General features: G+C 33.4%; 61 protein-coding genes and 1 tRNA gene (1 of these 62 cut by a window edge). 29 read left to right on the plus strand and 33 right to left on the minus strand.

Annotated elements, in window-relative coordinates:
• Together AC6EJB_RS04500 and AC6EJB_RS04505 are read left to right on the plus strand one after the other, a co-directional pair.
• Positions 1-958 carry the 3' portion of an FAD-binding domain-containing protein gene (locus AC6EJB_RS04500; RefSeq protein WP_498492515.1) on the plus strand. Its footprint begins 158 nt before the window's first position, so only the last 958 of its 1,116 coding nucleotides appear in the window; the start codon falls outside the window, past its left edge; it ends in the stop codon at positions 956-958.
• Between the two features lie 95 nt (positions 959-1,053).
• The gene (locus AC6EJB_RS04505) at positions 1,054-1,956 is read left to right on the plus strand and encodes an oxidoreductase (RefSeq protein ID WP_498492516.1); all 903 of its coding nucleotides are present in this window, start codon (positions 1,054-1,056) and stop codon (positions 1,954-1,956) included.
• A 7-nt stretch (positions 1,957-1,963) separates the two neighbouring features.
• Here the strand turns inward: AC6EJB_RS04505 and AC6EJB_RS04510 are convergent, their stop codons facing one another.
• The 3 genes from AC6EJB_RS04510 to AC6EJB_RS04520 all read right to left on the minus strand — a co-directional run bounded on the left by AC6EJB_RS04510 (position 1,964) and on the right by AC6EJB_RS04520 (position 3,416).
• The gene (locus AC6EJB_RS04510) at positions 1,964-2,557 is read right to left on the minus strand and encodes a hypothetical protein (protein WP_498492517.1); all 594 of its coding nucleotides are present in this window, start codon (positions 2,555-2,557) and stop codon (positions 1,964-1,966) included.
• A gap of 180 nt (positions 2,558-2,737) precedes the next feature.
• Positions 2,738-3,226, minus strand: coding sequence for a transglutaminase-like domain-containing protein (locus AC6EJB_RS04515; RefSeq protein ID WP_498492518.1), 489 nt, complete (start codon positions 3,224-3,226; stop codon positions 2,738-2,740).
• Positions 3,227-3,248: 22 nt separating this feature from the next.
• Positions 3,249-3,416, minus strand: coding sequence for a hypothetical protein (locus tag AC6EJB_RS04520; RefSeq protein ID WP_498492519.1), 168 nt, complete (start codon positions 3,414-3,416; stop codon positions 3,249-3,251).
• Between the two features lie 496 nt (positions 3,417-3,912).
• On the opposite strand from AC6EJB_RS04520, the gene psbA reads away from it, so the two are divergent.
• Both psbA and AC6EJB_RS04530 read left to right on the plus strand, forming a co-directional pair.
• Positions 3,913-4,995 (plus strand): photosystem II q(b) protein, encoded by a 1,083-nt coding sequence (gene psbA / locus AC6EJB_RS04525; protein ID WP_011294225.1) that lies wholly within the window; start codon positions 3,913-3,915, stop codon positions 4,993-4,995.
• A gap of 192 nt (positions 4,996-5,187) precedes the next feature.
• Positions 5,188-5,325 carry a hypothetical protein gene (locus tag AC6EJB_RS04530; RefSeq protein WP_498492520.1) on the plus strand — a complete coding sequence of 46 codons (138 nt, stop codon included), beginning with the start codon at positions 5,188-5,190 and terminating at the stop codon, positions 5,323-5,325.
• Between the two features lie 205 nt (positions 5,326-5,530).
• Here the strand turns inward: AC6EJB_RS04530 and AC6EJB_RS04535 are convergent, their stop codons facing one another.
• From AC6EJB_RS04535 to AC6EJB_RS04560, 6 genes are all read right to left on the minus strand, one after another.
• Complete coding sequence (locus AC6EJB_RS04535; protein ID WP_498492521.1) at positions 5,531-7,000, minus strand: tetratricopeptide repeat protein; 1,470 nt, start codon at positions 6,998-7,000, stop codon at positions 5,531-5,533.
• A gap of 10 nt (positions 7,001-7,010) precedes the next feature.
• Positions 7,011-8,318: a protein arginine N-methyltransferase gene (locus AC6EJB_RS04540; protein ID WP_498492522.1), complete on the minus strand. Its 1,308-nt coding sequence runs from the start codon at positions 8,316-8,318 to the stop codon at positions 7,011-7,013.
• A 462-nt stretch (positions 8,319-8,780) separates the two neighbouring features.
• Complete coding sequence (locus tag AC6EJB_RS04545; RefSeq protein ID WP_498492523.1) at positions 8,781-10,355, minus strand: tetratricopeptide repeat protein; 1,575 nt, start codon at positions 10,353-10,355, stop codon at positions 8,781-8,783.
• Positions 10,356-10,761: 406 nt separating this feature from the next.
• Positions 10,762-11,196, minus strand: coding sequence for a hypothetical protein (locus AC6EJB_RS04550; protein WP_498492524.1), 435 nt, complete (start codon positions 11,194-11,196; stop codon positions 10,762-10,764).
• Between the two features lie 31 nt (positions 11,197-11,227).
• Complete coding sequence (locus tag AC6EJB_RS04555; RefSeq protein WP_498492525.1) at positions 11,228-12,091, minus strand: hypothetical protein; 864 nt, start codon at positions 12,089-12,091, stop codon at positions 11,228-11,230.
• 102 nt (positions 12,092-12,193) lie between these two features.
• Entirely contained in the window at positions 12,194-12,664 is a 471-nt protein-coding gene (locus tag AC6EJB_RS04560) for a hypothetical protein (RefSeq protein WP_498492526.1), read from the minus strand.
• A gap of 609 nt (positions 12,665-13,273) precedes the next feature.
• Between AC6EJB_RS04560 and AC6EJB_RS04565 the strand changes: the two genes are divergently transcribed.
• The gene (locus AC6EJB_RS04565) at positions 13,274-13,540 is read left to right on the plus strand and encodes a hypothetical protein (protein WP_498492527.1); all 267 of its coding nucleotides are present in this window, start codon (positions 13,274-13,276) and stop codon (positions 13,538-13,540) included.
• A 510-nt stretch (positions 13,541-14,050) separates the two neighbouring features.
• Here the strand turns inward: AC6EJB_RS04565 and AC6EJB_RS04570 are convergent.
• Together AC6EJB_RS04570 and AC6EJB_RS04575 are read right to left on the minus strand one after the other, a co-directional pair.
• The gene (locus AC6EJB_RS04570) at positions 14,051-15,487 is read right to left on the minus strand and encodes a 50S ribosomal protein L11 methyltransferase (protein ID WP_498492528.1); all 1,437 of its coding nucleotides are present in this window, start codon (positions 15,485-15,487) and stop codon (positions 14,051-14,053) included.
• A gap of 780 nt (positions 15,488-16,267) precedes the next feature.
• Entirely contained in the window at positions 16,268-17,737 is a 1,470-nt protein-coding gene (locus AC6EJB_RS04575) for a tetratricopeptide repeat protein (protein WP_498492529.1), read from the minus strand.
• Positions 17,738-18,393: 656 nt separating this feature from the next.
• On the opposite strand from AC6EJB_RS04575, the gene AC6EJB_RS04580 reads away from it, so the two are divergent.
• Complete coding sequence (locus tag AC6EJB_RS04580; RefSeq protein WP_498492530.1) at positions 18,394-18,900, plus strand: hypothetical protein; 507 nt, start codon at positions 18,394-18,396, stop codon at positions 18,898-18,900.
• A gap of 211 nt (positions 18,901-19,111) precedes the next feature.
• On the opposite strand, the gene ychF is transcribed toward AC6EJB_RS04580, so the two are convergent.
• Positions 19,112-20,203, minus strand: a complete 1,092-nt coding sequence (ychF, locus tag AC6EJB_RS04585; RefSeq protein WP_498492531.1) for a redox-regulated ATPase YchF — start codon at positions 20,201-20,203, stop codon at positions 19,112-19,114.
• A 166-nt stretch (positions 20,204-20,369) separates the two neighbouring features.
• Between ychF and AC6EJB_RS04590 the strand changes: the two genes are divergently transcribed.
• The 3 genes from AC6EJB_RS04590 to cysS are packed head-to-tail and all read left to right on the plus strand — an operon-like array spanning position 20,370 to position 25,970.
• Positions 20,370-21,443: an efflux RND transporter periplasmic adaptor subunit gene (locus AC6EJB_RS04590; protein WP_498492532.1), complete on the plus strand. Its 1,074-nt coding sequence runs from the start codon at positions 20,370-20,372 to the stop codon at positions 21,441-21,443.
• 26 nt (positions 21,444-21,469) lie between these two features.
• On the plus strand, positions 21,470-24,430 hold the full coding sequence (gene polA, locus AC6EJB_RS04595; protein WP_498492533.1) for a DNA polymerase I: 2,961 nt from the start codon (positions 21,470-21,472) through the stop codon (positions 24,428-24,430).
• 43 nt (positions 24,431-24,473) lie between these two features.
• Complete coding sequence (gene cysS / locus AC6EJB_RS04600) at positions 24,474-25,970, plus strand: cysteine--tRNA ligase (protein WP_498492534.1); 1,497 nt, start codon at positions 24,474-24,476, stop codon at positions 25,968-25,970.
• Positions 25,971-25,972: 2 nt separating this feature from the next.
• On the opposite strand, the gene AC6EJB_RS04605 is transcribed toward cysS, so the two are convergent.
• Positions 25,973-27,298, minus strand: a complete 1,326-nt coding sequence (locus AC6EJB_RS04605; protein WP_498492535.1) for a sodium-dependent transporter — start codon at positions 27,296-27,298, stop codon at positions 25,973-25,975.
• A 92-nt stretch (positions 27,299-27,390) separates the two neighbouring features.
• Between AC6EJB_RS04605 and AC6EJB_RS04610 the strand changes: the two genes are divergently transcribed.
• On the plus strand, positions 27,391-28,623 hold the full coding sequence (locus tag AC6EJB_RS04610; RefSeq protein WP_498492536.1) for a 1-deoxy-D-xylulose-5-phosphate reductoisomerase: 1,233 nt from the start codon (positions 27,391-27,393) through the stop codon (positions 28,621-28,623).
• A gap of 7 nt (positions 28,624-28,630) precedes the next feature.
• Here AC6EJB_RS04610 and AC6EJB_RS04615 read toward each other — a convergent pair whose 3' ends face one another.
• From AC6EJB_RS04615 to AC6EJB_RS04630, 4 genes are read right to left on the minus strand one after another with little or no spacing between them, the layout of a single operon-like run.
• Positions 28,631-29,731: a serine aminopeptidase domain-containing protein gene (locus tag AC6EJB_RS04615; RefSeq protein WP_498492537.1), complete on the minus strand. Its 1,101-nt coding sequence runs from the start codon at positions 29,729-29,731 to the stop codon at positions 28,631-28,633.
• Positions 29,715-31,154: an NAD(P)(+) transhydrogenase (Re/Si-specific) subunit beta gene (locus AC6EJB_RS04620; protein ID WP_498492538.1), complete on the minus strand. Its 1,440-nt coding sequence runs from the start codon at positions 31,152-31,154 to the stop codon at positions 29,715-29,717. Before AC6EJB_RS04620 ends, AC6EJB_RS04615 begins: the two co-directional genes overlap by 17 nt.
• 11 nt (positions 31,155-31,165) lie before the next feature.
• On the minus strand, positions 31,166-31,459 hold the full coding sequence (locus tag AC6EJB_RS04625; RefSeq protein ID WP_011294842.1) for an NAD(P) transhydrogenase subunit alpha part 2: 294 nt from the start codon (positions 31,457-31,459) through the stop codon (positions 31,166-31,168).
• The gene (locus tag AC6EJB_RS04630) at positions 31,456-32,601 is read right to left on the minus strand and encodes a Re/Si-specific NAD(P)(+) transhydrogenase subunit alpha (RefSeq protein ID WP_498492539.1); all 1,146 of its coding nucleotides are present in this window, start codon (positions 32,599-32,601) and stop codon (positions 31,456-31,458) included. Before AC6EJB_RS04630 ends, AC6EJB_RS04625 begins: the two co-directional genes overlap by 4 nt.
• A gap of 132 nt (positions 32,602-32,733) precedes the next feature.
• Here AC6EJB_RS04630 and AC6EJB_RS04635 point away from each other — a divergent pair, with 132 nt between their 5' ends.
• From AC6EJB_RS04635 to trxB, 3 genes are all read left to right on the plus strand, one after another.
• Entirely contained in the window at positions 32,734-33,312 is a 579-nt protein-coding gene (locus AC6EJB_RS04635) for an EF-1 guanine nucleotide exchange domain-containing protein (RefSeq protein WP_413678294.1), read from the plus strand.
• A gap of 222 nt (positions 33,313-33,534) precedes the next feature.
• Positions 33,535-33,765, plus strand: a complete 231-nt coding sequence (locus AC6EJB_RS04640; protein ID WP_498492540.1) for a DUF8673 family protein — start codon at positions 33,535-33,537, stop codon at positions 33,763-33,765.
• Between the two features lie 101 nt (positions 33,766-33,866).
• Positions 33,867-35,240, plus strand: a complete 1,374-nt coding sequence (gene trxB, locus AC6EJB_RS04645; protein ID WP_498492541.1) for a thioredoxin-disulfide reductase — start codon at positions 33,867-33,869, stop codon at positions 35,238-35,240.
• A gap of 10 nt (positions 35,241-35,250) precedes the next feature.
• Here trxB and infA read toward each other — a convergent pair whose 3' ends face one another.
• The 4 genes from infA to petM form a co-directional block, all read right to left on the minus strand.
• Positions 35,251-35,520, minus strand: a complete 270-nt coding sequence (gene infA, locus AC6EJB_RS04650; RefSeq protein WP_011294847.1) for a translation initiation factor IF-1 — start codon at positions 35,518-35,520, stop codon at positions 35,251-35,253.
• 73 nt (positions 35,521-35,593) lie between these two features.
• Entirely contained in the window at positions 35,594-35,809 is a 216-nt protein-coding gene (locus tag AC6EJB_RS04655) for a DUF8669 family protein (RefSeq protein ID WP_498492542.1), read from the minus strand.
• A 52-nt stretch (positions 35,810-35,861) separates the two neighbouring features.
• The gene (locus AC6EJB_RS04660) at positions 35,862-36,824 is read right to left on the minus strand and encodes an NmrA family NAD(P)-binding protein (RefSeq protein WP_498492967.1); all 963 of its coding nucleotides are present in this window, start codon (positions 36,822-36,824) and stop codon (positions 35,862-35,864) included.
• Positions 36,825-36,879: 55 nt separating this feature from the next.
• Positions 36,880-36,978 carry a cytochrome b6-f complex subunit PetM gene (gene petM / locus AC6EJB_RS04665; protein ID WP_498492543.1) on the minus strand — a complete coding sequence of 33 codons (99 nt, stop codon included), beginning with the start codon at positions 36,976-36,978 and terminating at the stop codon, positions 36,880-36,882.
• Between the two features lie 88 nt (positions 36,979-37,066).
• Here petM and AC6EJB_RS04670 point away from each other — a divergent pair, with 88 nt between their 5' ends.
• Positions 37,067-38,086 carry an alpha/beta fold hydrolase gene (locus AC6EJB_RS04670; protein WP_498492544.1) on the plus strand — a complete coding sequence of 340 codons (1,020 nt, stop codon included), beginning with the start codon at positions 37,067-37,069 and terminating at the stop codon, positions 38,084-38,086.
• Between the two features lie 5 nt (positions 38,087-38,091).
• The gene (gene ilvN, locus AC6EJB_RS04675) at positions 38,092-38,601 is read left to right on the plus strand and encodes an acetolactate synthase small subunit (RefSeq protein WP_498492545.1); all 510 of its coding nucleotides are present in this window, start codon (positions 38,092-38,094) and stop codon (positions 38,599-38,601) included.
• 16 nt (positions 38,602-38,617) lie between these two features.
• Here ilvN and AC6EJB_RS04680 read toward each other — a convergent pair whose 3' ends face one another.
• Positions 38,618-39,226, minus strand: a complete 609-nt coding sequence (locus AC6EJB_RS04680; protein ID WP_498492546.1) for a peptidylprolyl isomerase — start codon at positions 39,224-39,226, stop codon at positions 38,618-38,620.
• 88 nt (positions 39,227-39,314) lie between these two features.
• On the minus strand, positions 39,315-39,890 hold the full coding sequence (locus AC6EJB_RS04685; RefSeq protein ID WP_498492547.1) for a photosystem I assembly protein Ycf4: 576 nt from the start codon (positions 39,888-39,890) through the stop codon (positions 39,315-39,317).
• A gap of 200 nt (positions 39,891-40,090) precedes the next feature.
• On the opposite strand from AC6EJB_RS04685, the gene psbD reads away from it, so the two are divergent.
• Complete coding sequence (psbD, locus tag AC6EJB_RS04690; protein ID WP_498463213.1) at positions 40,091-41,167, plus strand: photosystem II D2 protein (photosystem q(a) protein); 1,077 nt, start codon at positions 40,091-40,093, stop codon at positions 41,165-41,167.
• The gene (gene psbC, locus AC6EJB_RS04695) at positions 41,151-42,533 is read left to right on the plus strand and encodes a photosystem II reaction center protein CP43 (RefSeq protein ID WP_011824174.1); all 1,383 of its coding nucleotides are present in this window, start codon (positions 41,151-41,153) and stop codon (positions 42,531-42,533) included. The genes psbD and psbC overlap by 17 nt, the downstream gene beginning before the upstream one ends.
• 85 nt (positions 42,534-42,618) lie before the next feature.
• On the opposite strand, the gene AC6EJB_RS04700 is transcribed toward psbC, so the two are convergent.
• Complete coding sequence (locus AC6EJB_RS04700; protein WP_498492548.1) at positions 42,619-43,245, minus strand: nucleoside triphosphate pyrophosphatase; 627 nt, start codon at positions 43,243-43,245, stop codon at positions 42,619-42,621.
• Between the two features lie 71 nt (positions 43,246-43,316).
• Between AC6EJB_RS04700 and AC6EJB_RS04705 the strand changes: the two genes are divergently transcribed.
• From AC6EJB_RS04705 to AC6EJB_RS04715, 3 genes are read left to right on the plus strand one after another with little or no spacing between them, the layout of a single operon-like run.
• On the plus strand, positions 43,317-43,691 hold the full coding sequence (locus AC6EJB_RS04705; protein ID WP_498492549.1) for an Npun_F0494 family protein: 375 nt from the start codon (positions 43,317-43,319) through the stop codon (positions 43,689-43,691).
• On the plus strand, positions 43,688-45,202 hold the full coding sequence (locus AC6EJB_RS04710; RefSeq protein WP_498492550.1) for a cobyric acid synthase: 1,515 nt from the start codon (positions 43,688-43,690) through the stop codon (positions 45,200-45,202). Before AC6EJB_RS04705 ends, AC6EJB_RS04710 begins: the two co-directional genes overlap by 4 nt.
• 8 nt (positions 45,203-45,210) lie before the next feature.
• Entirely contained in the window at positions 45,211-45,444 is a 234-nt protein-coding gene (locus tag AC6EJB_RS04715) for a 2Fe-2S iron-sulfur cluster binding domain-containing protein (protein WP_498492551.1), read from the plus strand.
• Between the two features lie 28 nt (positions 45,445-45,472).
• Here AC6EJB_RS04715 and AC6EJB_RS04720 read toward each other — a convergent pair whose 3' ends face one another.
• The 4 genes from AC6EJB_RS04720 to AC6EJB_RS04735 form a co-directional block, all read right to left on the minus strand.
• On the minus strand, positions 45,473-46,114 hold the full coding sequence (locus AC6EJB_RS04720; RefSeq protein WP_498492552.1) for a tetratricopeptide repeat protein: 642 nt from the start codon (positions 46,112-46,114) through the stop codon (positions 45,473-45,475).
• Between the two features lie 530 nt (positions 46,115-46,644).
• Positions 46,645-46,947 (minus strand): hypothetical protein, encoded by a 303-nt coding sequence (locus tag AC6EJB_RS04725; protein WP_498492553.1) that lies wholly within the window; start codon positions 46,945-46,947, stop codon positions 46,645-46,647.
• A gap of 207 nt (positions 46,948-47,154) precedes the next feature.
• Positions 47,155-47,241, minus strand: a tRNA-Ser gene (locus AC6EJB_RS04730).
• Between the two features lie 66 nt (positions 47,242-47,307).
• On the minus strand, positions 47,308-48,333 hold the full coding sequence (locus tag AC6EJB_RS04735) for an extracellular solute-binding protein (RefSeq protein WP_498492554.1): 1,026 nt from the start codon (positions 48,331-48,333) through the stop codon (positions 47,308-47,310).
• Between the two features lie 146 nt (positions 48,334-48,479).
• Between AC6EJB_RS04735 and AC6EJB_RS04740 the strand changes: the two genes are divergently transcribed.
• Positions 48,480-49,145, plus strand: a complete 666-nt coding sequence (locus AC6EJB_RS04740; protein WP_498492555.1) for a Fe2+-dependent dioxygenase — start codon at positions 48,480-48,482, stop codon at positions 49,143-49,145.
• Positions 49,146-49,231: 86 nt separating this feature from the next.
• On the plus strand, positions 49,232-49,477 hold the full coding sequence (locus AC6EJB_RS04745) for a hypothetical protein (RefSeq protein ID WP_498492556.1): 246 nt from the start codon (positions 49,232-49,234) through the stop codon (positions 49,475-49,477).
• A 110-nt stretch (positions 49,478-49,587) separates the two neighbouring features.
• Here AC6EJB_RS04745 and AC6EJB_RS04750 read toward each other — a convergent pair whose 3' ends face one another.
• From AC6EJB_RS04750 to AC6EJB_RS04765, 4 genes are all read right to left on the minus strand, one after another.
• The gene (locus tag AC6EJB_RS04750; RefSeq protein WP_498492557.1) at positions 49,588-50,832 is read right to left on the minus strand and encodes an iron uptake porin; all 1,245 of its coding nucleotides are present in this window, start codon (positions 50,830-50,832) and stop codon (positions 49,588-49,590) included.
• 150 nt (positions 50,833-50,982) lie between these two features.
• Positions 50,983-51,855 (minus strand): glycine--tRNA ligase subunit alpha, encoded by an 873-nt coding sequence (gene glyQ / locus AC6EJB_RS04755; protein ID WP_498492558.1) that lies wholly within the window; start codon positions 51,853-51,855, stop codon positions 50,983-50,985.
• A 115-nt stretch (positions 51,856-51,970) separates the two neighbouring features.
• Complete coding sequence (locus AC6EJB_RS04760) at positions 51,971-52,621, minus strand: putative 2OG-Fe(II) oxygenase (RefSeq protein WP_498492559.1); 651 nt, start codon at positions 52,619-52,621, stop codon at positions 51,971-51,973.
• 142 nt (positions 52,622-52,763) lie between these two features.
• Positions 52,764-53,408: a putative 2OG-Fe(II) oxygenase gene (locus tag AC6EJB_RS04765; protein WP_498492560.1), complete on the minus strand. Its 645-nt coding sequence runs from the start codon at positions 53,406-53,408 to the stop codon at positions 52,764-52,766.
• Positions 53,409-53,994: 586 nt separating this feature from the next.
• On the opposite strand from AC6EJB_RS04765, the gene AC6EJB_RS04770 reads away from it, so the two are divergent.
• The 7 genes from AC6EJB_RS04770 (at position 53,995) to AC6EJB_RS04800 (ending at position 56,630) form a co-directional block, all read left to right on the plus strand.
• Positions 53,995-54,609 carry a hypothetical protein gene (locus AC6EJB_RS04770; RefSeq protein WP_498492561.1) on the plus strand — a complete coding sequence of 205 codons (615 nt, stop codon included), beginning with the start codon at positions 53,995-53,997 and terminating at the stop codon, positions 54,607-54,609.
• Between the two features lie 46 nt (positions 54,610-54,655).
• Positions 54,656-54,835 (plus strand): hypothetical protein, encoded by a 180-nt coding sequence (locus tag AC6EJB_RS04775; RefSeq protein ID WP_498492562.1) that lies wholly within the window; start codon positions 54,656-54,658, stop codon positions 54,833-54,835.
• Between the two features lie 2 nt (positions 54,836-54,837).
• Positions 54,838-54,999: a hypothetical protein gene (locus AC6EJB_RS04780; protein ID WP_498492563.1), complete on the plus strand. Its 162-nt coding sequence runs from the start codon at positions 54,838-54,840 to the stop codon at positions 54,997-54,999.
• A complete protein-coding gene (locus AC6EJB_RS04785) occupies positions 54,996-55,316 on the plus strand; it encodes a hypothetical protein (RefSeq protein ID WP_498492564.1) in 321 nt (106 codons plus the stop codon). The genes AC6EJB_RS04780 and AC6EJB_RS04785 overlap by 4 nt, the downstream gene beginning before the upstream one ends.
• A 122-nt stretch (positions 55,317-55,438) precedes the next feature.
• A complete protein-coding gene (locus tag AC6EJB_RS04790; RefSeq protein WP_498492565.1) occupies positions 55,439-55,648 on the plus strand; it encodes a hypothetical protein in 210 nt (69 codons plus the stop codon).
• 316 nt (positions 55,649-55,964) lie between these two features.
• Positions 55,965-56,168, plus strand: coding sequence for a hypothetical protein (locus AC6EJB_RS04795; protein WP_498492566.1), 204 nt, complete (start codon positions 55,965-55,967; stop codon positions 56,166-56,168).
• 291 nt (positions 56,169-56,459) lie between these two features.
• Positions 56,460-56,630 carry a hypothetical protein gene (locus tag AC6EJB_RS04800; RefSeq protein ID WP_498492567.1) on the plus strand — a complete coding sequence of 57 codons (171 nt, stop codon included), beginning with the start codon at positions 56,460-56,462 and terminating at the stop codon, positions 56,628-56,630.
• Between the two features lie 211 nt (positions 56,631-56,841).
• Here AC6EJB_RS04800 and AC6EJB_RS04805 read toward each other — a convergent pair whose 3' ends face one another.
• A complete protein-coding gene (locus AC6EJB_RS04805) occupies positions 56,842-57,060 on the minus strand; it encodes a DUF6737 family protein (protein ID WP_498492568.1) in 219 nt (72 codons plus the stop codon).
• Positions 57,061-57,079: the final 19 nt, after the last annotated feature.

Genomic DNA, 57,079 nt, shown 5'->3' on the forward strand with positions numbered 1-57,079 from the left:
CGACATAATTAAAAAATTAAAAAAATTTGATAAGACAAAAAAGTACACTGATGAAATACTCTGGAGAATCTATTGGAAGGGTTACCTTGAAAATCACCAATCAATATGGTTTGATTATATAAATTTTAAAGAAACTTCAACCAATTCTAACTTAATTAGTTTTGCGATAGATGGTAAGACAGGTATAGATTGTTTTGATAAATGGATAGAGGAGCTTAGAGAAAATAATTATTTACACAATCACGCAAGGATGTGGTTTGCAAGTATTTGGATTTTCACGCTGGGACTTCCATGGCAACTAGGGGCAAGGTTTTTCATGAGTAATCTTCTTGATGGGGATGCTTCATCAAACACTCTCAGCTGGAGATGGGTGGCTGGCTTGCACACAAATAAAAAGCCTTATCTAGCATCTAAAGAAAACATTGACAAATATACAGTTGATCGATTCAGAAAGACTCCTATCAACATATCGAAAAAAATAAATATCATCAAAAATACTCATCATCATCCAAACAAATTGCCAGTTCAAAGAAATTACCCCAAAAGCAATATCCTAATAATGTTTGATAATGATATGTATATTATTAATAGATATAAGCTATTTAATTCATACTCAAAAGTTTATATATTGAATACTTTATTAATTAATGATAGGCTTAAACCAAGTCAAAAAGTAAGGCAATTCAAAGAAGATTTAATTTACAAGATAAATAAATTAATCCCAAACTCAGAAGTAATCAAATCAAATGAATTAGAAATATTATTGTTTGATCAAAGGTATATCGATGTTATATATCCAGGAGTTGGACATAATCTTGATTCAATAAATAAATTTGCTAATAAAAATCAAACTATTGTTAATTACATATTTAGAGAGGAAGATCTTACATATTGGAATTATGCAAATTCAGGATTTTATAAATTTAAAACTTCATTTTGTAGACTTAATAACATTTAAAATCATATCATATTAAATTAATGCAAATATAATAAACCTCATTTACCACAAATAAATAAAATCGTACTTATAGTAGATATTGTTCCTAAACAATCATGGTTAGATTAAGTGAAATCAAGAGACAAGTGGGCAAAATATTCTTAATCACAGGAGCAAATAGCGGTCTTGGTTATGAAACATCAAAATTCCTTTTAGAAAAGGGGGGAACAGTAATCATGTGTTGTAGAGACATATCCAAAGGAGAGAAAGCAAAAAAAGAACTTTTGAAATTTAATTTTTCTGGGAAGATTGAGCTAGTTGAATTAGATTTATCTGATTTAGAAAATGTTGAAAAAGTTTCTGCTTTTATAAAAAATAATTTTAATTACCTAGATGTTTTAATAAACAATGCTGGAATAATGGCTCCTCCAAAGACTTATAGCAAACAGGGCTACGAAATACAATTTGCTGTTAATCATCTTGCTCACATGAGTTTAACGTTGGAATTATTACCCATGCTTGAAGAAAAAAATAATTCAAGGGTTGTCACTGTAACCTCGGGAGTCCAATATTTTGGAAGAATTAAATGGGACGATCTACAAGGAAATCTTAAATATGATCGTTGGGCTTCTTATGCACAGAGCAAGCTTGCAAATGTAATGTTTGGTTTGGAACTGAATTCAATACTTAAAGAAAGGAATTCACAAACATCTTCACTACTTGCCCATCCAGGATTTGCACGTACAAATTTACAGCCAAAGTCAGTTGAGGCAAATCAATCATGGCAAGAAGAACTTGCTTATAAATTGATGGATCCCATGTTTCAAAGCGCAAAAATGGGTGCTTTGCCTCAAATAACTGCTGCTACTTCAGCTAGCGCTAAAGGAGGTGAACAATACGGGCCTAAGTTTAACTTTCGAGGTTTCCCAAAAATATGTAGAAATGCTCCAAGAGCATTAAATCAGACGTCAAGAAAAAAATTGTGGGAGATAAGCGAAAAGCTGATAAAAAATGTTTGATATTCTGTCAAAACAAAGGAAGTAATTCTTCTCCTTTATCACATATCTCTTGTTGTGAAGGACATTCTGTTTTCCCAGTCCAATCAATTAAGCCTTTTCGAATTGAACAATTACATTTATCCTCACCAGTTAATTCATTAAGTTCTTTTCCAGTCCAAGGAGAGGGATCCTCGCTAAGCATTATTTCTTTCAATCGATCAGAAATAGACTTATTTAATTCTTCAAAAACATTTACAGACTGAAGAAAATCCTCAAACGCCTGAGATTTATTATCAAAATTTCGTTTTTCTAATTCTTTATAAAAGACACCTCTCATGAATTTTGTACAATTAAGGGCTTCTAAATTAGTAAATGGTTTTAACTTTTCACTTACGTATTCCCTATTCCTTACTATTGATTCTAGAGACAATAGCCTTTCTTCCAATTGCTTAATTTTATCAACAGAATCTAAATGATTATTTTGGATGTCACTATTAGATAGGGAATTACTAATTAAATCGGTAATATGTTCAGTTAGACTTTTACCAGACATCATTGCCTGCCGCTTAACTTTAATCAATAAGTCTTTTGAGATCTTTATATTAAATTGACTTTTAGTCATTTAATCAGAAACCTGACTTGGCTAACTATAGTCATTTCTTTAATAATAACAATATTATATATAAGAAAAAAACATTCTTTTCGAACCATGAATATGTTTACTATTTTAACTAGTAGAAATAGTTTAAATAGTAAACATATTCTCAATTCAATTAATCTCGATATTCTATTTTAATTCACTTTATAAATTAGAGGGTCCAACGCAACTCCCTCTTACTGGTGCTACTAGTTCAGATTTAGAAGAAGAAGCCAAAGCAACATAATTATGCTTAATAAGCCCACATCCACTTGGATCAAAACCTCTCCATCCAAAAACAGGGATAAAAACCTCTGTCCATGAATGAAGTTCATATTTATCAGTAGGTTGGTCCATAAATTGATATTCGCTAACAAAACGACTTGGTATACCAACACATCTACAAGTTTCCATTAACAATATTGCTAAATCTCTACAAGAACCAACTCTCTCGCTAAGAGTCCTTCTTGAAGTCCATGCAGGTCCAAGATGTCTTGGCGGATATTTAACTCTATCTTTAATTAATTCAATTAATTGATATAAAAAATCCAAAACATTATTATTTATTCCTGCTAAAGCCTCTTGGGCGATTTTGATGGCTGCAAGATCATGCTGTCCATTAGGTAACCATCCTCTCAGATCCTTTATTACCACAATCGTTTAAACGAAAAATTGCTCAATGCCTAAGTAGAAGTTTCCTTGCAATTTCATGGCTAGTATTCAACTGGTCTAATCCCATTTCACCTAAGGAAGAAAGTAAAGGCTCTAGGGATGTTCTTGGCAAAAAGCCATCAGAAGAAAAATATTCATCATATCCCTTTTTAGGCTGATAATCATTAAACATATCAACCTCGAACTAACTAATTAGAATATGAATCAAATTAACGATTAACCAGGTAGCTAAAAATACAAGAAAACATTAATAATTATTTTAAGAGATAAAAGTATATTTAAATACACTTATAAAAATGGATTAATTAAATAGTATGCAATGCTTGATTCAAAATCAATCAGACTAAACCAAATTTAAGCAACAACTTTTCATGTTAACAGTTCCATAAATCAAATAAGTAAAAAACTCAAACAAATAAAAGATTAAAAGCTTAATCCAATTGATTTGATTTTTTATGATCATTGATTCTTATCAAAAATTACTAGAATCGTCTAATAACTAATCGAATAAGAAATTTTTATTCTCAACAAAAGATTTACTAATTTCTATTTACCAAATTATGGCGAGTTAACCGATCCAAGATATCTCATTAACAAGCTAAATTTTGAGTGTCAGGTTTATTCTGATCTTATTTATTGCCTTTAGGCAAAACTAAACGTTCTTATTCATGACCACCATTCAGCAGCAGCGTTCTTCGTTGCTCAAAGGTTGGCCACAATTCTGCGAGTGGGTTACTTCTACCAACAACCGTATCTATGTCGGTTGGTTCGGTGTATTGATGATCCCTTGTCTTCTTGCGGCAACAACTTGTTTTATCGTTGCATTTATCGCTGCTCCTCCAGTTGATATCGACGGTATCCGTGAGCCAGTAGCTGGTTCATTTATGTATGGAAACAACATCATTTCTGGTGCTGTTGTTCCTTCAAGTAACGCTATCGGCCTTCACTTCTACCCAATCTGGGAAGCAGCAACTCTTGATGAGTGGCTATATAACGGTGGCCCTTACCAGCTTGTAATCTTCCACTTCCTTATTGGTATCTCTGCATACATGGGACGTCAGTGGGAGCTTTCATACCGTTTAGGTATGCGCCCATGGATCTGTGTTGCTTACTCAGCTCCTGTATCAGCAGCTTTCGCTGTATTCCTTGTTTACCCATTCGGTCAGGGTTCATTCTCTGATGGTATGCCTCTAGGAATCTCTGGAACATTCAACTTCATGTTCGTTTTCCAGGCTGAGCACAACATCTTGATGCACCCATTCCATATGGCTGGTGTAGCAGGTATGTTCGGTGGTGCTTTGTTCTCTGCAATGCACGGTTCTTTGGTTACTTCATCACTTATCCGTGAGACCACAGGACTTGATTCACAGAACTACGGTTACAAGTTTGGACAAGAAGAAGAGACATACAACATCGTTGCAGCTCATGGCTACTTCGGTCGTTTGATCTTCCAATATGCAAGCTTCAACAACAGCCGTAGCCTTCACTTCTTCTTGGCTTCATGGCCAGTAATTTGTGTTTGGTTGACATCTATGGGCATCTGCACCATGGCGTTCAACTTGAACGGCTTCAACTTCAACCAATCTGTAGTTGATACTTCAGGAAAGGTTGTACCAACCTGGGGTGACGTACTTAACCGTGCAAACCTTGGAATGGAAGTAATGCACGAGCGTAATGCTCACAACTTCCCACTTGACCTAGCAGCTGCTGAGTCTACTTCTGTAGCTCTTGTTGCACCTGCAATCGGTTAAGTCTTTAACTTGATTTTTTTAAAGCCCTCTTCTTGAGGGCTTTTTTTTTGCTTTTTTGTTTTTCCCCTTAGCTTAAAAGGAATATTTTCCATCTATAGATCTTATGAACTCAATTTTATACTTAATATTTGTTGCCCATAGACAAAAGATAAGCTAGAAACAGTAACAAACAATACTTTATGACTTCGACTCATGATTAATGAGAACCTTGTTGAGATCCTTCTCGCTGCAATTCTTGTCTCAAATACCTATGACAAGGGTCAGCCTGTCATAAAATGGGGTGGAATAGTAATTGCCGTCGCTGGTGTGGCTTCAGCTCTTTTTGGTTAAAATAAAGTCTAATGATTTTGATTTGATTAGATTTAATTTTACAAATTTACAAGTCAAAAAAAGCTGCATTTTTGCAGCTTTTTTTATTTTATAGAGGAATTAGTTAAACTTTATATATTTAAGCAGAAGTACAAGAATAAAAATATAATTTAGTTAAATATTCAGCTGATTAGTTGATAACTTATAAAATCAAGAATGATTTCTTTTATTTTTTTGCTAAATCAAAGACTAAACATATCCGCTCTTCTGAACTTTTAAACGGAATAGTATGATGGAATAAAGATGAAGGGAATATACAAATATCTCTGGTTTCTATTTTTTTAATTGTTGAATTGAATTTTTTTCCTTTTGTCGGATATTCAGGACCTTGATAGCTAAAAGAAATATTTCCCGAATTATCATTGATATTACTTTTGGGAACATTAAGGTAAAAACTTCCTGTAATCCATCCATATCTATGATTATGAGGTTTTATAAAACCTCCAGTTTTCATAGAAAGTATCCATGATCGAAGAGTATAATTTGTAGGCCAATTTTTGATGAAACCTTCTTCGTTATTTTTAAATCTCTCTTTGTAAAGTTCAATAGAAACTTCCAGGGCATTTTTTAGTGACTTAATAAATGGATAGTCTAATAAAAATAAGTTCCCTGTACTTTGCGAGGCTTGATGAATAAGTGGTTGAGGTTTAGTTAATAATTCATCACTTTTTATATAGGAAATGAGTTGGTTGAAATCTTTCTCGTTAAATAAGACTTCATTTATTTTCTCTACCATTACATACTGAATTGCATCATTGCAAAAATACGAATCAAAATTATTTTCATAAATAATTTTGGAGTGTTCAATAATGCCACTCATATCAGCATTACAGATTTTCCTTGAAGAAAGCTCTTTATATTTCTGCTCAAACTCTCTTTTTTTATCAAGACATAACAAACAACCAAGATATAAACTTTGACAGTTATCAGAGTTATCTCGACGGAGATATTTTATTGCTAAATCATATTTTTTATCAAGATAAAAACGTCTACCTAATTGCTCAAAAGCACTTGTTAAGTTAGGGTCTAATTCAATTGATTTCATCCATTCTTTCACTGCTTCGTTAAATTGACTGAGATCATTTAATATAGAACCAAGATTGTAATGAGCTAATGCAAAATCAGGATTAAGTTCAATTGCTTTACGTGTAGAGACTTCAGCTTCTTTTAATTTCCCAAGATCCTTTAATATATTACCTAGATTATAATGAATATCTGGTAAATCAGATTTTAGATCAATTGCTTTACGTAGTGATAATTCAGCCTCATCTAATTTACCAAGATCTCTATATATATTACCCAAATTCGAGTGACCATCTGCAAAATCAGGCCTATATTCTGTTGCCTTTAGTAGTAGTAACTCTGCTTCTTTTAATTGACCTAAACCTTTTAAAATTACTCCATAATTAGAAAAGGCCCTATGATCTATAAAACCTTTAGAGAGATAAAGCTTATAGAATTTTATTGCTTCTGGTATATTTCCTTCTGAGTGAAAATTAAAGGCTTGATTAAGGATTTGCTCTTTAGAAAGTTTAGATTTTATATTATAATTAAAATTATTTTTCTTAATTTCTTTTGAAGACAGTTGAATTGGGTATGTTTTTATTTTAGGGAATTGATTATTACTATCTTTCATTTTTTATAAATTAAATACCTATTAGTTTAACTGCTGTTTGATAAGTGATATAAGAAACACCCAAAACTTCATAACTTAAATTATTTTCTGCGCAAAATTTATTCAAGGCTTTATATTCATCTTTTTCCCAATTAGGGTGAATAATAAATTCATCAAATATTAAAATAGTATCTTTATCTATAATTGATTTAGAATAATTCAATGCGCAAAGAGTAGAAGAATAGAGATCAGCATCAAAATTAATAATTGATGCTACTGGTCGAGATTCAGAGAAGAACTTTGGTAGAGTATTTTCAAATAGACCTGAGATGAATATTCCGCCATCAATTTTTGGAATGATTCCTTTTGTCGAAAATGCGCCCTTTTCGAAATCGTTCCATTTTTCTGGTAAGCCTTCAAATGTATCAAAACCATACCCTTTTTTGAAGGTTTTAATTAAATATTTAAAAGAATAACCTTTATAAACTCCAAACTCATAAAAAGGTCTTTCTTTTATACTTTGATCAATCAATGCATCATAAAAAGAGCGGCGTTGAAAAAAGATTTTTGGTAGTTTAGGAAAACTTAAAGCCCATTTAATAGTTCTAATAATAGGATGATCTGAATAATTCGAATCTAATAACTTTTTAAATATTGATTTGTCACCTTGATATAATTTAAGTGCGCTAAGATGAAGTTCAGCTTTTATATAGCTCTTATCGATTATTAAACATTGCTTCAATCTCTCCTCTGCTTGGTTAATATTATTTGATAATAAGTATAAGTTCCAGGCAGCATCTACAAAGTCAGGTTTAAGTTCTATTGCTCTAAGGTAACATTTCTCTGCATCGTTAAATTGGTCAAGATTTTTTAATATATTGCCTAAATTACAGTATGAATTTGCATAGTTAGGGTTAATTTCAATAGCTTTACGATGGGCTATCTCTGCGTCTTTAAAATTACCAATATCTTTTAATATATTACCTAGGTTATAATAAGCACTTGCAAAATCAGGCTTTAGTTTGATGGCCTTGCGAATTAATTTTTCAGCTTTCTGTAACTTGCCAAGACTTTTTAAAATTGCTCCATAATTACAAAAAATCCTGTGATCACTGAATCCTTGATTGATAAAATGTTGATAATATTTTGATGCTTCAGAAATATTTCCTTGAGAATGAGACCTTAATGCTTGATTAATAATTTGATCTTTGGATAATTCTGAGGGAATATTTGAGATAATAGTATTATTATTAATTTCTTCTACAGCAGATGGAACCAAGAATGTATTTACTTTATTAATTTGATTCATTCCTTGTTGTTTTGCGCCAGTTTTCTCCATCCTTTCCATAGCTAGTACCTTATAAAGGAAACTTTACTACTTTTTGAATAATATTGACCTGGCAGTCATTAAGACAAGCTTATTGTCAGGAATCACTCTAAAAAGTTAAATTCACATGAATGGCTTTTTAATCGATAAAAAAACTCTAAAAACCTCCGACTGGTAAACCTCCCTCTCTTTACACTTAGTAGATTCTGAGATTTTTTCTAAAAATCTAGAAAATAGAAAAACATTGTCATTAGAAAGACATATTATTTAAAGAACTATCCTAAAACCTTAATGCCAAACATCTGCTTAGGTAACGTGTTTATAAGAATTCTTTAGGAAAAAACCATCCAAACGTCATTCTTACTAGATAAAATTTTAATTCCAAAGAAAAAATAGTTTGAGAACTAAAAAGTATACTATTGAACAATCAGACGAACATAAGGAGAAAGTAGAATTAAAAAAAAATAACTATCATTAACTTCTTCGCCCAAACAAAATAGTCACATTAATCCTACGATTCTCATACCCTTCTTTAAAGTGATAGGTATCAGTTTGATGAAATAAATTAGAATTGAAGATAACAGCACGATTTTCGTTATGAGGAATAACTTTTATATTTCCTTTACTCTTTTTTAGTTCCTCTTGAATTTTTTGCTGATCATTATTATAAGTTTTAAAATCCCATTCTTTTGGGGCTTCGACATCATAAATAATTAAGCCACCAGAATTTGGATTTAAATTAGCTTCCCTTGGAGTAATCCAAAAATTCACATTGACTGCTGCAAAGTCAGCATGAGCATTAATACCTTTGAGAGATGAATTAGCATCTTTAGCACGGCTATCATATTTGAAAGCCCATATATGATTTATAGGATAATCCTTAAATATTAGTGGAAATCTTTGTCTTAGTTCATCTGCTATTTGAATAATTAAAGGATTAGAAAATCCATCTCCCAAAAAGGCCCCAAGATATCCATTATGTCTAATATTAAACCAGATTGTACTACCAAGTAAGAAATTACGAAGTGAATCTATTGCTTCTAAGGATAAAAAATCATCAATATAAGTTAATCCAAAATCATGTTCATAGTAATTATTAGTAATCTCATCAACATTTAAGGATTTGTTAACCGCACCATCTTTTATTCTCGGGGCCTCCATAACATGTAACAAACGGTTGTAAGTATCTTTTATATAATTTTGTTGTTCATTACTTAAAACAATTAATTCAGTTTCAGATGGCCAATTAACTTCTTCAGCAATTTTCCTATAAAGAGTTGCAAGATCTATAAACTTTTTAGGCTTGATGCCTATTGATGCTAAGTACTCAAATTGCTCAATATCATGTTGGATTTTTGCGTAACTAATTCTTTTAAACCTGTTTTCAGCAGATTTGTGATTTGTTTGCGCACTAAGTAACAATGCACTTTCAGAAAAATGTTTTAAGGATAAATCAAATTCACTTTTTTCGAGAAAAATCAAACCTAAGCTTCCATGTGCTTTAGCAAAATCAGGTTTAAGTTCTATTGCTTTAAGGTAACACTTTTCTGCATCTTTTAATTGGCCAAGATTTTTCAATATATTCCCTAAATTAGAATATGCCTCTGCATAGTTAGGATTAAATTTAATAGCTTTACGATGCGCCATTTCTGCATCTTTTAAATTGCCAAGCTCTTTTAATACATTTCCTAGATTATAATAAGCACTTGCAAAATCAGGCTTTAGTTTAATTGCCTTGCGAAGTAATAATTCAGCTTCTTTTAGCTTGCCAAGACTTCTTAAAATTGACCCATAGTTACAAAAAACCCTATAATCAATAAATCCTACATTGATAAAATGTTGATAATATTTCGATGCTTCAGAAATATTTCCCTGAGAATGAGACCTTAATGCTTGATTAATAATTTGATCTTTGGAAGGCTTAGATTCAGAATTAACATTGATAATTTTTTCTTTAATCTCTTTTAAAGTATAAGGAACTGGAAATGTCATTATTTCATTGACTTTATTGTTCATATTTTCATTACCAGCAATTTTTTCTACACTCATTGATATAATCGTTAATATACAAATCATACACCTAAACTTTAAACTCTAGTCTAATTCGATTTTGACTGACAAAAAGGCAAACAAATAATAAATAACTAAAAAAAAAAATTAAATAATTTAAGATTCTCTAAACCAGCAAAAAGTAAAATTCATCTTCACAAGGAATTAAAAAAAAAGAGAAATATAAAAATCAACTAAACGATCGAGAAACTTTATAAACTACTCTCAGCTGAATACATCTAAAAGTAAAATCAATAACTTTTTATATAAGACCAAACCACAAAAAGTTGAAGAGTTTTTTAAGATTATTATTCTTTAGATCTATATAGTGATGGAATGTCCTTAAAAATAATACATCTCAAAATATGATTTTATTTCTTATAATTAAAAAAATTTGATTATAAGACTATTCCACTTCTGTTACTTCAGATAATGCCGCTTTAATAGGCAAAACATATTCTTTATTGTCAAAATCAAGTATTGCAACTTTTCTATCATCAAATTCATCTTTATAAACGATAGTAAATATATGTTGATGTTCAATTTTAGTAAATAATAATCCAACAATCCCTATTCTAGCAGCAAGAGCTGCATTCATTTTTCTTAAGCTTGAGTCAGAATAATTCCAATGGACTATATTCGAATATCTAATTTTATTTGATCTTCCAGAACTAGGGAAATTAAGCTTCATGAATCTATTATAAAAACTAACATTACAAGGATATTTTGTATTTATATCTGAAAGGCATTGTAAATCTAAATACTCCTCAGCAGATTTCATATTGGGAATCATAATTAGATTTAATGCAAAAAAAATTGCAGAAATCAGTTTATTTTTCATGAATAAATAATTAATTTATTAAATTTAAATTTTACAGCATTTTGTCTTCTAAAAATTCAACTATCTTATCGATAGTGTCATAAAATGCAATTCTAGTTTGATCAGTTTGCGATCCACCACTAAAGATACTTGATCCTGTAATGCCATCTAATACATTTGCCCTATCTTTACTAACTAAAGCACTTCTTCCAGAAAAGGTTTTTGAAGCAATAATATCTTCTTCTCTTGTACTAATAATATCAATTTTCAGGTCAATCTCAGCATTACTTGTTGTTTTCGTGGAGCCTGCCAAACCACCAAAACCTAAAGCAAGGCCTACAGGATTATATGAGGTCTTTGTATTACTAGTATTAGAAGATTTCAAGATAACAGGTCTTACAACGTAACAAGCAGAAAAATCTTTAGCAACTTGAATAACTTCATTTAAATTTTCATCATTCACTATGGAACCTTGTTGGCGATACATATTCATCATCATCTGTTGCTGGCTATTGTTCTGACTGGCCAATAATTCTTTTAATTTTTTAGATACCTTAAACCAAGCAACTGTTTTTATCCCTTCATTCCTAAATGATTGATTCATGATCTCAGTAGCAAAACCTGAAAGATCAGCACCTGCTCCAGGGATAGGAACTCCATAAGGAGATGCCGCAGAACCTGATGCACTTGTTACTGGCATCAATACAACTTTCCTTTTGGTGTGATACCTAATACCTCTTAGCGTCTCCTTTGAACCTTCACTAATTGCTTTGGCCTTTAAAATAACTTCAGATGCTTCTGCTTCACAGGGATCTCTCTCAACAACTTTAGTAGTAGTACTAGTTGAGCAACCAAACATAAAAGGTATAAATCCAAAAGACAATGCCAAAGAGATAGCTTTTCTGGGAGTATTCACTTGATAAAATTTAAATTTAGCAAAAGGATACAACAGCATGTATTAATAATGAAGTCGAAATAAAATATATTAAAACTTTTAAAAAATTAGAGGTAGATAATATCAATCTCCTGCAATATTTTCTAAAAGGATAGGCAACTCTTCTCCCATTTTTGCTGCCGCTTTCATATTTTTGAATCTAATAAAAGCCGTTTTCTTGCGACCTCTGCTGTTCTTAAAAGATACACCATAATCAATGGTTCCTGATTTCTTTGTTACCAAAAATCCTAGCAATCCTACAGGTCCTAAAAGAAGTGTAGAAACCGTTCCTACAACTATATTTGAGGATTTTCCAAGATCTTCATAAACCTTTAAGTCAAGAAAATTTGTTTTGTCAACATATAAATAATCAGTAGGAAGATTAGCCTCAATATGTGTATCTGAAATAGTAACCCTACAAGGATTATAATCAGTGTAAAAAGAACAGATTGCCTTATGTGTACCAGCTATTGTTTTTCTAGGCAATCCATAAAAAGAAAAAATCAAAATTATTGAGGTAGAGATTATAAATCTTAGTTTGTGGCTAATATTCATAGAAAATTTAAATATAAAAAACTAATGATAGCAACGAATATGCTAGCAAAAATAGTTTGGGTAGTAAATTTAATAATTAGGCTAAAAATAAAAGTTATTAGATTTAATATTAACGACGACTGAATACTTCTTCCTGATTAAAAAATAAGCATTAGCTGCTTATCAGAAGATAGAAAGGGAAGAAAGATCGCTGAATTATCCAAAGGAAAACTAAATATTCAAGAACAGCTAGCTAAAATGGGTATGTACCCATATATGCAAGACATGCAAGTCAATACGACTTGATAAAGAATAAAATATGAAACTTTTTAATACTGCGATTGCTTTGGAGTAGCTGCTTTAAAGGTTGCTGGCTTACCCCTTATAAAAGTGAATAGATTATTTACTTTATTTAACATTACTTTTTCAACGTATGAATGAATATTCGTGATTGGATTCTAAATTACAATCTAAACACACAAATACCTCCAGATACACATATCTAATAGAACATGAAAATGTCTCATATGTTTCATCAATAGCACCTATCTTATTACCTTAGGTAGTGATAATTGCTTTGCAACTTTTTATTATCTCAATTAATAATAAAATAACTTCGACTTTAAACTAATGAGTAATATTAATCAATTTAAAAAAATGATTAAAGATTTAAAGAGTGAAGTATTATCAGAAATTTGTGAGCAATTCTTATTTGATCATACAGGAGCAATGAAGACATTAAAAGAATACTCTTCAAGTTTTGGATTAGACATTGATGAATCAGAAATAAAGAATTATATGACAGACATGCATTCTAATGGAGACTTCGATAACGTAGTTTGTTTTGGAATAGAATTATCTGAAAATCAATTATATAAAAAATTTCATCCAAGCTAGTTATGTTTTTATACTCAGAATCATTAAAGCTTTTTTATAATAAAACTCTAAATCATAGTACTAAAAAGCTGCATGATCTAGAATATTATTTGAGATATAATAATACATATCCTATATATAACCATATGCATAAAATTGTCATAAGGACTCTAATTCAACGCGGAGAAACTAGTTTAATAAATTATAGGAATGAGGAAATTAATTACCTTGATAAGTGCTTATCACTCTCAAATCCATTTGGTCGATTCAGCGCAAGCTTGATAGGATTTATTTATAAGCTTATTATGAGGGGAAAGATTACTAAAAACGATTAGTATCAATCTAACCTCTTAAGACTCTGATTTCTTTAGAGTTTAATTTTTGACTTATGAAATGATAATTGTAGATAATTTCTAAAAAGTTTTTCTACATAACACAAAACGAAAGCAAGAGCTACAGCATACTCATACTTAAATTATTTTCTTTTTTGAAAATTCTTCCGCTGAAGATCAAATTAGAAAATTCTCTACCTTAATCAGCCAAATCAAACCATACATTATCTTCAGTTAAATAAGCATTAATTTTTATAATTTGACCTTTTGATATCTCTAATGGAGTATTGAAAGTATATATTGGTTTTAGCCAGTGAGAATTCTGACTTTTATCATTCTCTAAAGATATATCATTATAAAGATTTAACTTAAACCAAGTTATTATTCCTATACAAACTCCACTATCCGTTGCTTTAATTTGAAGTATTTTATTTTGTTTTTTTAAAATATCATTTTGATAGAAATCAAAACAAAAAGCAATTTCAGGTTGACTTAGAAATGAAGGTATAAAAGAAGAATTGGGTAGATTAAACTTGTTCCCTGTAATATTATTAAATTCAGACAAATCATACCCATTTACTCTCCCAACACGAACCTTATTTTCTATATCTTTATTACATTTCAATAAAGCACATTTAATGATTCCCGATTCAGGTATCATCCTGCCATTTTCTTTAAGTAATCTTTCATTAGCATCAGATATGGTTGATAAGATTTGTTCTCCAACAAATTCGGATGAAAGAATTTCAGAGATTATCAAATCAGCTTTTCGAGGGAGATCATTTCCAATAACTAAATTTTTCGAATTTTTATTTATTACTTTTATTTTATGCAAGAAACCATTTTTTTGAATTATATTTTTTGCAGCCTCAGCTATTGGCTGAGAGACTTCGCATGTTATTACCTTTTTTGCTCCAGCATCTATAGCCATCATAGAAAGCAATCCAGACCCAGTGCCAATATCTAATACATATTCATTTTCTTTAACAGCAAGTTTTATTGCCTCCATATATTTATTGTTTCGTTCAACATCATTCATCATTGATAAATGCCATTCAGGTACACCTTTCTTAGCAATAGCCTCCATATTTAATTTCGCTTTGATAATATTTGAATCCAGCTCAAGAGCTTTAATTGAATAAAACTTTGCTTCTTTAAATTTCCCAAGATCTTTTAATATTATTCCCAAATTAGAATAGGCTATTCCGAAATCTGGTTTTAATTCAATAGCTTTGCGCGCATATATTTCTGCTTCAGCTAATTTACCACAATCTTTTAATAAGATACTTAAGTTAGAATAAGACTCACTATTATATGGAAATAATCGAATAGATTTCTTTAATAACTCAATTGCTTTATTTCTCTCACCAAATTGATTTTTAATAACTGCAAAATTAGAAAAAATTTGTGGATCAGAATAACCTCTATCAATAAATAATTGATAATACTTTGCTGCTTCAAAAATATTTCCTTTTGAATGAAATTTAATTCCCTGACTAACTATTTGTTCTTTAGATAGTTTGATGACGCTATTACTATAAAAAGAAATATTCTCTGCCAGTTCTTCTAAAGAAAATTCAACTGGGAAAGTAGTTATTTCATTAACCATGCTTTTTTCTAGCTCACTCTCACCCATCCTATTCATGCTAGTACTTAATATGAACCTCTAAAACTAGCTTATATATCTTATATCACTATGCCAACTTTCGTTTCTAGTATCGATATAAAAGCGAGTGCTGAACAAAAATGAGACGATTATTATTTCCTATCGTAAATGGTGAATTAATCTTTGCACCTCATGCAAAAGCTGAAAACAATCACTTTGGACCAAGAAGAGTTTTCTAATTAAATCTAGGTGATATTGATATAGCTTTGACCAATAAGAAAATAAGGACAAAATCTCTTAAATAAAGGCTTACTAAATCAGAATAAATATAAAATTGCAGTGTGTAAAATTAATTTTGCTTTATTTTTTTCCTTAAACTATAAAAAAATAGAAAAGCTAGACAATTTTTGATGCCTGCTAAACACGACGAGTACCTTAGTTTGAGCTGTCTTCCAAATCCTTTAGGAAAGAATTATTACAAGAACCTTGGCACGAATAAATTCCCAGAAGTTGCATAAAGCTTATATCGGACAAGTGAAAGCGAGCGATTACAGCGAAAAACAGGATTATAAGTAAGTTAGAATAGACTTAAGAAAGTTAGAACAAATTAAAGTCAAATATTTTCAGATATGGATTGCGATCTGAAAAATCAATCCTAACTATGACTCTCTCTGATCACAGTTTTTAAAGTCATTCAAACTAAAAGCAAGTTAAAACATCATAAATTAAAAAATAAATCCCATCGTAAATCACTTTAAATATCTAATTTGTTTATAGCGAAATTCTAGAAAATCTCTTAGAGAAGCCTTATCAATTTCTATTGCCAAAAAGCATAGTGACGTTAATTCGACGATTTTCATATCCTTCTTTAAATTCATAGGTATCAGTTTCATGAAACAAATTTGAATTAAACAAAACTGCCCGATTCGATTTATGAGGAAAAATTTTTTTATTCCCATTCCTTTTTTTTAGGTGAGCCTTCATTTTTTTCCCATCTTGATTGTAGGTATTAAATTCCCATTCCTTTGGTGCCTCAACTTCGTAAACAATAATACCCCCTGAATCAGGATTTAAATTAGCTTCATTCGAAGTAATCCAAAAATTTAAATTTACAGCAGCTTGATCCGCGTGAACACCAGTTCCGCCTAATAAAGAAGTCTCTCTCATTGCACGACTGTCATACTTAAATGCCCAAATTTGTTTTATGGGATAAGACTGCAAAATTTCTGGAAATTTCCTTCTTAGCTCTTCTGCTATTTGAAGAATAAGTGGATTGGCTAAACCTTCATTAAGATAAGCTCCTAAGTACCCTCCGCCTTTTACGTCAAACCAAATTGTACTTCCAAGAAAAAATTTTCTGAGAGATTCTAAAGCTTCAGTTGTTAAGAAATTATCAATACAAGTTAACCCAAACTCATGTTCAAAATAATCATTGGTAATTCTTTCGAAATCTAAATTACTATTAACAGCTCCCTTCTCAATTCTTGTCACCTCAACTTTATGTATTAAACGATTATAACTATCTTTTAGAAGTGTTAGATATTTACCAGTTAAATCAATTAATTTTGTTTCAGATGGCCAACTAATTTCAGCGTCAACTCTTTTGTAAATAGTAGCAAGTTCATTAAAATTTTTAGTTACACAATTCTGCGATGCTAAATATTCAAATTGTTCAATATCATGATCTATTTTTGCTTTACTAATCTTGAGGAACCTATAATCGTTAGATTTTTCACTCCTTTTCACTCTAGTTAACTCTACACATCGATAAAAATATTTTAGCGCTAAATCATTTTCACCCTTATTCAACAGTAAAATAGCTAAATTATTAAGTGACTGTATGTTATTAGGATTAAGAATTATTGCATTACGTAATAGTCTTTCTGCTTCACTAAATCTATCAAGACTAATTAACATTTCCCCTAAATTAGAATATGGAGCTGCGAAATCAGGTTTAAGTTCAATTGCCTTACGCAATAGGTATTCTGATTCCTTTGTTTTTCCTTGATCTCTAAGTATCAGTCCATAATTAGAAAAAACAATGGGATCATTAAAACCTAATTCAATAACATATTGATAATGTTTTCTTGCTTGTAAAATATTTCCTTGTAAATGGTACTTTATAGCTTGATTAACTATTTCTTTTTTAGATGGTTTTACTTGTCCAATAGTACTAATAGAAATATTTTCTTTAGTTTCATCTAAAGAATTTGGAACTGTGAATATTCTTATTCCAGAAAATTGTCTGTCTTCTGGTCCTTCCTTAGTTAATTTTTCCATATTCCATATTCATTAAATTAATAAAATTTTAGTATTACTATAGCTTTCTTAAACTTTCAAGTTGATTTTCATTCGATAATAAAAACAGATAGTCTTTTTTTGAGATCTCTTTCAAAAAGCATATAAGCTCTAGATAATTTCTGTTGACATCAGGGTTGGATTAATTGAAACAAATATAAATCACAATTTGAAAAGATTTTCAACCTACTCAATGAAACATTTATTTCTCAAAACCCAACTTTTTCGTCTCAAAAAGTCAGAGTAAAAGCTTAGACCCAAACACGAAGAAGTTAGAATAGAACCTCTTCTAACCTTTGAGAACATTTGCTAAAACTGGACGCTTACACGTTGAATAAAAACTCCATGCAGACAAGTTATACCAGTTGATTACAAGCAAAAATCCGTGTTAGACCAAATCGCCAATTTGTTAGAACAAGTTAGAACAATCTCAAATTAACGCCAAGAGACAAAATTGAGACAATCACGAGGGTCGACCTCATTCTTTTTTCTTCTTGGTTATTCCAGCTATTTATAAAACTAGACAATTTAGTGTCAGCTAGACATATTGAATCAAACTATTAATTAAAAAATAGCTCGATATAAAAAAATGTATTCCCAAAAAGAGCTCAAATCATTAATTGATAAAGAGGTTGGGAATGAGTAGTAATTCTCAAGATCCCCAAAAAGCGAATGGATACGATCCTGGCTTGGAAAGGAGTCGTGCTCAAGATCGTAAAAAAGCTAAAGGATATGACCCTGGGTTAGAGAGGAGTCGTGCTCAAGATCAAAATCGAAAATACACGAAAAGATACGATCTCGAATTGGAGAGTAATCTCTCTCAAAAACCTAATTTAATCAATAATTTTCGACTATTTCTTAGAAGAAATAAATTTGCTCGATTGGTTGCAAATTTGATTATTTCTCTTGCTTGGGTACTGATATCAGTCTCAATTTCTTTCGCTGGGTTGATGGCTTGGGGCTTCAATCAAATGGCTAAAAATTGCTCATTCACAATTTTTGGGACCTTCTGTCGCAAGGTGTCCCAAATACCTACAGTGTGGGATTGGGCTTTACCTGCCATCTTGATTTTATTCATTTTCGGACCACCACTTTGGCTTACATGGTATTTATGGATAAGAAAGAGAAGGCCAAGAATCAAATAAATGAAACGTCTAATACTTGCATGATTGATTCTTTCTCTTGAAATAGCTACTGAAGATTATTACTGACAAAGCAACTTATTAAACTGTCTCAATCGTCTCAACAATAGTTGTCGATATAGTCATATATACCTAGAAACCAAGAAAAATGTTAGAACAAAAGTTAGAATTTGTTCTAACATGATATTTGAGAACCCTTGGTATGACTAGTCTGCTAGACGTTGAATAAAAACTCCATCACATCTCCCTCATTCACTACATATTCTTTTCCTTCACTTCTTAGCCAACCTTTGTTTCTAGCTTCCGACAAAGATCCTGCTTCAAGTAGTTTTTTATATGAAATTGTTTGAGCTCGAATAAATCCCTTTTCAAAATCCGTATGAATAACTCCAGCGGCTTGAGGAGCTGTCATCCCATCAGAAATAGTCCAAGCTTTTGTTTCTTTTTCTCCAGTAGTGAAATATGTGCTTAAACCCAGCAGTCTATATGTTGCTTTAATAAGACTAATTAAACCTCCTTCTTCAACTCCTAAGCCATTTAAATAATCATCTCTCTCCTCCTCTCCCAATTCAATCAACTCTGCTTCAACTTGAGCTGAAATCTTCACACATTCAGAACCTTCTTTTGTTGCCAGTGTATTTACTTCTTCTGAAAAGGAATTACCCTTCGCAAGTTCATCTTCACCAAGATTAGTTGCATAAATAATTGGTTTTTCCGTTAATAAGCCTAAGGGTTTAATTAATTTTTTTTCTTCATCACTTAATGAAAGACTCCTAACTGCATTTTCATTTTCTAGGGCTTCGCTTAATTTTTCCAACACCTCATCTTCTAACTTTGCTTCCTTATTATTACTTATTTGTTTTTTTAATCTAGTTCTACGTTTTTCTATCTGATTTAAATCAGATAATGCCAATTCTAAATTTATTATCTCAATATCTCTTGATGGGTCTACTGATCCAGAAACATGAATAACATCATCATCGTCAAAGCACCTAATCACATGAACTATTGCATCCACCTCCCTTATATTGGCTAAGAATTTATTACCAAGCCCCTCACCTTTACTTGCTCCCTTAACAAGACCGGCAATATCAACAAACTCTATTCTAGTTGGAATGATTTGGTTACTCTTACTTAGTTCACCAAGCAAATTCAAACGTTGATCTGGCACTGATACAGAGCCTACATTGGGTTCAATCGTACAAAAAGGAAAGTTTGCTGCTTGAGCTTGAGCATTCGCGACAAGAGCATTAAACAATGTAGACTTTCCAACATTTGGCAGTCCAACAATTCCGGCCTTAAGCATTTAAATGGGTCTTTGAAAGACGCCAGCTGATTAATTTGACTAAATTAAACCCAATAGTGCCCTTTAACAGCGAAAATATAGTTATAAATCTCCAAAGGAAAGTTTTTAAGCTTTTTCTTTACATCATAAAAACCTCTAAAACTCTTGAGAACTTGATTTGCACAAAATGATTTGGAAAAACTTTAAAAAGAAAAAAATTATAGTCATCATCGCACTTTCGGTATTAAGTGTAGGTGGAATTAGTTTTAAACTTTCACAAGGAAATGGATCCAACAAAGACATAACTGAATTTACTATTTCAGCTGAAAGCGGCAGTTTGCCTGGTTTGATAACAGCAAGTGGCGAATTAAAAGCAAATAAAAGCGTCAATGTAAGCCCAAAAAGACAAGGGATCCTTGATGAAATTTTCGTAGAGGAAGGAGATCAGGTTAAGAAAGGAGATTTAATTGCAAAAATGGATTTCGGAGACTTGGAATTTAGAATTGACGAAATAAAAGCTAATTATGAGACTCAAAAAGCGAGTTATCTCAGAAGGAAGATGCTCTTTGATGAAGGTGCTATAAGTGCAGAAGAGTATGAAGAATATAAAAATAGATTTTTAAGAAGCGAAGCTAAATTTAAACAAATAGAAGTCGAAGAGAATGAGCTAAAAATAAGAGCACCATTTAAAGGAGTAATAACAAGCAGATATGCTGTGCCTGGTGCATTCGTAACGCCTACCACTTCCGCTTCTTCATCAAGAGAGGGGGGGGCAACAAGCTCATCAATAGTCAAACTTTCTCAAGGTCTTGAAATAGTAGCGAAAGTTCCTGAAAGTGATATTGGAAGAATCAAAACAGATCAAGAAGCAACTATTAGAGTTGATGCTTTTCCTGATAAGCGTTTTAAAGCATTTGTTTCCAAAATCTCTCCAAGTGCAATCAAAAACAACAACGTAACTTCATTTGAAGTTACGTTGTTGTTACCGAATAAGCCCGAAGACTTAAGGCTAGGAATGACTTCTGATATTAACTTTGAAACAGGAGCAACCAAAATAAGTACGCTTATTCCAACTGTAGCAATAGTTACGGAAGACGGCAAAGCTGGAGTTCTTGTAGTTGGAAATAACAATCAACCAACATTTAAAAAAGTTGAATTAGGGACAAGTAGCGGTAGTAAGACTGCAATAATATCTGGATTAGAACCAGGAGAGAAAGTTTTTATTGATCTTCCTCCTTGGGCTAAAAAAAGAAAAAATTAATAGATTAATCTCATCATGAATGTTTCATGAAAGAAATAAAAAAGCCAACTTTATTATTGATTGATGGCCATTCTTTAGCTTTTAGAAGTTTTTATGCTTTTAGCAAAGGAGGTGAAGGAGGTCTTACGACAAAAGACGGGTTTCCTACAAGTGTTACCTATGGTTTTCTAAAAAGCCTTTTAGATAATTGCAAATCTATCGAACCTAAAGGGATAACAATTGCTTTTGATACTGCTGAGCCCACATTTCGCCACAAGGAAGATCCAAACTACAAAGCCAATCGAGATGTAGCACCAGATATATTTTTTCAAGATTTAGATCAGCTTGAAGGGATTCTCAAAGAAAGTCTGAATCTATCCATATGCAAAGCCCCTGGATATGAGGCTGATGATGTCTTAGGGACACTTGCTAATGATGCAGCTGAAAAAGGATGGAGTGTAAGAATCCTCTCTGGAGATAGAGACTTATTTCAATTAGTAGATGATGCAAGAGATATAGCAGTCTTGTATATGGGTGGAGGTCCTTACGCAAAAAGTGGGAATCCTAAACTGATTAATGAAGAAGGAGTAAGAGAGAAACTTGGAGTAAATCCTAATAAAGTTATTGATCTTAAAGCCTTAACTGGTGATAGCTCAGACAATATTCCTGGTGTCAAAGGAGTTGGTCCAAAAACAGCTATAAATCTTTTAAACGAAAACAATGATCTCGATGGAGTTTATAAATCACTCCACGAGCTTGAGAAAGAGGGCGAAAAAGCCAAGCGAGGCGCAATAAAAGGAGCCGTAAGATTAAAGCTAAAAGCAGACAAAGATAATGCATATCTCTCAAGAAAACTTGCAGAAATATTAATTAAGATTCCTATAAGTCCAAAAATAGAACATAACTTAGAAGGTATTAACGAATCAAAACTAACTGAAAATCTTGAAAAACTTGAATTATATAGTTTATTAAAACAAGTTTCAACTTTTAAAGCTCTATTTTCCAAAGAAGGCTTACCAAAACAAGATAATAAGCTCTCATTAAAAGATAAAAAGTTAGTTCCTCATAAGATCGAAAATACTGAACTTAATAGGCTTAATGAAACAAAAGAGATTCCTCAGATAGAGCCTAAGATTATAGACAATCTAGAAGAACTTAATAATTTTGTTGCACAAATAATGAAACATACTGATGCGACAAAACCAATAGCCATTGATACCGAAACAACCAATTTGAATCCGTTTAAAGCTGAACTTGTTGGCTTAGGATTTTGTTTCGGTGAATCGTTAAAAAATATAGTTTATATACCAATAGGACATCAAAATAAAGAAGCTGATTTAATAGAAGTTAATCAAATAAATCAATTAAAGATTGAAGAAGTTATCTTTGCACTTCAGGATTGGTTCTCTAGCAATGAAAATCCCAAAACCCTACAAAATGCAAAATATGACAGACTGATTTTACTAAGACACGGAATTATATTAAATGGCGTTGTAATTGATACTTTACTTGCAGATTATGTATGTGATACAACTCTTAAACATAGTTTAGAGGAAATTGCTTATAGAGAATTTGGATTTAAGCCCAAAAGTTTTTCTGATGTTGTCAAAAAAGGAGAAGACTTCTCTTATGTGGATATTAAGTCTGCGAGTATGTACTGCGGGATGGACGTTTATTTAACAAGAAAATTAGCAATCATATATATTAATAGATTAAAAGAAAAAAGTAAAAAATTATTAAACTTACTCAAAGAAGTTGAACAACCACTTGAGCAGGTTTTAGCAGAAATCGAATCCACAGGAATCATTATTGATGTACCTTATCTAAAAGATTTATCTTTAGAGTTAACAACAAAATTAAATACTATTGAGGAAGAAGTGTATAAGATTGCAGGAAGTGAGTTCAACCTTTCATCACCTAAACAATTAGGTGAATTACTTTTTGAGAAACTTGATTTAGATAGAAAGAAATCAAGAAAAACAAAAACAGGATGGAGTACAGATGCAGGTGTATTGGAAAAGATGGAATCAGACCATCCAATAGTAAAAATGATCATTGAACATCGCACTATAAGCAAGTTGCTCAATACTTATGTAGATGCTTTACCTCAGCTTATTGAAAAAGAAACGGGAAGAGTACATACAGATTTCAATCAAGCCGTAACCGCTACTGGAAGATTAAGTAGCAGCAATCCAAATCTCCAAAATATCCCTGTCAGAACTGAATTTAGTAGACGAATAAGAAAAGCTTTTCTTCCGCAAAAAGATTGGAAACTTCTAAGCGCAGACTATTCACAAATTGAACTTCGTATACTCACACATCTTTCAGGTGAAGAAGTACTAAAAAATGCTTATTTAAAAAATGAAGATGTCCACTCTTTAACAGCGAAAATTTTATTTGAAAAAGATACCATTGACGCCGATGAAAGAAGAATAGGAAAAACAATAAATTTTGGGGTTATTTATGGGATGGGGGCTCAAAGGTTTGCAAGATCAACGGGAGTTTCATTAATAGAAGCAAAATATTTTTTAAGTAAATTCAAAGAACGTTATCCAGCCGTTTTTAAATTTTTAGAATTTCAAGAGAGACTTGCCCTAAGCCAAGGGTTTGTTGAAACATTGCTAGGGAGAAGACGTTATTTTCATTTCAATAAAAATGGACTTGGAAGACTTCTGGGAACTCCACCAAATGAAATTGATTTAACTACCGCCAGAAGAGCAGGGATGGAAGCACAACAATTAAGAGCCGCAGCAAACGCACCTATTCAAGGCTCAAGTGCAGACATAATTAAGCTAGCAATGATTCAATTGCATTCAGCTTTAAGAAAGACTGGATTGGCAGCGAAAATTCTACTTCAAGTGCATGATGAACTCGTGCTAGAAGTTGATCCCAAAGATTTGGAGGAAACAAAACTCCTTGTCCAAAACACTATGGAAAATGCCTTAAAACTTAGTGTCCCTCTAATCGTTGAAACTGGCGTTGGAGTAAATTGGATGGAGGCAAAATAGTTGCTGACAAATTCAATAATTTCTCACATTTTTATTTAAGAAATTGTCCCTAAAATTCACAAACACCTTATCCAAAAAGAAAGAGGATTTTATTTCTATAAATCCTAATCAAGTTAAAATTTATTGTTGTGGTGTAACTGTTTATGATCTATGTCATCTTGGTCATGCAAGAAGTTATCTTAATTGGGATGTATTAAGACGGTTTTTAATTTGGAAAGGATTTGAAGTTAAATTTGTACAAAACTTCACTGATATTGATGACAAGATTATTAATCGAGCAACTAAAGAAGGATGTTCTACTGATGAATTAAGTGAAAGGAATATTGATGAATTTCATAAAGACATGGATACTCTTTCCATTCTCAGACCAAGTAGCATGCCGAGAGCAACAAAATGCCTCCATCAAATTATTAATTTCATAGAAGAATTAGAACAAAAAAAAGTAGCTTACTCATCAAATGGTGATGTTTATTTTTCAGTAGATAAACATAAAAATTATGGGAAACTTAGTGGAAGAGAAATTGAGAATCAGATAGATAATGCAGCAGGAAGATTAAAAACAAATCAAAAAGAAAGTAAAAATAACTCGCTTGATTTTGCTCTCTGGAAAAAGTCCAAATCAGGTGAGGTTAGTTACTCTTCGCCATGGGGAGACGGCAGACCAGGTTGGCATATTGAGTGTTCAGCAATGGTTAAACAAGAATTAGGAGAAAGTATTGATATTCACCTTGGTGGATCAGACCTGATATTTCCTCATCATGAGAATGAAATAGCTCAATCTGAAGCCTGTAATGGGAAAGAGCTAGCAAAATACTGGCTTCACAATGGAATGGTTAATGTGGGAGGTGAAAAGATGAGCAAATCACTAGGGAATTTCACAACCATTAGGTCTTTATTAGATGAAGGTATTTCACCTATGACTTTGAGATTTTTTGTGTTACAAACTAATTACCGTAAGCCCCTAGATTTTACTGAAGAAGCGCTAAAAGCTGCTTCAAAGGGATGGGAAAGATTAAATAATTGCCTGTCTTTTGGTTATATTTATAAAATTAAAGATCAAGCTAAAAACGAAATCAACATAGATAAACCGATAAAAAGATCTGCCAACATTAAACTTGATAAAGACTCATTTAAATTATTATCAGACTTTGAAAACTACATGGATGACGACCTAAACACATCTGGAGCTTTATCTATACTTTTTGAATTGTCTCAACCTATTAGAAAGTGCCTAAATTTATTAAAAGGAACAGATATCAATGAAGTTGACGAAGATATTTTAAATCAAGTTTTTAATAAATGGGAATTACTCTCTGAGTTAGCAGGAGTTTTGGGCTTAAAAGTAAATTTAAATCCAGAAAAACCAAAAAACAATGCTGAACTTGACACTAATAAAGTTGAAGAACTTATCAAGAATAGATCCTTAGCAAAAGCAAATAAAGACTTTTTACTTGCTGATAAAATAAGAGCTGATTTGAAAAATATTGGAATTGATTTAATTGATAAGCCTAAAGGAGTTACTGAATGGAAACGACTTTGAGACTAAGCAAATGTTTCTATTGTAGATAAGACTGTTAAATAAAGTCCTATAGCAATAACTGGTGGAGACACCCAGCGCAACATAAACTTTAGATATCTTCTAACTCTCAAATTAGCATTAGAATTTGATAGATCCTCATCATAACGATTTGGAACAATCCAACCCAAAAGAATTGAAATTAGAAGACCACCTAATATCAAGAGTGTATTACAGATTGCATCAGACTTGCCTAAAAAGTCTGTAGAAATAGCAGACGGTATTCCAATCAAGAAGATCAATAATGTTGAAGTCCAAACGGCCTTCTTTCTACTCCAATTCAACCTGTCCATTAAAGAAGATACTGGTACTTCCATTAATGAAATAGAAGAGGTAATAGCAGCTATAAAGGCCAATCCGAAGAAAACGGCAGCAATCAATCTCCCAAACAATCCAAGATTTGCAAATCCAGTTGGAAGAGCAATAAATAAAGTCCCAACAGTTGATTCACTGATAACATCTTTCAAACCAAAACTCATAACGACAGGGAATGTAATCAGCCCGGCAAGTAACCCCACAGCAGTATCCAAAGTTGCAACTCTCAAAGCTTCTTTAGGAAGATGATTTTTACGATTTAGATATGAAGAATAGGCAACCATAATTCCAATACCCAAACTTAAAGAAAAGAAAGCCTGTTTAAATGCATTACTTATTGTGTTTTTATCAAAAAGTTGAGATGAATCCCATTTAAGTAAAAAGGATGTATATCCTTCCCATGCCCCAGATAAAGTTGCAGCCCATATAGCTAAAAACAAAAGGAGTCCAAATAAAAATGGCATTGCCCATTTTGTTAGTTTTTCTATACCTCCACGAACGCCTGCAACAACAACAAAAGCAGTTAACAATAAGCTGATTATTTGACCTACAAATACACTATTGCCACTACTAATTTTACCAAAAAATTCTCCCGCCTCAGTCATATCTGAGGGTAGACCAATAAATAAGGAATGGAAGAAAGTATCAATTGTCCATCCCATTATCACTGCATAATAAGAAAGAATTCCACAAGAAGCTATTGCAAATAACCAACCTAGAGGCTTCCAATTCTCTCCAGCAGCTTTGATTGGAGCAAGGAAAGGACTACTTGCAGTGCTTCTCCCCAAGACCATCTCTGCAACTAAAACAGGTAGGCATACAACTAAAACAACCAATACATAAAGGATAAGAAAAGCAAGTCCACCTCCTTGAGATGACCTATAAGCAAAGCCCCAAAGATTACCAAGGCCTACAGCACTACCGGCTGCGGCGAGTGCGAATCCCAGTCCTGATCGCCATTGTTCCCTTTCTTGCATAATAAATCTCTATTAAAATCGAGAAGAAACTGGTAAATATATAACTGGGTTATACCTTTAAATGGGAGACTGGTCATACTTGACTTCACAATGTGAAAGCCATAAGCGTTTTAGGCTCAACAGGATCTATTGGAACTCAAACCCTTCAAATTGCAGAAGAGTTTCCTGATCAATTCAAAATTGTTGCACTAACAGCAGGAAAGAATATTGATTTAGTAATCAAACAAATTGAAACGCATCAACCTGAAGTCGTTTCACTAGCCGATGAGTCTTTTTTGCCAGAACTGTCTAGGCGAATAAATAGTCTCAATGAAGATTCAAAAATATTCAAGAAGCCCTTATTGATGGCGGGAGCCGAAGGACTTAATACTGCAGCAGCTTGGGGAAGTGCAGATCTTGTTGTAACTGGAATAGTTGGCTGTGCTGGCCTCCTTCCAACACTTGCCGCTATTGAAGCAGGGAAGGACCTAGCTCTGGCAAATAAAGAAACTTTGATTGCAGCAGGACCAGTTGTCATTCCTGCTTTAAAAAAAAGTGGAAGTAGGCTCTTGCCTGCGGATTCTGAACACTCAGCGATATTTCAATGTCTACAAGGAACGCCATGGGCTGATAATGCAAGACTCTCAACTGGAGTGCCTACTCCAGGATTTAAATCCATACAATTAACTGCATCAGGAGGAGCATTTAGAGATTGGAAAGCAGAAGATTTAGTGAAAGCAACTGTCGAGGATGCGACTAGCCATCCTAATTGGAGCATGGGAAAGAAAATAACTGTAGATTCTGCAACCCTTATGAATAAGGGACTCGAAGTCATTGAAGCGCATTATCTTTTTGGTCTTTCATATGACCAAATCGAAATCATTATCCATCCACAAAGCATCATTCACTCAATGGTTGAATTGGATGATTCATCAGTTTTAGCTCAATTGGGATGGCCAGATATGAAACTCCCTATTTTGTATTGTTTAAGTTGGCCTGGTCGACTTAAAACACCGTGGCCAAGATTAAAGCTTACTGAAATTGGCAATTTAACTTTTAAAGAACCAGATACTAAAAAGTATCCATGTATGGAACTTGCTTACAGCGCAGGAAAATTAGGGGGCACAATGCCAGCAGTGCTTAATGCCGCTAATGAAAAAGCAGTAGAACTATTTCTAGAAGAAAGGTTTAAATTTATCGATATTCCAAAAGTAATTGAGGCGATTTGCGAGAAACATAAATACGACCTAAATCTAAATCCAAGCCTCAGTGAAATTCTTGAAATTGACAGCTGGGCTAGAGAAGAAGTCTTTGATTATTCAGAAAGAAATATTACAAGAATGTAGTTTTAGATTAAATAGTTTTCAAAGATAAAAACCATTTAGAAACAACTTGATCCCCCCAACAACCTTGAACCCCATGAAATCCATTATGTCCTCCTTTCTGAGTAAAAATAAATTGATTAGCTATTTGATTATTAGAAAATTTCATGTTTTCCATTAGTTTTTCAGCAGCTAAAAAAGGAACCCAAGGATCATCTTTGGATTGAATAAATAATGTTTTAGGAAGAGATTTTTTATTTTCTATAAGAGAGAAAAAAGGAGATGCTTTTGCATAATATTCTCCAACATCTTTATATCCCCACCTTGGAGCAGTTATTAAATTATCAAAAGATCTAATATCATTTATTTTTGTTTCTTTATCCTTTTTATTTATTAATAATGCATTCTTTTCTCTTTCTTCTATCCCAAAAGGATCTTCTAAAGTTTGCCTAATTAAACGATTTAACAACCATTTTTGATAAATAAAATTTCTTGGTCTTTCAATAGAAGAACTACACTCATTCAAATCCAAAGGACTACTTATACATACCAATCCATCTAATAAAGACTCATCACTCATGCAAGCATTCAAAAGAATAGTTCCACCCAAAGAGATCCCAGCTCCAAAGACAGGAATATTTTTTGAAGATTGATAGTCTTCAGTTAACTGGTATGAAATCTCTCTAGCTCGCCTTAATACAGGAATCAAATCACTATTGCATTCAGCCGCATAAGTGCCATCAACAAAATCCCTACAAGGATCTGAACCTCTCAGATTAAGCTTCAAAACAGCGAAATTTGATTGCACCAAAGCACTCGCCATTCTGGTCAAACCTCTTCTGCGAGTAGAACCACCAAGACCATGCAAAAGTAGAACTAAACCATTAATGCTCGATACACTTGATGGCTTATCCAAGTAGGCAACCAAGAAGCCTCCTCCTGTCTTTCTACTTTTGAGAGGTGGGACCTTTATACGAATCTCAGATGAATAGGCATCAGGCAATTCATCTGAGGCAAAGGTATCTCTTAGTGTCTGAAGGTCAGGACCGATCCATGGGAGACGCTCTTTAAAAGGGCTTATTCCTAAATCTGAAAGTAAATCTTCTTTTTTTAAATTATCCTTTACTTCCAACTCCAAGCTCCTTTAATTCCAATAAAAGATCTCCAAGAACCTTTTTTGCATCTCCAAAGACCATAGAGGTATTTTGCAAATCAAAAAGGTCATTTTTTATTCCTGAATATCCAGCACTCATTCCTCTTTTAACAACAAATACAGTTCTAGCTTCTTGAACGTCTAAAACTGGCATTCCATACAAAGGTGAAGTCTGATCATTCTTGGCCTGAGGGTTGACCACATCATTCGCTCCTAAAACTAATACAACATCCGTGGCGGGAAATTCAGGATTTATTACATCCATTTCTTTTAATTGCTCATAAGGAACATCTGCTTCGGCCAACAGAACGTTCATATGTCCAGGCATTCTTCCTGCAACAGGATGAATAGCATATGTGACTTCAATGTCGGCGTTTTCTAAGACTCTGGTGACCTCCCTTAGTGTGTGCTGAGCTTGAGCTACAGCAAGACCATAACCAGGAACAATCACCACTCTCTCTGCCGCCTCAAGAGTAAGTGCACATTCTTCTGGGCTGCAACTAGTAATATTTGTATACTCTCCCCCTCCACCTCCTGAAGTAACAAAACTAGCGCCAAGTGCACCCCCAAATAATACAGAAACTAAAGATCTGTTCATGCCATCACACATCACTTGAGTAAGTATTAATCCAGCAGCTCCAACCATTGCACCGGCGACAATCAAGAGTTGACTACCGACAACAAATCCTGCCGCTGCTGCTGCAACTCCTGAGTAGCTATTTAGCAAGGATATGACTACTGGCATATCGGCTCCTCCAATAGGAAGAGTCACTCCAATACCCAGCAAAGATGAGGCAATTACAATAAGAAAAAGACCATTTTGTCCATCGATTGAAAGATAAATTCCACCTATCAAAGCAATAACAGCACAAAGAATATTGAAAAAATGCCTAGCTTTGCTTTGTGTCCAAGAAGGTGTAGATAGCCAACCTTGAAGCTTTGCCATTGCCACAATTGATCCAGAGAATGTAATGGATCCAACAAAAAGTGAAACGACTATTGAGAAATTTCTAATAAGTTCACCGACTACATCATCTGAGCCGTCTGTCGTTGGGAACAAAGCCACACCAAGTGCCACCAATAAGGATGACATCCCTCCACAACCGTTAAACAAAGCTACTATCTCAGGCATCGCAGTCATTGGAACCCTTTTAGCAGTTAAGGCACCTAAAAGGCCTCCGATTAAAGTTCCACAAATTATCCAAATCCAAGAGTTAATAGAAATGCCTGTGGTTCCTTGAGAGTTAAGCAATACTCCAAAAGCAGCCAATATCATTGCAATGGCGGCAAGCCTATTCGCCTCTCTTGCTGATCTAACTTTTGAAAGGCCTTTGATACCTAAAGCAAGCAATAAAACTGCCAGCAGATCAATAGCAAACTTAACGGGAGCAATAAAAGTCATAAGAGAGAATCCTATTTACGAGTTTTTTTACGACTAAACATTGCAAGCATCCTGTCTGTAACAAGGAAGCCACCAATCACATTAAACAAAGCAAATCCAAGAGATATTGATCCAATTATTAGTAAAGGTAAATTGTCTCCGGATTTTATTATTAAAGTTAAAGCTGCAAGCATCGTGATGCCTGAAATTGCATTAGCCCCACTCATTAGTGGAGTGTGCAAAGTTGGAGGGACTTTTCCTATGAGCTCTAATCCCAAAAGGCTTCCAAGGAGAAGCACCCAAAGAGCCTCACTAAAAAAACTCATGACCTAGTTCCTCCATTCTCAATAATCTCTGATTTGAGTATTACTCCATCCTTACTAATCAAAGAACCAGCAATAAGCTCATCATCGTTATCAATTAAAAACTTACCCTCTTTAAACATTGGCTGAAGAAGAGACAATAAATTTCTCGAATATAAAGAACTTGCATGATTTGGTATTGAGCAAGGGAGATTAGAAGCACCAACAATCTTTACCCCTTTTCTAACAATAGTTTCTCCTGGTTTTGAACATGCACAATTACCACCACTAAGCACAGCAAGATCAATCACTACCGAACCAGGACGCATATTATCCAACATATTTTCATCAATAAGTTTGGGAGCTTTTTTACCAGGCACCTGAGCAGTACAAATTGCCACATCAGCTTCAGATAATTGAATTGCCAATTCTTTTCTTTGTGCAATCAGAAATTCATCAGAAACTTGTTTTGCATATCCGCCCGACTCTGATGGAGTTTCATCAGTCTTTGGAAGCTCAATAAATCTTGCTCCTAGTGATTCAACTTGCTCCTTTACTGCTTCTCGAATATCACTCACATAAACCACAGCACCTAGTCTTTTTGCAGTTGCAATAGCTTGAAGTCCTGCCACCCCAGCGCCTAAAACAACAACTTTTGAAGGCTGAATAGTACCAGCAGCAGTCATTAACATTGGAAAATATCGATCAAGCGCACTAGCAGCTAAAAGTACAGACTTGTATCCAGCTATATTTGCTTGTGAAGATAATGCATCTGATGACTGCGCTCTACTAATTCTTGGAAGCAACTCCAAAGACATTGCAGAGATTTTTTGAGATCTTAACGTTTCGGCTAATAAATTATTCCCATATGGATCTAATAAGCCAACAAGGAGAGAGCCAGGTTTTAAATGTGAAAGAAATTTTTTGTCAGGAGGCTGAACACAAAGAACAATATCAACAATTTTTTTTACTTCATTATTTTCCTTTTCAACCAATTCAGCGCCAGCATCAACATAAGTATTATCTAAAAAACCAGCAGCCTCTCCTGCACCTTTTTCAAAAAATATTTTACAGCCTAAATCCAAAAACTTTTTAACAGTCTCTGGAGTAGCTGAAACGCGTGTTTCCCCTAAAGCTGATTCGAAGGGTATTAAGAAACTAACCAAAGTAAAAAGAATATGCTCCTTAAGATTAGGAGAGGAAACGTTTGAATACCAGCATTTTTAGTTAAGAAAGGTTTTCCTAATAGTTTTTCTTGGCTATGAAGGAAATGAGAAAATGTTATCGATCAAGAAAAAATGAGTCTCACCGCGATCGAATGTCCCGATGGTGTATGTCATAGCCATCACGGTGGGCATGCAGTCCCAAGAACTGCCATGCAAAAAAATCTACAAAGTCATGGGAAAGAATGGTGCGAACGTTTAGCTGAACGAATTTACGAAATGTCTGTTGATACTTTTTCTCAGACAGTCATGCCAAGCCTGCATTCCTCTGGATGGCAAAGAAAACATCTTGACTGGGAATTCAAGCTTGCAAACAAAGAATCCGAACCAGACGAAGCTTTGGTTGAGGGAATCATCAACGCCACTGAAAGTTTTTTAAGGAGCAGCGAAGTTCATCGCTTATTTATCCAAGAACTTGTACAAGGTACATTTGCAGAAGCAAAGGATGATAAATTACCATCAAAAGCTGTCAGAAAAGTAATAGAAAATGAAATAATAGTAATGATCGAAGGCAAGAAAGAAGAGTTGACAAATAAAATCGCAAAAGCATTGGAAGAAGAGGCAAATGGAGACTTTGAATTAGCCAAAAACGCTGCTATCGAGGGTATAAATGATGTAGAAAAGCTCTTAATAAACCATACAGAGGCAGTATAAATTATGTGCAGTTGCTAAATTAGATTTAGCAACTGCACATAATAATTAATTCTATTCATTAGATTCCAAAATTAGTTCAATACATTTTTCAGTTCTAAATATTAAGGAAATCTAAAATCTTAAGCGATAATTTCGTTTTCCAGACAAAACGCTAACTTGTACCAAAAAACACAAGTTAACCTCCCATTGGCATGTCAAGGTAGCTTCGTTGGGGAATAATCAATGAATGCTTCTTTTAAAAAGAGAATCAGCATCGCAAGCTGCTGGGCCGCTAGCAGAATAGCTTTACTTGATAGTGTGGAAAGGTATGAAGATAGCTATGCTATTAGCCAGGAATTTTGCGAATGGATTACTTGTATAAATACTTACCCTGAGGGGGTAAAAGCTTCAACACTAAAAGTTCCTGATTTTCAAAGAGAAAATTTTGACGCAGATGAACTACTTGAGCTTTAATTCGAAATAATAATAGATTTGAAAATATTCCTCTTTTTCTCTTATAAATACAAATTGAAGTTTTTTTCTTATATCGTGTAAGTCATTACTTCTTCAAAGGAATGAAAGGAAAGATAAAAGAATTAAAAACTGAAAATATAGTAATAGTTGGTTCTGGACCAGCTGGGTACACAGCTGCTATTTACGCAGCAAGAGCAAATCTACAACCATTGCTCATTACAGGCTTTCAGCAGGGAGGAATCCCCGGAGGTCAATTGATGACAACAACATTTGTTGAAAATTTTCCTGGCTTCCCAAATGGTGTTCAGGGCCCAGAATTAATGGATTTAATAAAAGCTCAAGCCGTGAGATGGGGTACAAAATTAATCGAAGAAGATGCAATTTCAATAGATCTAAGTAAAAGACCGTTTACTATCAATACAACTACTAGAAAAGTTAAATCAAATTCTTTAATTATTTCCACAGGAGCTAGTGCCAATAGGCTAGGGCTAAAAAACGAAAAATTATTCTGGAGTAAAGGTATTAGTGCCTGCGCCATTTGTGATGGCGCTACTCCTCAATTTAGAGAAGAAGAGCTTGCAGTTGTTGGAGGGGGAGACTCGGCTTGTGAAGAAGCTGAATATCTAACTAAATACGGAAGCCATGTGCATTTATTAGTCAGATCTAACAAGTTAAAAGCTTCTGCAGCAATGGCCGATCGAGTCAAGGCAAACTCAAACATAACTATTCATTGGGAAACTGAACTTTTAGATGTTCTTGGCAATGAGTGGCTTGAAAAGTTAAAGATTAAAAGAAAAGATACTAATCAGCAGGATGAGATTTTGGTAAAAGGCCTTTTTTATGCAATAGGCCATACTCCAAACACATCTCTATTTAATAATCAATTAACCACTGATTCTAAAGGCTATTTATCAACAAAACCTGGGAGGCCAGAAACATCATTAGAAGGTGTTTATGCAGCGGGAGATGTTGCTGATTCCGAATGGCGTCAAGGTATTACAGCGGCAGGCAGCGGTTGCAAAGCAGCTCTGGCTGCTGAAAGATGGCTAGCACAAAATAGTCTTACAACTCTTATCAAGCGAGATGAATTAGAGCCCTCAATAGCTGAAACAACAAAAACTTTAGAGACTAGCAATGAGGGAAATTTCGACCCCGAGAAGGTATGGCAAAAGGGAAGCTATGCATTAAGAAAGTTGTACCATGAAACCAAAAAGCCTCTATTCGTAATTTACACATCAAGTAGTTGTGGTCCTTGTCATATACTCAAGCCTCAGCTTCAAAGAGTCCTTAACGAATCAAAAGGTAAAGCTATAGGTGTTGAAATTGATATCGAAACCGATCAAGATATTGCCAAACAAGCTGAGGTGAGTGGAACTCCAACAGTCCATCTTTTTAAAAATAAAGAACTAAAAAAACAATGGAAAGGAGTTAAAGCCAGAAGTGAATATAAATCCGCATTAGATCAACTAATTTAAGATTAAAGATTTATCTTTTCCTTGGCCCACCTGGTCTATTCCCTCCTTGCCTTCCTCCTCCTGGACCTACGTTTCTTTCTCTATATGTAATCCTACCACGTGTTAAATCATAAGGACTGATTTCAACAAGAACTTTATCTCCTGCTAGTAATTTTATTCGAAATTTTGTTAATTTCCCGGCTGCCCTACACAAGCATTGATGTCCAGCGGGTTGTTCAAGAGTTACAAGATAGAATCCATTGCCTTGCTCTTTTTCAATAACGCCGGATGTTTCAATCATGTGTTTTTTGTTCTAATAAATAACTAAAACAATTGTATTCTAAAAAAGTCATTAATTTCCAATAATTGTATATTTAACTAAAAACGTCTTGTAGCTCTCTTGCAGTTTGAAATTGTCCATAATAATAATTTGCAGACGCTCTTAATTCTGAATCAGCTAAACCATCAAAAGCTTCAAATCCAATACTTTTCCATAATTCATTGCCACATAACTTATTTAGCTCTGAAGAAGCTTCTCTAGAAAGATTTTCCAATCTTCTATTTAGGTTCTTAATTTGACTAACAGACATAGGGAAAGAAAGTTTCCCTAATAGTACATATCAACTATTTTTTTGCAACTGTCTAAATTGGGAATTTCTTTTTCTCTTCAATATCCAGATCAACACCTATGTCTTTAAGTCTTTTTAAAATAACATCATAATACTCTTTTATGTAGCCCTCCATTGTCGAAGAATCAGCTGGATTAAGACCAAAAGCAGCATAAGTATCTTCCATAGGGGCATCCAACTTCCCTCCGCTTCCGCTTAATTCAGAGAAAGCAAGCCTCTCTGCAACATTTAAGGTTGGCTCAAAAAACGAAACAACTGATTGTGCAATTGAAATTACTGTTGGCGAAACTTTTAATACCCTTGCTCTTTTTTCACTGAATTTCTCACATATATTGACCAATTCTTTCGCACTCCATGCTTTAGGACCAACAATTGGGAATCTTTTTTTTATAGTTTGAGGCCTATCTAAAGCGGCTACTGCAAATCTAGCAATATCTTGAGTGTTCATATAAGCAATATCTGTGGGATTTCCACTTATCCAAACAGGTTCATTATTTAAAATAGGAATAGCAAATTGACCTATTACTCCTTGCATAAAAGCTACCCCTTGCAAAATGGTGTAATCCAAAGATGAATTGACCAATAGCTCTTCAGTACAAAATTTGATATCCATTAAGGGTATTTTTCTATATTTTTCTGCAGCTAGTAAGGATAAAAAAACTACTCTTTTAACATTTTTTCCTTCACAAGCGTTATACAAATTTAATTTTCCATCCCAATCTATTTCATATACGCTCAGTGGATCATCAGGTCTACTTGTTGCCGCATCAATAACTGCATCTACTCCATCAAGAGCATATTCAATATCTCCTTTGTTTACTAAGTTGCCACGAGTTAATTCACAGCCCCACTCTTGAAGAAAGGAAGCAGCTTTTGGTTTTCTAACCATGCAGCGGACTTTATGTCCAGCGTCTATGGCGTTTTTGGCTATTTGGCGCCCAAGAGTCCCTGTGCCACCAATCACCAGAACTTGCATAGTTGAATTCATTAAAAGAGTGAAGCCTAAATGGGAAGACTATCAATTGTGGAAACTAATCTCCTTGGAGTTTCAAAAGAAGAACTCCTCCTAGGAGTCCAACGGGAATTAAAACCCAAAAGACTGCAGCGATTCCAAAAATTTCTTTTGCCATTCAGATAATTTAACTCATCTACTATTAAAACCTAAAGCCCTAACATTGAGATAACATTCAAAACTCATGAATGAATTTTTAAAATAAAATGTCTTTAAAAGGCTCAAATAGAAAGTCGGAGTTTGTTTTTGATGAAATGCAATCAAATATTACGAATGAAGCTCCTTTAACTGGATCCGCTGATTGGGGTGAATCAAAGAATTGGTTTTATAAAGATCTTCTGGTTCACTTCAGAGTAACTGGAGAGGAATCAAATCCTCCCATTGTTCTAATTCATGGTTTTGGCGCTAGCTGCGATCACTGGAGAAATAATGCTGAGAAATTTGCATCTGAAGGTTTTAGAGTTTATGGAATAGATTTGATAGGGTTTGGTAAATCAGAACAAAACATCAAAGGTAAAATAAACCATTTAGATAATCAATTTTGGGCAAATCAATTAGCTGCTTTTCTTGATGAGGTAGTAAAAATAAAAATCAACGGGAAAGCTGTATTAATTGGAAATTCTCTAGGAGCTTTAACTGCATTAACGACCCTCTCTATTAGACCAGAATTAATAAAAACATTAATTGCAGCTCCACTCCCGGAACCAGTATCTATTACTAAAATTAAACTTTTTTTGCCCAGATGGCTCATAAAAATAAAAAAGTTTCTAATTAAGCTATTTTTTCATTTATTACCGCTAAAACCTTTAGTAAATTTAATTTCAAAAACTGAATTAATTACTTTTGCGCTACAAAGTGCCTACTTTCATTCAATTTTCAAGGACAACGTATTAAAAAGGATAGTTACAGCTCCTGCTAGAAGACCTAATGCCCCCCAGGCGCTTAGAGCAATGTGTATTGGAATGAGTAATAGACCAAATTCAACAAAAGGTCCATTGATCATAGAAAAGATTAGAAATTTACCTAATCGTCCACCAATTTTGTTGATTTGGGGCAATAAGGATAAATTGATACCAATATTTTTAGCAAAAAAAGTACTAAAGCTCCATCCTTGGCTTAAATTGGCAGTCATTAATGATGCTGGTCATTGTTTACACGATGAGTTACCAAAGCTTTTCAATCAAATTGTTCTTTCATGGCTGAAGAACTTAAAAACTTCTAACTAACAAATATGAAACACACCCTTTCAGTTTTAGTAGAAGATGAGTCTGGTGCATTAAGTAGGATTGCAGGCCTTTTTGCACGAAGAGGATTCAATATTGATAGTTTGGCTGTAGGCCCTGCAGAAGCCAAAGGCATATCAAGATTAACAATGGTTGTACAGGGGGATGAATCAACACTTCAACAAATGACAAAACAACTAAACAAATTAATAAATGTTTTGGAAGTTCTTGATTTAACAACTTTACCGGCCGTTGAAAGAGAGTTAATGCTTTTGAAAGTATCTGCATCCTCGGAAAACAGAGGTAAAATCTTAGATTTAGTACAAGTATTTAGGGCAAAAGTTGTTGACGTTTCAGATAATGCAATGACACTTGAAGTAGTTGGAGACCCAGGCAAACTTGTTGCTTTAGAAAATCTATTGAAACCTTATGGAATTTTAGAAATAGCTAGGACAGGTAAAGTTGCACTTAAGAGAGCCTCAGGAGTCAACACCGAAATGCTAAAAACAAAAAAATAAAATTTTTCTAAGCAAATTATAATTTTTTTGCTTCGATTATAAAGTCTTCTTCTCTTATTGAATCAACTACATCCATACCGCTAATTACCTTACCAAAGACAGCAAACCTTCCATCAAGTTCTGGCAAAGATTTTAGAGAAATATAAAACTGAGAACTGGCAGAATTAATTGTTTTTGATCTAGCCATGGATAAATAAGCTCTTTTATGTTTAAGTTCAATATTATTTTTTAGACTAGAAATATCTATTTCTTTTCCATATGTTGGTGAACTATTTGTTTTTAGTTTTATTTCCAATGGTATATATCTAACTTTTCCCGTTTGAATATCTATAAAATTATTTTCACCTTTTTTCAAATTGTTATCTCCTCCTCTAATTATATAGGGGTAAGGGTCTCTAATCACTCTATTAAAAAAAGTTTTATCATATAAACCTCTTTCAACAAAATCAATAAAATTCCCAACAGTTATTGGAGCTGATTTACCATAAAGCTCTAATTTTATAATTCCTTTATTGGTAATCATCGAAACATATTCAGTCGAAGACAAGCAAGGAAGTTTTGTAGAGGAACATATATTTATATTTTCATTTTTCTTTGAAGAAGTACATCCAGTTACCAATATCAAATTTATAAATAAAAAGATAAAAAATGGCTGATAAAATCTATAAATTAAAATTGATTTATTAAACGACTTAAATATTGTGTTTTTCCTTTTAGATTCCTTCAAGGTTTACCCCTAAAAATCTGGCGATTTCAGCACCTTCGGTTTCCAAATCTAATAAAGGTTTAGGAGATCCAACTCTAGATATGGGTAAATCCTTCCTACCTTTAATTCTCAAAGAGACTCGTCTTCTTGGATTAAAACCTTCTCTAACCTCTAATTTGACAGCTTTAATTTCATCAATAGGAATTTCAATCTCGATGTTTTTTAATAACCCTCTTCTGGATAAGGATAATACTCCTTTATTTTTGTCGAATCTATTTACCCCAGAACCATAATCAATACTAATTAATCTCCAAAAATAAAGAGCTAAGAAAAAAGCGGCGACACCGTACAGCCCCATAACCAATCCCTGAGGAACAAAAATCAAAGTAGAGGGATTTCCTAGTGGCAAAAAATCTCTACCAAAATAACTTGAAACCGAAGCCAACAAAAAACCAACTCCTCCAATACTCAGCATTGCAGCAACTAAATAGTTCGAAAGCTTACGCGAACCTTTAATTTTCTGTTCTAAAACCGCATCAGATAACTCTTTTTCTGATTGACTTAATTTGGATTCAGTTGACATAATCTCATAAAAAGGGGAAGAACATCCCTTTCAAATCATTATAGGGACTAAGTTTTTGAGAATTACTAACTGGCAATAAAAAACACTCTTTTTATCTCATTTCAATACAAGGGATTTCATCAGGTTAAAGATTTACCCACAAACCCCGTCATCGTTGTTAAAGTCTCCCACGTATACAAAAGCTCAGCAACGCTCCTCCCATGACGATCGCTGTTGGAAGCGCAACAGAACGAGGTTGGTTTGACGCCCTCGATGACTGGTTAAAGCGCGACCGATTCGTATTTGTTGGTTGGTCTGGACTACTTCTCTTCCCTACAGCTTTCTTAGCTATTGGTGGATGGTTCACAGGTACAACCTTCGTTTCTTCCTGGTACACCCATGGTGTAGCCAGCTCTTATCTTGAGGGATGCAATTTCCTCACTGCCGCTGTTAGTACTCCTGGCGATGCCATGGGTCATAGTCTTCTATTCCTTTGGGGACCAGAAGCACAAGGCGATTTAACACGTTGGTTCCAACTTGGTGGCCTATGGAATTTCGTTGCTCTACACGGTGCATTTAGTCTTATTGGCTTCATGCTTCGTCAGTTCGAAATTGCAAGACTAGTAGGTATCCGACCTTATAACGCACTTGCTTTTTCAGCAGTTATTGCAGTATTTACTGCTTGCTTCCTTATTTACCCTCTAGGACAGCACAGTTGGTTCTTCGCTCCTTCTTTTGGAGTTGCAGCAATATTCCGATTCATCCTCTTTATTCAAGGATTCCACAACATTACGCTTAATCCATTCCACATGATGGGTGTAGCAGGAATTCTTGGTGGTGCTCTACTTTGTGCAATTCATGGCGCAACAGTACAAAACACCCTTTATGAAGATTCCAGTCAGTACTCTGACGGTAAAACTCAGAGTTCAACTTTCAGAGGTTTCGACCCTGTTCAAGAAGAAGAAACCTATTCTTTTATTACGGCAAACCGTTTCTGGAGTCAGATTTTCGGTATTGCTTTCTCAAATAAGCGTTTCCTTCACTTCTTGATGCTCTTTGTACCAGTAACAGGTATGTGGGCTGCATCAATTGGAATTGTTGGATTAGCTCTAAATCTTCGCGCTTACGACTTTGTTAGCCAAGAAATCAGAGCTGCTGAAGATCCTGAATTCGAAACTTTTTACACTAAAAATATCCTTCTAAATGAAGGTATGCGTGCATGGATGTCTTCTGTAGACCAGCCACACGAAAACTTTGTATTCCCTGAGGAGGTACTCCCACGTGGAAACGCCCTTTAATAGTTTACTCAATGCTCCTAATCAAAGTCTCGAAGAGACTGGTTATGCCTGGTATGTAGGAAATGCAAGGCTAATCAACCTTTCTGGAAGACTTTTAGGTGCTCACATTGCTCATGCAGGACTAATTGTGTTCTGGGCTGGCGCGATGATGCTTTTCGAAGTAAGTCATTTCACCATGGACAAACCCATGTGGGAGCAAGGCTTAATTTGTATGCCTCACGTGGCCATGTTTGGTTACGGAATAGGTCCTGGTGGAGAAGTAACTGATGTTTGGCCATTCTTCATCGCAGGTGTTATTCACCTAGTCGCATCTGGAATTCTTGGCTTTGGAGGTGTTTTTCACTCCCTTGCTGGTCCAGAAAAGTTAGAAGAAGATTTTCCTTTCTTCTCAACCGACTGGAGAGACAAAAATCAAATGACCAATATTCTTGGTTTTCATTTGGTTGTTTTAGGTGTTGGAGCTCTTCTATGGTCCATTAACTGGATGTATATAGGTGGTGCATACGACACTTGGGCTCCTGGTGGAGGAGAAGTTAGGTTGATCAATCCAACACTTGATCCAAGGATTATCTTCGGATATTTACTATCAACCCCTTGGGGTGGTGGTGGTTGGATGGTAGGTGTTAACTCAATGGAAGATATTGTCGGAGGACATGTTTACCTGGGTGTAATTGAAATAATTGGTGGACTTTTCCATATCTTCACTCAACCTTACGGGTGGGCTAGAAGAGCCTTTATCTGGAATGGTGAAGGACTTCTAAGCTATGCATTAGGTGGAATCTGTGTAGCAAGTTTTGTTGCTTCATGTTTTATCTGGTTCAATAACACTGCTTATCCTTCTGAGTTCTACGGTCCAACAAACGCTGAAGCCTCTCAGGCCCAAAGTTTTACATTCCTAGTTCGCGACCAACGAATTGGAGCAAATGTGGGTTCAACAATGGGACCAACTGGTTTAGGTAAATACCTAATGCGTTCTCCTACTGGTGAAATCATCTTTGGTGGAGAAACAATGCGTTTTTGGGATTTCCGAGGACCATGGCTTGAGCCACTTAGAGGACCAAATGGACTAAGTCTTGAGAAAATTCAAAATGATATTCAGCCTTGGCAAGTGCGCCGTGCTGCTGAATATATGACACATGCTCCTAACGCTTCTATCAACTCTGTTGGTGGAATCATTACCGAGCCTAACGCAGTTAACTTTGTTAATTTGCGTCAATGGCTTGCAGGTGCACAGTTCTTCCTTGGTTGGTTTACTTTTGTAGGTCATCTTTGGCATGCTGGACGCGCCAGAGCCGCTGCAGCTGGATTTGAGAAAGGTATCAGTCGTTCACAAGAGCCTGCTCTTTCAATGCCTGATCTAGATTAGATTCCTCAATAAATAAAAAAAGTCCTCTTAATAGAGGACTTTTTTTATGCCTAAAAATATTTGATCTTATTATTTTTTATCTATCTCAAAAAAAATTAAATAAACCAAATTTTTCTAAATTAGTTTTTAACCAAGGCAAGCTAAGTCCAATAACATTACTAAAACATCCATCTATTTTTTTTATAAATAATCCTCCGTAACCTTCAATCGCAAATCCTCCTGCACAATTGTAAGGTTCCAAAGTTGAAGCGTATTTGATAATTTCAATATTTGATAAAGTCATAAATTCAATTTTTGAGGTTACAACCCCTGCACAACTTTGATTTATTGAAATACTTTTCATATCAGATTGAGAGTTCTCTAACGAAATCAAATAATGTCCTGTATGCAAAAATCCTGATTTACCTGACATCCTTTGCCATCTGGCTATCAATTGCTCTTTATCAATTGGCTTCTCGAAAATTTCCCCCTCAAACTCAAACAAAGAATCACAAGCTAATAAAGCTTGAAAATTATTAAAAGTTTGATTTTCTTTCATCAACTTCTTTAATGCAGCATTAGCTTTCCCCTTAGCCAATAATTTGACTTTTAATATTGGATCTAATTCTTCAAGCTGTGTCTCATCAAAATCACTTACAATGACTTTGTGTTTCAGAGCTATTTGATCAAGCAATTTTTGACGTGCTTTGGATGCAGAGGCAAGCACAAACATAGAAAAGTAATTTTTTTAATACTTATCGATCATTATTGATCTTCCATTTAAAAATAAATCGATTTAGTTAAATGTTGCTGATTGACCAAAAAATCTTTAGAAGAGCAAGGCAAGGGATAAGGAATTGTCCCTTTAACTTATTTCTTTTTCAAAGTCTTCAAAAAGGGAGCCTCAATGCTCATAATGTTTCTGTGAATAAATCAAAATATTTGAGCAGAGAATTTATGTTTATCAATAGTACTTTATTTATAGAGAATGAATTTCTTAAATTAATCAAAATAGGAGTTTTAAGAAGGGAAGTTGATGGCCAAGGGCTTACTTCAAAAGTTCGTATTACACCAATAGGAAGAAAAGTCTTAGAAAGCTGTCCAGATTTATTTACTAAAAAAACATCCCTTATAAAAAAACTAATTGCATGCCTAAAATATCAATTATCAGCAAGATGAACATAAAACCCAATCGTACTCCATTAATGATTTTAGGAACCTCTAGTGGTGCAGGTAAAACACTTATAGCTACTGCTATTTGTCGATCTTTAAAAAGAAAAGGAGAACAGCCAATACCTTTTAAGGGCCAAAATATGAGCAATAACGCTTGGGTTGATACTCAAGGAAGAGAGATGGCTTATTCTCAAGCTCTTCAATCTTGGTCTGCAGGCTTAGAGCCAAGTGCTGAAATGAATCCTGTTCTTCTAAAACCAAAGGGGGATTGTACAAGTGAAGTGATTCATCTTGGCAAAAGTGTGGGCACTAGTAAAGCGATCGATTATTACGAAGATTGGTTCGATTCAGGATGGGAAGCTATTAAAAAAGGACTAAAAAAATTATTAAATAATGAAAAAAATGGAAGACTTGTTCTTGAGGGAGCAGGAAGTCCTGTAGAGGTTAATCTGCAGTATAAAGATCTTACAAATTTGAAATTAGCAAAATTCTTAAATGCAAATTGTATTTTAGTAGCTGATATTGAAAGAGGAGGTGTTTTTGCTCAAATAATTGGAACAATTGCTTTAATGCAACCCGAAGAAAAAAGATTGATTAAAGGAATAATTATCAATAGGTTTCGTGGTGATACTGAATTATTTAAAACAGGAGTTACATGGATAGAGAAAGAAACAGGAATCCCAGTTTTAGGAATATTACCTTGGCTTAAAGAGATTTTCCCACCTGAAGATTCTCTTGATCTACTTGAAAGAAATATAATAACTAAAAGTGCAGAAATAGAAATAGCAGTAATAAAATTACCTAGAATTAGTAATTTTTCTGATCTAGATCCTTTCTTTGGTGATTCAAGTATTCAAATGAGATGGATTGAACCAGGCCAAAACCTAGGCAAACCAGACGTATTAATAATTCCAGGAAGCAAACAAACAATTAAAGATTTAGAGAGTCTTAATAAAACCGGATTGAGTAATCAAATAAAAGATTTTGCCAAAAATGGAGGAAATATTTTTGGTATATGCGGAGGATTACAAATGCTAGGGAAATCATTAGATGACCCTCATAAGAAGGAAAGTATTAATGAAATAAGCTCATTTTCAAATTTTGGAATGAATCTGCTTCCAATCAAAACAACCTTTGGAGAAACCAAACAAACATCACAAAGAGAAGAAAAAGTTTCATGGCCAAACTCACAAATTGTAAAAGGGTTTGAGATGCATTATGGAAAAAGTAATTTGATCAATAATAAAAATCCTGATATTATTTCACTATCTAAAAACAGTACCTTAGGGTGGGTAATTGAGAAAAAAGATAAAAGCTTTATTGGAGGAACTTACTTACACGGAATCTTTGAAAATGATGAATGGAGAACGGAATGGATAAATAAAATAAGAGAGCTAAAGGGATTAAATAAAAAAAATACTAATGCAGAGAATAATCATAATAAAAGAGAGAACTTGTTAGATTTACTAACCGATGCATTCGAAAAAAATATCAATATAGACGTTTTAATCAAATAACTTAAACAATGAAAAATGTAAAAATAAATTGGCCTGACAATAAATCAAGCTATTGCTCTGCGGGAGTTGATTGGCTAAAAGCTGCATATGATGCAAATATCGATATACCTACTGGATGCCTAGGAGGAAGCTGCGGGGCTTGCGAAATTGAAGTTAATGGAGAAGTGGTACGTGCATGTATTGCCACAGTTCAAGATAAAAAGGAACTTAATGTTGAATTTTTTAGTGATCCTTTTTGGTAATAAAAAATATATCCAACTTGTTAAACAATCAATAATATTTCTCTGCTCTTCTAATAGCTTTAATAGAACCTTTATAGTCGCCAATATTATACTTTGATTCACTTATAATTTCTAATTTATTTATTATCTCCTCTTTCCTTTCACTACTAATTACTTTTTTGTAATCTGCAATTAAGTCATATTTTCTTTTTCGTATAGATGAGACTTTAATCAAAGCAATGTATTTAGGCTCTAAATCTTTTTCTTGAAAAGTACCCAACAAAATATTTTTATAATCTATTTTATTATTATCGATTTCCTTATACTTATCAATTTCCAATAATCTTATTTTTTTTGCTTTCCTTTTATCCTCTATTGCTCCTTCAAAATCTCCAGTTTTATATCTAGAATTACTTCTTCCACTATATGCTATGTCTTTAGACCTTTGATTAATAATATCTATTTTAGCTTCAAAAAAAATTGACTTTGAGAAGTCATCTATAGCAGATAGATTATCACCAAGTTTGTCATTTAAAAAGCCACAATTCAAATAGGCTAAAGCAAAATCGTCTTGTTTTTGAAGACTATCAATATTTCTTTTAATAGATTTAATAGCACCCTCAAAATCATTTAAATCAATCAAGTTAATTGCTTCATCATAAAAGGATGAAGACTCATCGAATTTTTTCAAATCAATTCTTTCTCTTCTTCATATTAAGCACATTTCAGAAAATTCAGCTTGAAAGTCTTTAAGAAAATATGTAAGAGATAAGCAAGTTCTAATTGATACAGAGAGGGTAGATGTCCAGATAAAAGGACCTATTTCGACATGTCACTAAAAATGACGAGCAAAAGTCAACTGATAGAACAAGATGGCACCTTATGGCAACACTATTTGTTTTATGTATGCGGAGAGGGTGGTCTTCGATTTGTGTTCAGGAGGGACGGTGAGGGCATAAAGAGGAACAAAAATTAGAAATCGGGTCAAAAATCCAACAACATATCCAACAACATTTTCTCTCTTTCAAAAAAGACCAATCTCGATCAATAAAATGAAAGTCATAGCAATCGATTCAAAGAAATCCAACAATACCCGAATTCATCCAACAACATTTCTAAAAATCCAACAACAAAATCCAACAACTTTTTTAGTTCTCGAGAAAAGATCCAATAAAAATCTCACCCAATATGCATCAAATCTTTTTCTTTAGAGAAACTATCTCAACTAAACATATTTGCAACTTTAAGCATATCGATTGCAGGCGTAAGAACAAGCAAAATACTAATGACAATAGCAATAAGCGGAATAATGTTTCCTTTCCTCTTCTCCCAACAATCTTTTGCTATCAAGGCAAAGAATGAAACATTTACAAGGTAAAGTGCATTTATAATAAAATATTGATAAACTTTGGACACAAACAACATACTAATAACAAGAGAGATTAGAGAAAGCGTTGGAGCACTCTCAAGTTTTTTTATACCGCGAAAATAATCTTTAAGAAGCAGATCAGTTCTTTTTGCCATTAGTTCAGAGTGTATTTACATAATATAAAAATTTATTATCTTAAAAGTATAATTGTTTAAATTTAATTACTAGTATTAATAGATTAATCTGGATTTGCAATTAATTGACTGTAAAGGAGTTTATTAATAAAAATAAGCATTAAAACAACTATCAAAGCGTTTTATCAACAAACTAGGAGTTGTATAAAATGCTTGAACAAAAAAATACGGAGAGGGTGGGATTCGAACCCACGGATAGTTTTAGCTATCAAACGATTTCGAGTCGTTCGCTTTCGACCACTCAGCCACCTCTCCCTTAATGTAAGTTTAAATCAATCTTGTATTTTCTAATGTTAATAATCAGAATTAAAAATTTAATTCTTAATCCCAACCTGCCTTTCTCATAAGGTTGATTGCTTTTTTATTATTTGCTCCTAATTGATCAATGGTGACACCATCAGGAGTGAATTCTCCAAACTGTGAGACCTCATCCGTTCTATTAAAACCAACTAATGGATGTTCAAATGTTGGACCGGCTAAACCACCACTCCCATCAGGAGAAGCAAGATACTCCAAGAGTTGAATAGCTTCTTCTTTATTTTCAGCATATCTAGCAATTCCACCTGCACTGACATTTACATGAGCAGGATTAGGAGTAAGAACTTTTACTTTTTTAGCCAACTTTTGATCTTTTCTACCATTAACTCCAGCAAGCATCCTTGAAACATAGTAGTGATTTACTATCCCAACACCACACTTACCCTGAGCTACAGCTCTTATTACTCCAATATCACCAGGGAAAAAAGGCTGAGAAATATTCGAAATCATACCTTTTAACCATTTTTTAGTTTTCGCTTCTCCTTTGTTAACAATTTGATTAGCAACTAAAGATTGATTGTATGGACTGCTCCTTTTTCTGACACAAACTAGACCCTCCAAAGCAGGGTTAGAAAGATCTGAATAATCTTTGATTGAATCTATATCAACTTTCTTTGGATTAGCGACCATAACCCTAACCCTTCTAGTTAAGCCATACCACCTTGCTTGAGGATCTCTATATTCGACAGGAACATTTTTATCTAATTCATTCGATCGATATGACTGAAGAAGACCACTTTTTGCAGCATTACTAATTCGAGCCGCATCAACTAGAAGAATTACATCGGCTTTGGAATTTGCACCTTCCCTTTTTAATCTTTCAACTAGTGAAATACCTGTAGCCTCAATTAATCGAATTTTTATCCCAGTTTCCTCTGCAAATTTCTTGTATATTTGCTTATCAGTGTTGTAATGCCTGCCTGAATAAATCCTTACTTCTCTTTCAGAGGCCTTTACATTATTTAAACCTGAAGAGACTAACAGAGTTCCTGCTATTACTGAAGTAAATAGACGTTTAATTAAATTCATTAAACTATTAAAGAAGTTTTTAAATCTTTTGACAGATTAAACAATAAAAGTGGAATGAATATCCTTTCGCAAAGTTTATACGTATCTTAGTATAAATTGTTATTTTCTTTATACTTTAGGATGATTATTAATCTCTAATTACAAAGATGGAATATTTAACTCATTCTCTTCTTGATAAATCAGAAGCACTTGAAATAACAAAAAAACTAAAAGCAGATAATTCTTCCTGGCAAGATGGTAAAAAAACTGCTGGTAGACTTGCCGCAAAAATAAAAAATAATTTTCAACTAGATAAAAGCTCAAAAATCTCTAAAGAGATTAAAGAACTTGTTGTCACAAAAATAATCTCAAATCCTCTTATAAAAAGCTTTACTCTTCCAAGTCTTATTCATGGTGTCATGTTTACGAAATCACTCCCAGGAAATGGGTATGGAATGCATGTTGATAATCCATATATGCCATCTGGAAGAAGTGATTTGTCTTTTACATTATTTTTAAATGAGCCTGAAAGTTATGAAGGAGGTAATCTTTGCATACAAACAATTAACGAAACTAAGAAAATAAAACTTTCTGCAGGAGAAATGATTGTCTATCCAAGTACAAAGCTTCATTCAGTTTCTCAGGTAGAGAAGGGAGAACGTTATGTTTGCGTAGGTTGGATACAAAGTTATGTACAAAGCAACGAAGAAAGGAATTTCTTATTCGGACTAGATGCAGGGGCAAAAGGTTTACTTGCTAAGCATGGAAGGTCAGACGAATTAGATTTAATTTTCCAGGCGTATAGCAATCTCCTAAGAAGACTTGGAGATTAAGAAAAATTCTTTATACTAAACAAAGTAAAAAATGAACTTTCATTGATAGACTCAAACAATCAAAATATATACAAACCTAACTACATATGCCTAAAAAAAGTCCTGTAGGAATTTTCCTAGCAGCAACAGCGGCATTAGCTACAACCGCAATCATTCCAGATCATTCAATCGCTGGAAATAAACATGGTGACATGGGTGGCACAAAGGAATGGACAACTGATCAAGAAGCAGATGAAGATGGAAAGCTAGATGAAGCTGCGCAAAAAGCTGCTGATAAAGCAAAAAAAGCAGATATTTGCATTCCTATTGGAGAGGGAGAAAATTGCTGGTAAAAGTTTTTTAAATTTATAAATAAAAAGCCCGATAAACGGGCTTTTTTAATGCGAATAAATAAAAAAAAACGCTCCTTTCGGAGCGTTTTTATATGTTCTAATTTAAAAATTTAGAATCTGAATTCAGTTAGAAGAACTGCACCATTAACATCTTTGTCAGCTCCTGAAACATCAGTGCTACCAAAGATTGCTGGAGTCACACTCACACCATCATTAACTTTGAAAGTGTAATATGCTTCCCAAACTGAATTATCTTCTGATGGATCAGTTCCACCACCTTTGATTTCAGTAGCAGCCAATTCAGAACCAATAGCTACACCTGCACTGTTGCCATCGATGAATAAATCTTTCCATGAAAGACCAATCATCCAACCTTCAGTCTCTTCAGCCTCACCTGCTTTAGCTTCGTCAAAAGAAGCAGTATCGTAACCAACCTGAATAGAAGGAACAGCACCAGTTGAATCTGGCTTCCAGTAAGCCCTTACGCCATAAGCAGTCATTTCACCAGAGGCAGAGCTGGCTAATGAAGAATGGTAATAACCATCGTATCCATTAGATCCTGAATTACCATCTTTGTATGCTGCAGCAAGAGAAACTTGCCATGTTGGAGAACCATACTCGATTTTGGTCAACAAGAAATCTCTTGAGTCATCACCAAAACCTTTAGATGATGAAGCACCATCTTTAGCTGTGTAGTTGATACTTAGAGCAAATCTTGGATCCATAGGATCTTCAACTGACTGAGTCCAAGCAGCGCCAAAACCAGGGCTTGTGCTTGATCCATAAGCTGAACCATTACCACCTAAAGCAAACTGCTTAGTAACTGGCTTATAGATTGATGGAGCACTAGCTAGCATGTAGTAGTTCTCGATCCTAGGGCCAACCCAAACTTGAAGGTTGTCACCAACAGGGAACTGGTACCAAAGCTTATCGACTTTAAGAGTGCCACCATTACCGTTAGCAGCAGACAAATATGTATTTTGTCCTTTGTCTTTGAAATGGTCGCTTACGTTACCTGTCTTGATACGTGTGTAAAGATTGTCTTCACCAGTGAAACTTGTATTCAGATTTAACTGATACATATATTCCATAGTGATCTCGTCTGTATCAGTCTCTGCATCATCATCAACATAACCAGTGATGAAAGCAGCCTTTCCGCTCATCTTTGTAGATGAAGAGAACTGACCAGCCATGATTTCGCCGAGTTGAGCTTCTACGCCATCAACACGAGCTTGCATAACTTCAGATGTTAGATCTGAATCGTTAGATACCGGAGTAACATCGGCATTTGCAGCTAATGGAGCCATTAGGCCCAAAGCAGCAGGAGCTACCAGCAAACGCTGAAAAAGCTTCATTGTGTCCTCACACAAATATTTCCTCCACACAATAGTGTATTCAATTAAACATTCCAGGCCTCTAGCTCAAGCAGGTATCTTTTTATACAAACAAATATATTATTCGGACTTTTTATTATCTAAAAAACAAAAAATATTACTAGGTGTTAATCAATTCTTAGCACAAAGAGGAAAGCCAAGAGCCTCTCTTTCTTCCAACCAAGCCTCAGCAGAATTTCGAGCTAAAGATCTAATTCTTGCAATAATCTTTGTTCTTTCCGTAACAGAAATAACTCCTCTTGCTTCTAATAAATTAAACGTGTGGCTACATTTCAAAACATAGTCAAGACAAGGAGCAGGTAGCTTTTTAGCTATTAACTGCTTAGCCTCTTCTTCGTATATTTCAAAAAGCTTCTTCAAATTGTCTGAATTTGATTCTTCAAAATTATATTTACATTGACCTTTTTCAAAAGGAAGCCAGATATCACCATATTTATTTTTTTTATTCCAGGAAAGATTCCAAATACTTTCAACATTTTGCAAATACATTGCCAATCTCTCTAAACCATAAGTGATCTCAATGGAGACAGGTTTGCAATCAAGACCACCACATTGTTGAAAATAGGTAAATTGAGTAACTTCCATACCATCAAGCCAAACTTCCCAACCCACTCCCCAAGCCCCTAAAGTTGGTGACTCCCAATTGTCTTCAACGAATCTAATATCATGATCTTTAGCTGAAATGCCTAAAGCCTTGAGCGAAGACAAATAAATTTCTTGTATTCCATCTAAAGAAGGCTTAATAAGAACCTGATATTGAAAATAATGCTGAGCTCTATTTGGATTGTCTCCATACCTTCCATCAGTTGGTCTTCTGCAGGGCTCTGGATAAGCAACAGCCCAAGGTTCAGGACCTATTGCTCTCAAGAAAGAGTGAGGACTCATTGTTCCAGCACCTTTTTCTAGATCGTATGGCTGAAGCAGTAAGCAACCTTTTTCACTCCAAAAATTATTTAGGCTTGAAATTATGTCCTGAAAATACATAGAATTAGATTATTCTCGCTTTACGCAAGATTGAATTAAAAAAATGCATCTAATGAATATACACTTATTTGAAAAAGCAGGAAACAAAAACTGTCTTATTCAAACATTTTAAAGTTCAATCAAGTAGGACAAAATTTAAATTACCAGCTATTGAAATTCTTGGTTCTTCAGTTAAATAAAAAGGATACACACAATGTCTTAATTTTGCTGGAAAAAAAAGCATTGTGCCCTCAAAATTACTAGATAATTTATATGAAATATTCTTAATGCCTCCAAGTGAATCATTATACTCAAATTCAAAGTCTCCGGCTTTCTTATTTTTATCATCCATATCATTAAATACCGGAAGTTTTTGCTGTTCCAAACTGTTATATGGAATCTTTAACCATATAGCAAAAGAATATATAGCACCATGGTCATGATAAGGATTAAATTCATTCTTGTATTGATAATTAACCCATAAGCTATTCAAAACAAAACTTGTCCTAATTCCATCGTCTAATGATAATTTCAAAGAATCAGGATCATTACCAAAATTATTATCACGAAAATGTTTAATTAAAGGAAAGCAAACATTTTTAAGAAAAAAGTTATCAATATCTTTTAGCAAATAACTTTTTGATATATTACCAGCTAATTTTTTTTTATTATTGATTATATCCATTCCTGCGATTTTGATTAGCCTCCAAAGATAATCAATAATCTCCTGATCTAGTTTTGTTTCCAAGTAAGGTGTTACATGTGGTTTTCTGGTTATTATATTCATCTATAATTAAGGAAAATTATTGTTATTCATTCTGAATAGACAATTGATCATTATTATAAATAGTGTATAAAAATCTTATTTAACTGTAATATAGACCTGAAGATGACCTCTATTTAAATATACATAAAAAATTAAAGTAATCTTAATTAGGTTGATAGGTTAAGTTCCCTGCAATTGAAATTCTTGGATCATCTATCTCATAAAAAGGATATACACAATGTCTTAACTTTGCTGGAAAAAAAAGCATAGTTCCCTCAAGCTTGGATGACAATCGAAAGCCATATGTACTAATTCCACCTAATGAATCAGTATATTCAAACTGAAATTGGCCAGCTTTTATGTTGCCCTTATCTATTTCACTAAATTGGGTTAACTTACATTGTTCCTCCCAGTCGTAAGGAATCTTCAACCAAATAGCAAAAGAGTATACTCCAGTATGATCATGATAAGGATTAAATTCTGTCTTATATTGAAAGTTAACCCAGAATTCATTTAACACTAATGTAGTATTAGCTCCCAATAATGCATTTTGATGTACAGGATCGCGTTTATTAAAATTGTTTTCACGATATGTTTGAACTAAGGGTGCACAAACAGAATTGTAGAAAACAGAATCTAAATCATCAAGCAAAAGACTCTGTGAAATATTGCCTGCTAATTTATTCTTAAAACTTATGTTATTGTTTTTTGCAATATCAATAATCTTCCAAAGATGATTGATAATATTTTGCTCCAACTTTACAAATAAGAAGCCATGAACGGGAGGAGATATATTTCGGACTTCCATTTTAAATTAGAACGATTGAAAAGAATATATAATAATAAAATAAACCTTCCGCCAAAATTTTGCCTAAATATCTTACATTTATGCAATACAACCATTAATAACAATTGCTATTATTGACCTAACAGGGCAAGAGATTGAATAAAGTAACTACTGATCCAAATCCACCAAAACCGAATAGGCTTAGTCAATACAACCCTTAATGAGCGATCAAGCCTACTGAGCCAATCAAACCGACCAAAATAAGTAAAAATACTTATAAAGTAATATAGATTGAATGCTAGAAAAATTGGCTTTCTGAAAAACAATATTAGCTCGAATCATAAAAATTGATCTATTATTTTACAATAATTACGCGTCATTCTACAAATATTGAATGTAGTTGAATCGATATATTCTATAAAACGTAAGAATACCATATAAACCTTCAATTGTATTTAATATAATAAAAATTTGTCATGTTTTGGGCTGGCATAAAGTTAATAATCAAAATAAAGTTAACTTTATAAATACACCAAACGCTAGTACGCCTGTATCACTTGTTCCGAATCGTCACAAGGCGTATATTTAGCAAGTATTTGCAAACCTTATGGACCTGTCTCCGACCGAGGTAATCGATCTAGCAAGTATCAGCCTTAATAACGAAGTAACCAAGGGGCTGGTGCCTGCTCAGGTCGACTACGTAAAAGAATCAGTAGTTGAGATAAACGAGGAACTAAGCTGCGTGGGACAGTCGCTAAGAGCTGTGGCCGCAAATCTTTCAGACATAAAAAGCAATATTAAACCAGGAAACTGGAGAGCTTTCTTGAAGTCGGGAGCAATAAACTGTTCCGAGAGATTTGCAGTAGATCTCGTTAGCGCCTACACAAACTGGCTAGGAGGATCCGACATTGACGATAACCTTCTTGCATCATTAACGCCTAGGTCTCTAGCATTAATGGGGAGCAAAGGTGTTACCGACAAAGAGCGTCAAAAAGTTTTTCAAGCAGTAGAAAGTGGCGAAAGGATGACAGAAGCCGCGGTAAGAGATCTTGTAAGGGGTACAAAAAAGAAGTCAAAAGCATACTCCTTAAAGAATGAAAACGAGAAAATCAATTCCTTGAAAGAAAAGATTGAAATGTATAAGAAGATAATCAATAATCTGCAGGATGAAAACAAAAAGCTCAGCAAATTACTAGCCAATAGAGAAAACATAGTTACATAATAGGTATAAATAGATTAAACAAATTATTTATTTCTAATTAATTAAAATGAAAAAAACTAATTCAATCCCAGAGACCTTAAAGAAAAAAACCAAGCCTGAAGAGAATAATAAAGATTTCAATCACGGGATAATAAAAGAATTACTAGCAAAATATAAGCCCAAGAAAGAGTATTTACCAATTGAACATTTAAGTAAAAACCAATCTTTATACAAATACTCTAAATAATTATGGGCAAGAATTCAACATCTAGAAATGGTTTTAACCATTTATACAATCGAGAGGTAGAGGGATTAGGTTCTTATGATGTTCACTATATAAATGCATATAAAAAAAGAATAAGAATAAGATCTCGAGAAGTAGATAACAATAAAGAGAGGTCTGCCGCATGATACAGGTCATCAGATGTCATCCAGAATTAATGGCAATAACCAGATCAAGAGATACTACAAATAAAGATGCTGCAAAAAAAGACTTTAACAGCATAAAAGAAGTTAAGGACAAGCATCTACAATTTAAAAGGGTGGAGAATGAAAGAGAAGTTTCATTACCTACTTTAGCTAAAAGATCTAGTATAAAATGGAAGAAAAGCAAAGATATAATAGCAAAAATGATAGATACACTTGACTATAATAACCAAATTCAATCTTCATATGATCTAATATTACTAGATAGACAACAAAAATATGAACATAAAGATGCTGCATAAAAATGAATAATTATAAAATAGAAAATACTATAAAATATTTATCTTTCACGCTAGTTATTTCATATTTTATAATTCATAAAATAATTTTAGTATTTCTCGGTATTTTGCTTTCACTATCTATAATGAGTGACAATTCCAGGTATCTATTTATTAAATCAAAAGAAAACAAACAGGTAAATAAAAAACTAATTAAGATAGATAGATCAATAAGAACAAAAGATAACGTGTGTAAACTAAAAAATAAGATTAAAAAACTCAGTTTAGTGGAACAAGTCGAAGAATTAGGTTTTATACCTTCTATAGAGAATGATGAAGAACGCAATACTGCATAGAATAATAATATTTTAAATAAAATTAGGTAATTAAAAAGTTATTTACAATAGAGTATATGTAAGGTGTACAATTAATTTTTTTAACACATAGAAAATAGTAAGAAGTTTGAGATATAACAAATAAATATAATGAAATATATATCAAAAAGAAAAATGTTTGGAAAAGTATAGTATCTAAATTATTTTTTTAATAATTAAGGAATTTCTATTTATATATACTGTTTTAAATTTTATAAATTTATTATATCGTAATTAAATAACTTGGTACTGTACAAATGATAAATAAACGTTAGTTTAAATTAAATGAATAGATTTAATGAAAGAGGATAAAAAAATTATTGAAGATATATTAGTAAAAGGTCTCTCTCATATCTTAAGAAGGACAATAGAAGTTAATCCAGGAGATCAATTAGCAATTGCACAAGAATATAGAGAATGGATTAATTGTATATCTGCAAGCGATTTTTCAGAACAAGAAATATTAGTAATTGATAAATATACATTTAAAAATAAATTTTGAATTAATTCTATTTATTTAGCCAATCAAGCCTAATCTATTAAAATCATAACCAAATTATATCTAATATTAAAAGTATTATGATTTCTTAGTATTTTTATTATAATCTTGCTCGAAAAATTAATTGACATTTTAGCAATACAAATGTACTATTAATGGGGTCTCTAAGTGAGAATGTCTTTTACCGAATTATTTTGCCCTATCAAAAAATGAATTCACCGCTCATTCTTGATTAGCAAGATTTCCAAAGCAAATTCTTCACATATTGAACTCGATAAATTTCTTTATTATCTAATGAATTCTTCTAGTACATCAAGTTGGGAATCGGCCATGAGCCAAAAGCTTTCAAAAAGACAAGTTGTAGGAAGAGAAGTTCTCATAACAAGCTCAACAAGAGAGTTAGTTGAGTTTTATTGGACAACAAGAAAGCGGTTTTCAGGAGGATATAGTGATGTTTCCATTTAAGGTAGATTAAAAAAGTTTCTTTCAAAGAATCAAGTATTAAAATTAGTGTTATCTGATAATGCAATATATAGGGATACTCTTTGATTTAAAAAATGTTTAAAGGAGAAGAAAACTAAAGTTTTATGTAAAATATTTTAGTTTTTAATACTTATAATTTGAATTATTAATATTAAAACAATTTTCACGAAAACAAAAAAAATCTTAATTAAGATTATTCTTTTTTCGATATTCCTTTATACAAGTTCGGAGTAAGTATTAAAAATACTATCCACCAGATAATAACAAAAAAACTTACGATTGAGGTAAAAATAAAATTATTAAATAACATAAAACTAAAAATTATCACCAATGCCCCAAAACTAATGATTGACCAAGGTTGGCACCAATATGGCTTATTGTCCCAAAAACTGTTTTTAGAATTTGAATCCATTTAATTGATATTAGAAATA

It is taken from the genome of Prochlorococcus sp. G4PB17 (genome assembly GCF_059772445.1).

What these genes read in the sequence shown, in the direction of transcription:
- AC6EJB_RS04735 (WP_498492554.1), bottom strand. Translation starts at nt 48,333, where the DNA reads ATGAATTTAATTAAACGTCTATTTACTTCAGTAATAGCAGGAACTCTG.
- AC6EJB_RS04635 (WP_413678294.1), top strand. Translation starts at nt 32,734, where the DNA reads ATGAGTCTCACCGCGATCGAATGTCCCGATGGTGTATGTCATAGCCAT.
- polA (WP_498492533.1), top strand. Translation starts at nt 21,470, where the DNA reads ATGAAAGAAATAAAAAAGCCAACTTTATTATTGATTGATGGCCATTCT.
- AC6EJB_RS04750 (WP_498492557.1), bottom strand. Translation starts at nt 50,832, where the DNA reads ATGAAGCTTTTTCAGCGTTTGCTGGTAGCTCCTGCTGCTTTGGGCCTA.
- AC6EJB_RS04590 (WP_498492532.1), top strand. Translation starts at nt 20,370, where the DNA reads ATGATTTGGAAAAACTTTAAAAAGAAAAAAATTATAGTCATCATCGCA.
- AC6EJB_RS04510 (WP_498492517.1), bottom strand. Translation starts at nt 2,557, where the DNA reads ATGACTAAAAGTCAATTTAATATAAAGATCTCAAAAGACTTATTGATT.
- AC6EJB_RS04530 (WP_498492520.1), top strand. Translation starts at nt 5,188, where the DNA reads ATGATTAATGAGAACCTTGTTGAGATCCTTCTCGCTGCAATTCTTGTC.
- AC6EJB_RS04580 (WP_498492530.1), top strand. Translation starts at nt 18,394, where the DNA reads ATGAGTAGTAATTCTCAAGATCCCCAAAAAGCGAATGGATACGATCCT.
- AC6EJB_RS04685 (WP_498492547.1), bottom strand. Translation starts at nt 39,890, where the DNA reads ATGTCAACTGAATCCAAATTAAGTCAATCAGAAAAAGAGTTATCTGAT.
- AC6EJB_RS04745 (WP_498492556.1), top strand. Translation starts at nt 49,232, where the DNA reads ATGCCTAAAAAAAGTCCTGTAGGAATTTTCCTAGCAGCAACAGCGGCA.
- glyQ (WP_498492558.1), bottom strand. Translation starts at nt 51,855, where the DNA reads ATGTATTTTCAGGACATAATTTCAAGCCTAAATAATTTTTGGAGTGAA.
- AC6EJB_RS04570 (WP_498492528.1), bottom strand. Translation starts at nt 15,487, where the DNA reads ATGGGTGAGAGTGAGCTAGAAAAAAGCATGGTTAATGAAATAACTACT.
- AC6EJB_RS04660 (WP_498492967.1), bottom strand. Translation starts at nt 36,824, where the DNA reads ATGCAAGTTCTGGTGATTGGTGGCACAGGGACTCTTGGGCGCCAAATA.
- ilvN (WP_498492545.1), top strand. Translation starts at nt 38,092, where the DNA reads ATGAAACACACCCTTTCAGTTTTAGTAGAAGATGAGTCTGGTGCATTA.
- infA (WP_011294847.1), bottom strand. Translation starts at nt 35,520, where the DNA reads ATGATTGAAACATCCGGCGTTATTGAAAAAGAGCAAGGCAATGGATTC.
- AC6EJB_RS04770 (WP_498492561.1), top strand. Translation starts at nt 53,995, where the DNA reads ATGGACCTGTCTCCGACCGAGGTAATCGATCTAGCAAGTATCAGCCTT.
- AC6EJB_RS04540 (WP_498492522.1), bottom strand. Translation starts at nt 8,318, where the DNA reads ATGGAGAAAACTGGCGCAAAACAACAAGGAATGAATCAAATTAATAAA.
- AC6EJB_RS04625 (WP_011294842.1), bottom strand. Translation starts at nt 31,459, where the DNA reads ATGAGTTTTTTTAGTGAGGCTCTTTGGGTGCTTCTCCTTGGAAGCCTT.
- AC6EJB_RS04790 (WP_498492565.1), top strand. Translation starts at nt 55,439, where the DNA reads ATGAGTGACAATTCCAGGTATCTATTTATTAAATCAAAAGAAAACAAA.
- AC6EJB_RS04505 (WP_498492516.1), top strand. Translation starts at nt 1,054, where the DNA reads ATGGTTAGATTAAGTGAAATCAAGAGACAAGTGGGCAAAATATTCTTA.
- AC6EJB_RS04780 (WP_498492563.1), top strand. Translation starts at nt 54,838, where the DNA reads ATGGGCAAGAATTCAACATCTAGAAATGGTTTTAACCATTTATACAAT.
- AC6EJB_RS04605 (WP_498492535.1), bottom strand. Translation starts at nt 27,298, where the DNA reads ATGCAAGAAAGGGAACAATGGCGATCAGGACTGGGATTCGCACTCGCC.
- AC6EJB_RS04760 (WP_498492559.1), bottom strand. Translation starts at nt 52,621, where the DNA reads ATGAATATAATAACCAGAAAACCACATGTAACACCTTACTTGGAAACA.
- AC6EJB_RS04565 (WP_498492527.1), top strand. Translation starts at nt 13,274, where the DNA reads ATGAGTAATATTAATCAATTTAAAAAAATGATTAAAGATTTAAAGAGT.
- AC6EJB_RS04805 (WP_498492568.1), bottom strand. Translation starts at nt 57,060, where the DNA reads ATGGATTCAAATTCTAAAAACAGTTTTTGGGACAATAAGCCATATTGG.
- AC6EJB_RS04775 (WP_498492562.1), top strand. Translation starts at nt 54,656, where the DNA reads ATGAAAAAAACTAATTCAATCCCAGAGACCTTAAAGAAAAAAACCAAG.
- AC6EJB_RS04520 (WP_498492519.1), bottom strand. Translation starts at nt 3,416, where the DNA reads ATGTTTAATGATTATCAGCCTAAAAAGGGATATGATGAATATTTTTCT.
- AC6EJB_RS04785 (WP_498492564.1), top strand. Translation starts at nt 54,996, where the DNA reads ATGATACAGGTCATCAGATGTCATCCAGAATTAATGGCAATAACCAGA.
- AC6EJB_RS04655 (WP_498492542.1), bottom strand. Translation starts at nt 35,809, where the DNA reads ATGTCTGTTAGTCAAATTAAGAACCTAAATAGAAGATTGGAAAATCTT.
- AC6EJB_RS04575 (WP_498492529.1), bottom strand. Translation starts at nt 17,737, where the DNA reads ATGGAAAAATTAACTAAGGAAGGACCAGAAGACAGACAATTTTCTGGA.
- AC6EJB_RS04710 (WP_498492550.1), top strand. Translation starts at nt 43,688, where the DNA reads ATGAACATAAAACCCAATCGTACTCCATTAATGATTTTAGGAACCTCT.
- AC6EJB_RS04705 (WP_498492549.1), top strand. Translation starts at nt 43,317, where the DNA reads ATGTTGCTGATTGACCAAAAAATCTTTAGAAGAGCAAGGCAAGGGATA.
- AC6EJB_RS04550 (WP_498492524.1), bottom strand. Translation starts at nt 11,196, where the DNA reads ATGAAAAATAAACTGATTTCTGCAATTTTTTTTGCATTAAATCTAATT.
- AC6EJB_RS04700 (WP_498492548.1), bottom strand. Translation starts at nt 43,245, where the DNA reads ATGTTTGTGCTTGCCTCTGCATCCAAAGCACGTCAAAAATTGCTTGAT.
- AC6EJB_RS04545 (WP_498492523.1), bottom strand. Translation starts at nt 10,355, where the DNA reads ATGAGTGTAGAAAAAATTGCTGGTAATGAAAATATGAACAATAAAGTC.
- AC6EJB_RS04670 (WP_498492544.1), top strand. Translation starts at nt 37,067, where the DNA reads ATGTCTTTAAAAGGCTCAAATAGAAAGTCGGAGTTTGTTTTTGATGAA.
- AC6EJB_RS04725 (WP_498492553.1), bottom strand. Translation starts at nt 46,947, where the DNA reads ATGGCAAAAAGAACTGATCTGCTTCTTAAAGATTATTTTCGCGGTATA.
- petM (WP_498492543.1), bottom strand. Translation starts at nt 36,978, where the DNA reads ATGGCAAAAGAAATTTTTGGAATCGCTGCAGTCTTTTGGGTTTTAATT.
- AC6EJB_RS04800 (WP_498492567.1), top strand. Translation starts at nt 56,460, where the DNA reads ATGAATTCTTCTAGTACATCAAGTTGGGAATCGGCCATGAGCCAAAAG.
- ychF (WP_498492531.1), bottom strand. Translation starts at nt 20,203, where the DNA reads ATGCTTAAGGCCGGAATTGTTGGACTGCCAAATGTTGGAAAGTCTACA.
- psbD (WP_498463213.1), top strand. Translation starts at nt 40,091, where the DNA reads ATGACGATCGCTGTTGGAAGCGCAACAGAACGAGGTTGGTTTGACGCC.
- AC6EJB_RS04765 (WP_498492560.1), bottom strand. Translation starts at nt 53,408, where the DNA reads ATGGAAGTCCGAAATATATCTCCTCCCGTTCATGGCTTCTTATTTGTA.
- AC6EJB_RS04620 (WP_498492538.1), bottom strand. Translation starts at nt 31,154, where the DNA reads ATGACTTTTATTGCTCCCGTTAAGTTTGCTATTGATCTGCTGGCAGTT.
- AC6EJB_RS04560 (WP_498492526.1), bottom strand. Translation starts at nt 12,664, where the DNA reads ATGAATATTAGCCACAAACTAAGATTTATAATCTCTACCTCAATAATT.
- AC6EJB_RS04640 (WP_498492540.1), top strand. Translation starts at nt 33,535, where the DNA reads ATGAATGCTTCTTTTAAAAAGAGAATCAGCATCGCAAGCTGCTGGGCC.
- AC6EJB_RS04740 (WP_498492555.1), top strand. Translation starts at nt 48,480, where the DNA reads ATGGAATATTTAACTCATTCTCTTCTTGATAAATCAGAAGCACTTGAA.
- trxB (WP_498492541.1), top strand. Translation starts at nt 33,867, where the DNA reads ATGAAAGGAAAGATAAAAGAATTAAAAACTGAAAATATAGTAATAGTT.
- AC6EJB_RS04795 (WP_498492566.1), top strand. Translation starts at nt 55,965, where the DNA reads ATGAAAGAGGATAAAAAAATTATTGAAGATATATTAGTAAAAGGTCTC.
- AC6EJB_RS04715 (WP_498492551.1), top strand. Translation starts at nt 45,211, where the DNA reads ATGAAAAATGTAAAAATAAATTGGCCTGACAATAAATCAAGCTATTGC.
- psbA (WP_011294225.1), top strand. Translation starts at nt 3,913, where the DNA reads ATGACCACCATTCAGCAGCAGCGTTCTTCGTTGCTCAAAGGTTGGCCA.
- AC6EJB_RS04535 (WP_498492521.1), bottom strand. Translation starts at nt 7,000, where the DNA reads ATGAAAGATAGTAATAATCAATTCCCTAAAATAAAAACATACCCAATT.